General features: G+C 63.3%; 49 protein-coding genes (2 of these 49 cut by a window edge). 23 read left to right on the top strand and 26 right to left on the bottom strand.

Translation table 11 applies throughout. From position 1 onward, the window contains the following. From FVE66_RS12315 to purL, 3 genes are all read right to left on the bottom strand, one after another. Nucleotides 1-3,295 carry the beginning of a hypothetical protein gene (locus FVE66_RS12315; RefSeq protein WP_151447704.1) on the bottom strand. The gene continues 32,009 nt to the left of window position 1, outside the view, so 3,295 of the gene's 35,304 nt are visible here — the first part of the coding sequence; it begins with the start codon at nucleotides 3,293-3,295; its stop codon lies beyond the left edge, outside the window. Between the two features lie 355 nt (nucleotides 3,296-3,650). Next, on the bottom strand, nucleotides 3,651-4,799 hold the full coding sequence (locus FVE66_RS12310) for a GGDEF domain-containing protein (protein WP_161993267.1): 1,149 nt from the start codon (nucleotides 4,797-4,799) through the stop codon (nucleotides 3,651-3,653). 40 nt (nucleotides 4,800-4,839) lie between these two features. Further along, the gene (gene purL / locus FVE66_RS12305) at nucleotides 4,840-8,859 is read right to left on the bottom strand and encodes a phosphoribosylformylglycinamidine synthase (protein WP_151447702.1); all 4,020 of its coding nucleotides are present in this window, start codon (nucleotides 8,857-8,859) and stop codon (nucleotides 4,840-4,842) included. Between the two features lie 271 nt (nucleotides 8,860-9,130). On the opposite strand from purL, the gene FVE66_RS12300 reads away from it, so the two are divergent. From FVE66_RS12300 to FVE66_RS12285, 4 genes are all read left to right on the top strand, one after another. Further along, the gene (locus tag FVE66_RS12300) at nucleotides 9,131-11,011 is read left to right on the top strand and encodes a hypothetical protein (RefSeq protein WP_151447701.1); all 1,881 of its coding nucleotides are present in this window, start codon (nucleotides 9,131-9,133) and stop codon (nucleotides 11,009-11,011) included. Nucleotides 11,012-11,081: 70 nt separating this feature from the next. Further along, entirely contained in the window at nucleotides 11,082-11,648 is a 567-nt protein-coding gene (locus FVE66_RS12295) for a hypothetical protein (RefSeq protein ID WP_151447700.1), read from the top strand. A gap of 247 nt (nucleotides 11,649-11,895) precedes the next feature. Then, on the top strand, nucleotides 11,896-12,381 hold the full coding sequence (locus FVE66_RS12290) for a type III secretion system chaperone (protein WP_151447699.1): 486 nt from the start codon (nucleotides 11,896-11,898) through the stop codon (nucleotides 12,379-12,381). Between the two features lie 29 nt (nucleotides 12,382-12,410). After that, nucleotides 12,411-12,770: a hypothetical protein gene (locus tag FVE66_RS12285; RefSeq protein WP_151447698.1), complete on the top strand. Its 360-nt coding sequence runs from the start codon at nucleotides 12,411-12,413 to the stop codon at nucleotides 12,768-12,770. Nucleotides 12,771-12,793: 23 nt separating this feature from the next. Here the strand turns inward: FVE66_RS12285 and FVE66_RS12280 are convergent, their stop codons facing one another. The 13 genes from FVE66_RS12280 to apbC form a co-directional block, all read right to left on the bottom strand. Beyond that, entirely contained in the window at nucleotides 12,794-13,474 is a 681-nt protein-coding gene (locus tag FVE66_RS12280) for an energy-coupling factor ABC transporter ATP-binding protein (RefSeq protein WP_241673190.1), read from the bottom strand. 132 nt (nucleotides 13,475-13,606) lie between these two features. After that, on the bottom strand, nucleotides 13,607-14,449 hold the full coding sequence (locus FVE66_RS12275) for a formate dehydrogenase accessory sulfurtransferase FdhD (protein ID WP_151447697.1): 843 nt from the start codon (nucleotides 14,447-14,449) through the stop codon (nucleotides 13,607-13,609). A 165-nt stretch (nucleotides 14,450-14,614) separates the two neighbouring features. Continuing rightward, nucleotides 14,615-14,986 carry a hypothetical protein gene (locus FVE66_RS12270; RefSeq protein ID WP_151447696.1) on the bottom strand — a complete coding sequence of 124 codons (372 nt, stop codon included), beginning with the start codon at nucleotides 14,984-14,986 and terminating at the stop codon, nucleotides 14,615-14,617. Nucleotides 14,987-15,005: 19 nt separating this feature from the next. Next, on the bottom strand, nucleotides 15,006-16,211 hold the full coding sequence (locus FVE66_RS12265) for a formate dehydrogenase subunit gamma (protein ID WP_151447695.1): 1,206 nt from the start codon (nucleotides 16,209-16,211) through the stop codon (nucleotides 15,006-15,008). A gap of 13 nt (nucleotides 16,212-16,224) precedes the next feature. Beyond that, nucleotides 16,225-16,446, bottom strand: a complete 222-nt coding sequence (locus tag FVE66_RS12260; protein WP_151447694.1) for a hypothetical protein — start codon at nucleotides 16,444-16,446, stop codon at nucleotides 16,225-16,227. Then, a complete protein-coding gene (gene fdh3B / locus FVE66_RS12255) occupies nucleotides 16,443-17,084 on the bottom strand; it encodes a formate dehydrogenase FDH3 subunit beta (RefSeq protein ID WP_151447693.1) in 642 nt (213 codons plus the stop codon). The genes FVE66_RS12260 and fdh3B overlap by 4 nt, the downstream gene beginning before the upstream one ends. A gap of 31 nt (nucleotides 17,085-17,115) precedes the next feature. After that, nucleotides 17,116-20,079: a formate dehydrogenase subunit alpha gene (locus tag FVE66_RS12250; RefSeq protein ID WP_151447692.1), complete on the bottom strand. Its 2,964-nt coding sequence runs from the start codon at nucleotides 20,077-20,079 to the stop codon at nucleotides 17,116-17,118. 15 nt (nucleotides 20,080-20,094) lie between these two features. Further along, nucleotides 20,095-20,289 (bottom strand): hypothetical protein, encoded by a 195-nt coding sequence (locus FVE66_RS12245; protein ID WP_151447691.1) that lies wholly within the window; start codon nucleotides 20,287-20,289, stop codon nucleotides 20,095-20,097. Nucleotides 20,290-20,468: 179 nt separating this feature from the next. Further along, on the bottom strand, nucleotides 20,469-21,101 hold the full coding sequence (locus tag FVE66_RS12240; protein WP_151447690.1) for a TorD/DmsD family molecular chaperone: 633 nt from the start codon (nucleotides 21,099-21,101) through the stop codon (nucleotides 20,469-20,471). Between the two features lie 67 nt (nucleotides 21,102-21,168). Further along, nucleotides 21,169-23,304, bottom strand: a complete 2,136-nt coding sequence (locus FVE66_RS12235) for a 4Fe-4S binding protein (protein WP_151447689.1) — start codon at nucleotides 23,302-23,304, stop codon at nucleotides 21,169-21,171. After that, the gene (locus FVE66_RS12230; RefSeq protein ID WP_241673189.1) at nucleotides 23,301-24,017 is read right to left on the bottom strand and encodes a DUF3306 domain-containing protein; all 717 of its coding nucleotides are present in this window, start codon (nucleotides 24,015-24,017) and stop codon (nucleotides 23,301-23,303) included. Before FVE66_RS12230 ends, FVE66_RS12235 begins: the two co-directional genes overlap by 4 nt. Beyond that, nucleotides 24,007-24,537, bottom strand: coding sequence for a DUF3305 domain-containing protein (locus FVE66_RS12225; RefSeq protein WP_151447687.1), 531 nt, complete (start codon nucleotides 24,535-24,537; stop codon nucleotides 24,007-24,009). Before FVE66_RS12225 ends, FVE66_RS12230 begins: the two co-directional genes overlap by 11 nt. A 69-nt stretch (nucleotides 24,538-24,606) precedes the next feature. Beyond that, on the bottom strand, nucleotides 24,607-25,695 hold the full coding sequence (gene apbC / locus FVE66_RS12220; RefSeq protein WP_151447686.1) for an iron-sulfur cluster carrier protein ApbC: 1,089 nt from the start codon (nucleotides 25,693-25,695) through the stop codon (nucleotides 24,607-24,609). 149 nt (nucleotides 25,696-25,844) lie between these two features. Here apbC and mobA point away from each other — a divergent pair, with 149 nt between their 5' ends. Continuing rightward, on the top strand, nucleotides 25,845-26,438 hold the full coding sequence (gene mobA, locus FVE66_RS12215) for a molybdenum cofactor guanylyltransferase MobA (RefSeq protein WP_151447685.1): 594 nt from the start codon (nucleotides 25,845-25,847) through the stop codon (nucleotides 26,436-26,438). A gap of 638 nt (nucleotides 26,439-27,076) precedes the next feature. On the opposite strand, the gene FVE66_RS12210 is transcribed toward mobA, so the two are convergent. Together FVE66_RS12210 and FVE66_RS12205 are read right to left on the bottom strand one after the other, a co-directional pair. Continuing rightward, nucleotides 27,077-27,616 carry a hypothetical protein gene (locus FVE66_RS12210; RefSeq protein WP_161993266.1) on the bottom strand — a complete coding sequence of 180 codons (540 nt, stop codon included), beginning with the start codon at nucleotides 27,614-27,616 and terminating at the stop codon, nucleotides 27,077-27,079. Nucleotide 27,617: 1 nt separating this feature from the next. Continuing rightward, entirely contained in the window at nucleotides 27,618-27,914 is a 297-nt protein-coding gene (locus FVE66_RS12205; RefSeq protein WP_151447756.1) for a hypothetical protein, read from the bottom strand. Nucleotides 27,915-28,327: 413 nt separating this feature from the next. Between FVE66_RS12205 and FVE66_RS12200 the strand changes: the two genes are divergently transcribed. After that, nucleotides 28,328-28,597: a hypothetical protein gene (locus tag FVE66_RS12200; RefSeq protein ID WP_151447683.1), complete on the top strand. Its 270-nt coding sequence runs from the start codon at nucleotides 28,328-28,330 to the stop codon at nucleotides 28,595-28,597. A gap of 80 nt (nucleotides 28,598-28,677) precedes the next feature. Here the strand turns inward: FVE66_RS12200 and FVE66_RS12195 are convergent, their stop codons facing one another. The 3 genes from FVE66_RS12195 to nadA form a co-directional block, all read right to left on the bottom strand. Next, the gene (locus tag FVE66_RS12195; protein WP_151447682.1) at nucleotides 28,678-28,998 is read right to left on the bottom strand and encodes a hypothetical protein; all 321 of its coding nucleotides are present in this window, start codon (nucleotides 28,996-28,998) and stop codon (nucleotides 28,678-28,680) included. A 207-nt stretch (nucleotides 28,999-29,205) separates the two neighbouring features. Beyond that, the gene (nadC, locus tag FVE66_RS12190; protein ID WP_151447681.1) at nucleotides 29,206-30,069 is read right to left on the bottom strand and encodes a carboxylating nicotinate-nucleotide diphosphorylase; all 864 of its coding nucleotides are present in this window, start codon (nucleotides 30,067-30,069) and stop codon (nucleotides 29,206-29,208) included. Next, on the bottom strand, nucleotides 30,066-31,205 hold the full coding sequence (gene nadA / locus FVE66_RS12185) for a quinolinate synthase NadA (RefSeq protein ID WP_151447680.1): 1,140 nt from the start codon (nucleotides 31,203-31,205) through the stop codon (nucleotides 30,066-30,068). Before nadA ends, nadC begins: the two co-directional genes overlap by 4 nt. A gap of 213 nt (nucleotides 31,206-31,418) precedes the next feature. Here nadA and FVE66_RS12180 point away from each other — a divergent pair, with 213 nt between their 5' ends. Next, a complete protein-coding gene (locus tag FVE66_RS12180) occupies nucleotides 31,419-32,033 on the top strand; it encodes a hypothetical protein (RefSeq protein ID WP_241673188.1) in 615 nt (204 codons plus the stop codon). Between the two features lie 85 nt (nucleotides 32,034-32,118). On the opposite strand, the gene FVE66_RS12175 is transcribed toward FVE66_RS12180, so the two are convergent. Next, nucleotides 32,119-33,723, bottom strand: coding sequence for an ABC-F family ATPase (locus FVE66_RS12175; RefSeq protein ID WP_151447679.1), 1,605 nt, complete (start codon nucleotides 33,721-33,723; stop codon nucleotides 32,119-32,121). A gap of 215 nt (nucleotides 33,724-33,938) precedes the next feature. Here FVE66_RS12175 and FVE66_RS12170 point away from each other — a divergent pair, with 215 nt between their 5' ends. The 15 genes from FVE66_RS12170 (at nucleotide 33,939) to FVE66_RS12100 (ending at nucleotide 51,916) form a co-directional block, all read left to right on the top strand. Beyond that, complete coding sequence (locus FVE66_RS12170; protein ID WP_151447678.1) at nucleotides 33,939-35,126, top strand: TonB-dependent receptor domain-containing protein; 1,188 nt, start codon at nucleotides 33,939-33,941, stop codon at nucleotides 35,124-35,126. Between the two features lie 282 nt (nucleotides 35,127-35,408). Then, the gene (locus tag FVE66_RS12165) at nucleotides 35,409-36,290 is read left to right on the top strand and encodes a LysR family transcriptional regulator (RefSeq protein ID WP_151447677.1); all 882 of its coding nucleotides are present in this window, start codon (nucleotides 35,409-35,411) and stop codon (nucleotides 36,288-36,290) included. A gap of 122 nt (nucleotides 36,291-36,412) precedes the next feature. After that, complete coding sequence (locus tag FVE66_RS12160; protein WP_151447676.1) at nucleotides 36,413-37,327, top strand: NAD(P)-dependent oxidoreductase; 915 nt, start codon at nucleotides 36,413-36,415, stop codon at nucleotides 37,325-37,327. Nucleotides 37,328-37,408: 81 nt separating this feature from the next. Further along, entirely contained in the window at nucleotides 37,409-37,996 is a 588-nt protein-coding gene (locus tag FVE66_RS12155) for an amino acid synthesis family protein (protein ID WP_151447675.1), read from the top strand. 12 nt (nucleotides 37,997-38,008) lie between these two features. Further along, nucleotides 38,009-39,469 (top strand): FAD-binding oxidoreductase, encoded by a 1,461-nt coding sequence (locus tag FVE66_RS12150; protein ID WP_151447674.1) that lies wholly within the window; start codon nucleotides 38,009-38,011, stop codon nucleotides 39,467-39,469. A 78-nt stretch (nucleotides 39,470-39,547) separates the two neighbouring features. Further along, the gene (locus FVE66_RS12145) at nucleotides 39,548-40,501 is read left to right on the top strand and encodes a 2-hydroxyacid dehydrogenase (RefSeq protein WP_151447673.1); all 954 of its coding nucleotides are present in this window, start codon (nucleotides 39,548-39,550) and stop codon (nucleotides 40,499-40,501) included. 201 nt (nucleotides 40,502-40,702) lie between these two features. Further along, nucleotides 40,703-41,662, top strand: a complete 960-nt coding sequence (locus tag FVE66_RS12140) for a Bug family tripartite tricarboxylate transporter substrate binding protein (RefSeq protein ID WP_151447672.1) — start codon at nucleotides 40,703-40,705, stop codon at nucleotides 41,660-41,662. A gap of 56 nt (nucleotides 41,663-41,718) precedes the next feature. Next, a complete protein-coding gene (locus FVE66_RS12135; protein ID WP_151447671.1) occupies nucleotides 41,719-42,699 on the top strand; it encodes a tripartite tricarboxylate transporter substrate binding protein in 981 nt (326 codons plus the stop codon). Nucleotides 42,700-42,706: 7 nt separating this feature from the next. Then, entirely contained in the window at nucleotides 42,707-44,317 is a 1,611-nt protein-coding gene (locus FVE66_RS12130; protein ID WP_161993265.1) for a CoA-transferase, read from the top strand. 58 nt (nucleotides 44,318-44,375) lie between these two features. After that, entirely contained in the window at nucleotides 44,376-45,410 is a 1,035-nt protein-coding gene (locus FVE66_RS12125) for a glycoside hydrolase family 88 protein (protein ID WP_151447669.1), read from the top strand. Between the two features lie 19 nt (nucleotides 45,411-45,429). Continuing rightward, entirely contained in the window at nucleotides 45,430-46,605 is a 1,176-nt protein-coding gene (locus tag FVE66_RS12120) for an acyl-CoA dehydrogenase family protein (protein ID WP_151447668.1), read from the top strand. Between the two features lie 2 nt (nucleotides 46,606-46,607). After that, on the top strand, nucleotides 46,608-48,323 hold the full coding sequence (locus tag FVE66_RS12115) for an FAD-binding protein (protein WP_151447667.1): 1,716 nt from the start codon (nucleotides 46,608-46,610) through the stop codon (nucleotides 48,321-48,323). A 32-nt stretch (nucleotides 48,324-48,355) separates the two neighbouring features. Continuing rightward, the gene (locus FVE66_RS12110) at nucleotides 48,356-49,579 is read left to right on the top strand and encodes a CaiB/BaiF CoA transferase family protein (protein ID WP_151447666.1); all 1,224 of its coding nucleotides are present in this window, start codon (nucleotides 48,356-48,358) and stop codon (nucleotides 49,577-49,579) included. Between the two features lie 79 nt (nucleotides 49,580-49,658). Further along, nucleotides 49,659-50,861 (top strand): CaiB/BaiF CoA transferase family protein, encoded by a 1,203-nt coding sequence (locus tag FVE66_RS12105; protein ID WP_151447665.1) that lies wholly within the window; start codon nucleotides 49,659-49,661, stop codon nucleotides 50,859-50,861. 50 nt (nucleotides 50,862-50,911) lie between these two features. Further along, entirely contained in the window at nucleotides 50,912-51,916 is a 1,005-nt protein-coding gene (locus FVE66_RS12100) for a Bug family tripartite tricarboxylate transporter substrate binding protein (protein ID WP_151447664.1), read from the top strand. On the opposite strand, the gene FVE66_RS12095 is transcribed toward FVE66_RS12100, so the two are convergent. The 3 genes from FVE66_RS12095 to FVE66_RS12085 all read right to left on the bottom strand — a co-directional run bounded on the left by FVE66_RS12095 (nucleotide 51,917) and on the right by FVE66_RS12085 (nucleotide 56,260). Further along, a complete protein-coding gene (locus FVE66_RS12095) occupies nucleotides 51,917-53,158 on the bottom strand; it encodes an efflux RND transporter periplasmic adaptor subunit (RefSeq protein WP_151447663.1) in 1,242 nt (413 codons plus the stop codon). 76 nt (nucleotides 53,159-53,234) lie between these two features. Further along, complete coding sequence (locus FVE66_RS12090) at nucleotides 53,235-55,607, bottom strand: ABC transporter permease (RefSeq protein ID WP_206668755.1); 2,373 nt, start codon at nucleotides 55,605-55,607, stop codon at nucleotides 53,235-53,237. Continuing rightward, nucleotides 55,601-56,260, bottom strand: a complete 660-nt coding sequence (locus tag FVE66_RS12085; protein WP_241673196.1) for an ABC transporter ATP-binding protein — start codon at nucleotides 56,258-56,260, stop codon at nucleotides 55,601-55,603. The genes FVE66_RS12090 and FVE66_RS12085 overlap by 7 nt, the downstream gene beginning before the upstream one ends. Nucleotides 56,261-56,407: 147 nt before the next feature. Here FVE66_RS12085 and FVE66_RS20185 point away from each other — a divergent pair, with 147 nt between their 5' ends. Continuing rightward, nucleotides 56,408-56,560 carry a hypothetical protein gene (locus FVE66_RS20185; protein ID WP_161993264.1) on the top strand — a complete coding sequence of 51 codons (153 nt, stop codon included), beginning with the start codon at nucleotides 56,408-56,410 and terminating at the stop codon, nucleotides 56,558-56,560. A 118-nt stretch (nucleotides 56,561-56,678) separates the two neighbouring features. On the opposite strand, the gene FVE66_RS12080 is transcribed toward FVE66_RS20185, so the two are convergent. Beyond that, nucleotides 56,679-57,671 carry the 3' portion of a phospholipase A gene (locus FVE66_RS12080; protein ID WP_241673187.1) on the bottom strand. It continues 102 nt past the right edge of the window, so 993 of the gene's 1,095 nt are visible here — the last part of the coding sequence; its start codon lies off the right edge, out of view; it ends in the stop codon at nucleotides 56,679-56,681.

Raw genomic sequence — 57,671 nt, 5'->3', positions numbered from 1 at the left:
GACCGTACCAGCCATTACCGGTGGCGATCGATTCCCGGACCGCCACGCCCATCTTGTTCCAGGCCACCTGCACCTGGCTCGCCTCAAGCGTGACCCCGCTGATTCCCTGCAGGCTTGCATTCCCCTCGGCCTGCACCGCGTAATGGACGCCGCTGGCATCGTTGCGCAACAGCACTGCACCCTGCCCGCTGCTCAAGCCGACCGTGGCGCCGCCCATGGCCAGCGTGGCGCTCACGCCTGCCAGGCCGATCCGCAACTCGTTGACCGCCTGCCCGGCCACCGTGGACTGCACGCTCTGGATTGCCAGCGAGCCGCTCAGGGTGCCGAGGCCGGCGACGGTGACGGTGCCGCTGGCCACGTGGATCGCCTGGACCGCGGTGTCGGTGCTGAAACTGAGGGCCAGGCTGCTGCCGCCTGCCAGTGCAATGCTTTGCTGGACTGCGCTCCCCAGACGGTTGACCTCGACCACCGCGCTGGACGCCAGGCTGACCTTGCCGTCGAAACCGGTGATCGCCACCTGCCCCGCCGCCTGCAGCGCATAGCCGCCGAGTCCGATCGCATTGCGACCCAGCACCAGTGCCATGCTGGCGCCGGACAGCGACACGGCATTCGATGCATCGCCAAACCGGCCCTGGACGTCCGCTGCGCCAATCACGATGCGCGGACCGCCCGAGTGTTCGACCCGGGCGACGGAAACCTGGCCGGACAGCGAACCGAAGCCACCCATGCTGATGGCCGCTGAACCGGTCAGTGCGAACTCGCCATTGGCGCCGAAGCTGGCCTGGGCCGTGCCGCTCACGCTCAGCGCGTCGATGCCGCCGAGCGCAAGCTCGCCGGCAATGACGCCGCTGCGGCTGCGGTCGGCATTCAGGCGGATGGTGCCCGAGCCCTTGCTCAACTGCACGAATGCCGGGCCGGCAGAAAGGATGAGCTGTACGTCCTGGGCACTGATGTTCCAGCCCAGGGCGCCATTTTGCTGAGCGAGCGTGAGCTGCAATGCGCCCTTCAGGCTTGCCTGCCCGACCCGCAGCGCGCCGTTGGCGGCGATATCGATGGTCTCGACCAACTGGTCCAGCGCCAGCGTGGCGCCGTTGCCGAGCGTGAACAGGCGCGACTGCATCCATGCGAGTGTGCTTCCGTCCGCAGCCGACACGGCGCGGTTCAGCGACAAGGTCGCCGTATCCAGCGTCTCAAACCCGTTGCCGGCGACCACCAGCGACCGGGCATCGGCCTTGGCGCTCACCCACGAGCGCGCGCCATTCACTTCCTTCGCATAAACCAGCGCAAAGCTGGCGCCCGAGATACCGGTGTCGAGTCCGCTGCCGCCGGCAGTGACCGTCGCCTTGACGCCGGCGCCCGACAGCGCGATCTCGCGCACGTCGGCGCTGCGGCCGTCGGACAGGTGACGGATCGCCCGTGTTCCCTCGACCGACATGTCGCCCGAGAAGGACAACACGCCATTGATGGCGGCTGCGAAGCGTCCTTCGACCCGGAATGCGTTGGCCGCCAGTTCCAGCGCGATCGCATCACCGGTAGTCGCCACGTTCGCCGACACCGCGCTACTGCCGCTGTTGAGCCTGATCGTCACGTTCTGCCCGCTCAGCGTCAGCGCCGAGTCGACCGCGATGCTGACGTCAACCCTGGCCTGCAAGGCATAGCCAAACTGCGCCAGGCCGCCGGCGACTGGTGTGCGCGCGCCAAGTATCAACGCCGCCTGGCCGGAACTGACGTTAAAGGCCAGTTCGCCAGCCTGCAGTTCCGCTGCCAGGTTGCGCACGCCGACCAGCAATTGCGATTCGCGCGCGGCATCCACCACGCCAGTCCGGTAATCAAAGGCGAAATCGCCGCGCAGTTGGCCCAGTCCGGCAACATCCAGCACGGCGCCGATGGCCTCGAAGCGGTTCACCTGCAGCGCGCTGGCGAAGCTCACCGAATACTGGTTGCTTGCCCCGAACGAGACGGCGATGGCACGGCCCAGCGTGTTGGCCTGGAACCCCAGCGTGCCGGAGAAACTGCTGCCTGCATGGCCCTGGAAAGCGCCGGCGCCGGCTGCCTGGATCGCATATCCGCCATGGCCGAGCGCCATTGCCAGCGAGCCGCCGGACATGGACATCGACGGACCGCTGGCCGGATCGCCGATGCGCGCCGACAGGTTGCTGGCCGACACCAGCAACATTCCCGAGGCGCTGTCAGCGCTGTCATTGGCGATTGCGAAATTGCCCGACAGGCCGGCAGCTGATCCGGCCGCCACCTGGCCGACGCCGGAAATCGACACCGAAACCTGGTTGCCGCTGACCACCACGCTGCCGCTGACTTGCGTCAACTGGCCCGACAGGTCGCCCGCCGACCAGGTCGCGCCGACGTCGCGCAGGCCGAAGCTCAGGGTCGGCGTGCCGCTCGCGTGGCTGACCGAAATGTCGAAGCCGCCAGCCAGATGCAGACCGGCCAGGTCGAGCGACGCATCCATCGATACGGTTCCCAGGCCGTCGGGCTGCGCCAGCAGCGTGTACAACTGGTCGAGCCGGGCGCTGGCGAAATCGGTATCGGGAACCTGCAGGTCGGCGATGCCGGGAAGCTGGGTCGCCACCAGTTGCAGCCGGTCGGCAAGGTAAACCGGCTTCAGGTAGATCCCCTGTCCGGTGTAGAGCCCCTTGTAATTTGCGAAGGTGCCGCTGCGCTGGCCCCAGGTAATGATGTCGAAGACCTGGCCGGCGCTCGGACGGAAGTCATTGTCCAGGCTGAGTTCAAGCGTGCCATCGAGCGTGGCCGACCCGGACACTGCCAGCTGGTCGTAGCCTTCCGGGGAATCGGTCGAGGCTGCGGCCGCCACCGATCCGCCAATTTCGATCTGCAGCACGCCACCAGCGGCCTGCACGTAGCCGGCGGCGGCAATATGGCCAGCCTCATGTCCGGGCGCAACGGTGCCTGCATTGACCAGCGAGCTTGCGAGCACACCGGCACCGAGCAGTTGCTCGCCGGCGTCGACCTCGAGGTTGGTGGCGTAGGTGGCGGAAATCGACTGCGAGGTGCCGGATGCTGAAATCAGCTGCAGGGTCTGCGCGGCGGTGGAGGGAACGAGGGAATCGCTGGACTGCGATGCTGTGAATGGTGCGGAGGGAGATGTTTCTGTTCCGGAGGGTCCGGACAAACCCTGATCGGGAGGCGTGCCGAGCAAGATGTCGCCGGAGAGCAAAGTTCGCTGTTCGAGCGTTTCCAGTTTGACGGACGTCGAGGATTTTTTCCTGGCTTGCAGTGCAGCGCGCGAATTTTGCGAATTCTTTTTCGAGGTAGTCATGAGACTCCCCTTTCTCTGTCAGGTTGTCAGAACGCAATTACTCCAACGTGCGATTAGAGCACAAAATTACATCTGGAAACATTACTTACAAGTCAGACAGCTAGCATTTTTGCCCTTATAAATGACCGAACGGTTAATAAGTGAGCCGAACGGGCCCCTATCCAGCCGGGAAATAGCATTTTGGCAACAGGGGGCCAATTCAGGGAGTGCCTACGACGGGGGAGGAAGGAAGGAAGGAAGGAAGGAAGGAAGGAAGGAAGGAAGGAAGGAAGGAAGGATTTTGCGCAGCTTGCGTGGAAACACGCGGGAGATCAGTGGAAAAAGAGGCTTGCAGCGGCACCGGCCGCGGCCTCATTCAAGCAGCTTGCAGCACCACCCGGTTGCGCCCTTGCTGCTTGGCCTGGTACAGGGCCAGGTCGGCACGCCGCATCATGTCGCGCAGCGGCTCATCCTTGCGGGAAACCGCAATGCCGATGCTGACGCTGCAGCCGGCCGAGTGCGAATCCGGATCGGACTTTTGCAGCAGCAAGCGCAATCGCTCGGCGACGCCCACGGCCCCATCGCCGCCGGTCTCGGGCAGCAGCAAGGCGAATTCTTCGCCGCCGACCCGGGCGAAATGGTCGATGCCGCTCCGGACCACCGATTCGGCCCGCAAGACCAGGTCGACCAGCACCTGGTCGCCCTCGGCATGGCCAAGGGCGTCGTTGATCTGCTTGAAGTGGTCGACGTCGATCAGCAACAGCGCCATGCTGCGACCGCTACGGCGCGAACGCAGGATTTCCCGGTCGGCCAACTCGAAGAACGCGCGGCGCGTGAGGGCGCCGGTCAGGAAGTCGTGATTTGCCAGGTCTTCCAGCTTCGCCAGCATGGTGTCGTGAACCAGTAGCACCGCGCCGAAGCTCAGTGCCGGCAGCACCAGCGCGCCGAGCGACAGGAACACCAGGTTCCACGGACTGGGTTGCAGCAGCGATGTCATTTCGCCGCTATTGGTCACATGGACCGCGATGCGCACCATGTGACCGCTGATCACGAGTGCGGCCATGCACTTGGTGAAAAGGTAGGGATAGACCGAGCGCCGCGCACCGCGCGAACGCCTGACCGTCAGGCCGATCAGCAGCGCCATCACTGACTGGTGCAGGGCAATGATGCTGGTGCGCGCGACGAATGAATCGTACTGGTAATGAAAGATCGCCACCGCCACCGTTACCACCGCGACACTGGCGACGACCCACGGGACATGCGCCGGCCGTCCGAAGAATCGGCGAAAACCGACCAGCACCGCTGCCCCCGCCGCCGCATACAGGGCGTTCGCCACTTCATACGCGATCAGCGGCGGCAGTTCGCGTCCGAAGGCATACAGCACGAATCCCGCAAGCCCCAGCAGGTTGCCGCCGGTCCACTCCTTCACGCCCGGTATGCGGCTGCGCCACATTGACAGCATGACCAGCATCATCAGCAGACACAGCAACGCGCCGATCAGCAGGACATGAACGTTGGTAAGCATATGAATCGGCGGCAGCCGGCTCAGGAGTTCAAGCGGTCCATCAGCCGACCCATTTGCGGGCGTTGCGGAACATCCGCATCCATGGTGAATCTTCGCCCCACTGGGCAGGATGCCAGGATTGCTGCACCGACCGGAACACACGCTCGGCATGCGGCATCAGCACCGTGTAACGGCCATCGGCCGTGGTTACGGAGGTGATGCCCTGCGGCGACCCGTTCGGATTGAACGGATAAGCCTCGGTCGGCTGGCCGCGATTGTCGACGAAACGCATCGCCACCAGGGCTTCGCCCATGTTGCCGGTCTGCGAGAAATCGGCAAAGCCTTCGCCGTGCGCGATCGCGATCGGGGTCTGCGTGCCGGCCATGCCGGCGAAGAAGATCGAAGGCGAATCGGCCACTTCCACCATGCCGAAACGGGCTTCGAACTGTTCCGACTTGTTGCGCGTGAACTTGGGCCAGGCCTGGGCGCCGGGGATGATGGATTTCAGGTTGCTCATCATCTGGCAACCGTTGCAGATGCCCAGTCCGAACGTGTCGCCACGCTGGAAGAAGCCGGAAAACTGTTCCGCCAGCTTGTCGTTGAACAGGATGGTCTTGGCCCAGCCCTCGCCGGCACCCAGCACGTCGCCGTAGGAGAAGCCGCCGACAGCGATCAGGCCGGTGAAATCCTGCAGCCGGGCGCGCCCGGCAATCAGGTCGCTCATGTGCACGTCGACCGCTTCAAAGCCAGATTTGTGCATCACATACGCCGTCTCCACATGCGAGTTGACGCCCTGCTCGCGCAGGATGGCAACCCGGGGACGGGCGCCGGTGGCAATGTAAGGCGCGGCAATATCTTCCTGCTGGTCGAAAGTGACGTGCGGCGTCATGCCGGGGTCGGCAACGTCCAGCAAGCGCTCGTATTCGGCGTCGGCGCAGGCGGGATTGTCGCGCAGCCGGGCAATGCGCCAGCTGGTCTCGCTCCAGATGCGGTGCAGATCGGCGCGCGGGCGCTTGAAAATCACCTTGGCGTCGCGGGTGAACTCGACCACGTCACGGTCATTGGTCTTGCCGATGATGTGCGAGCAAGCACCCAGGCCGGCGGCCCGAAGCTGGTTCATGACTTCCGATTTCGCGGCGGCGCGCACCTGGATCACGGCGCCCAGTTCCTCGTTGAACAAGGCACCCAGCGTCAGCTCGTTGCGGCGCTCGCCGACCTGGCTGGCCCAGTTCTTGGAGTCGCCCCAATCCGCCGCGTGCTCGCCTTCCATGGCCAGGATGTCGAGGTTGACCGACACTCCGCAGTGACCGGCGAACACCATCTCGCACAAGGTGGCGAACAGGCCGCCATCGGAACGATCGTGGTAGGCCAGCAAACTGCCAGCCTGGTTGAGTTGCTGGATGACTGCGAAGAATGCTTTCAGGTCCTGCGGCTGGTCGATATCCGGCGCCTCGTTGCCCAGTTGCTGCATGACTTGCGCCAGCACCGATCCGCCCAAGCGGTTCTTGCCGCGTCCGAGGTCGATCAGGATCAGCGAGGTCTCGCCGGCGTCGGTGCGCAGCTGCGGCGTCAATGTGGAACGGACGTCAGGCACCGGCGCAAAGGCGGAGACGATCAGCGACACCGGTGCCGTGACCGACTTGTCGCCTTCGCCGTCGTTCCAGGTGGTGCGCATGGACAGCGAATCCTTGCCGACCGGGATCGACAGGCCCAGCGCCGGGCACAGCTCCATGCCGACCGCCTTGACGGTGTCATACAGTGCGGCGTCCTGGCCCGGCTGGCCGCAGGCGGCCATCCAATTGGCGGACAGCTTGATGTCGCCGATATCGGCAATCGGCGCGGCAGCGATGTTGGTCAGGGCTTCGCCGACCGCCATGCGGCCGGATGCCGGCGCATTGATGATCGCCAGCGGCGTGCGCTCGCCCATCGCCATCGCTTCGCCCTCATATCCCGACAGTGCCATGGTGGTGACGGCGCAGTCGGCCACCGGAACCTGCCACGGGCCGACCATCTGGTCGCGCACAGTATGGCCGCCCACAGTGCGGTCGCCGATCGTGATCAGGAAGGACTTGTCGGCGACAGTCGGCAGGCGCAGCACGCGCTCGGCTGCATCTTCCAGCGCAATGCCGGTCAGGTCGAGCGGCGTCAGTTGCCGTGTTTCGTGGCGCACGTCGCGGTGCATCTTCGGCGGCTTGCCGAGCAGCACATCCATCGGCATGTCGACCGGCGAATTGCCGTGCTCTGGATCGATCACTTTCAGCTGGCGTTCTTCGGTGGCGGTACCGACCACGGCGAACGGGCTGCGCTCGCGTTCGCAGAAAGCACGGAACAGTTCCAGGCTTTCCGGCGCGATCGCCAGCACATAGCGCTCCTGCGATTCATTGCTCCAGATCTCGCGCGGCGCCAGGCCGCTTTCTTCCAGCGGCACCTTGCGCAGGTCGAAGATGGCGCCGCGTTTGGCGTCATTGGTGATTTCCGGGAAGGCGTTCGACAGGCCGCCGGCACCGACGTCATGGATCGACAGGATCGGATTTTCATCGCCCATTGCCCAGCAGGCGTTGATCACTTCCTGCGCGCGCCGCTCCATCTCTGGATTGCCGCGCTGGACCGAGTCGAAATCGAGGTCGGCGGTATTGCTGCCGGTCGCCATCGACGAAGCGGCGCTGCCGCCCATGCCGATGCGCATCCCGGGGCCGCCAAGCTGGATCAGCAGGCTGCCGACCGGCAGGTCGTTCTTTTTGGTGTGGCCGGCGGAGATATTGCCCAGGCCGCCAGCGATCATGATCGGCTTGTGATAGCCGTACACGCGCCCGCCGACGTTCTGTTCGTAGCTGCGGAAATAACCAGTGAGGTTGGGACGGCCGAATTCATTGTTGAAAGCGGCGCCGCCGAGCGGGCCGTCGATCATGATTTGCAGCGCGGATGCGATCCGGTCCGGCTTGCCGTAGATGCCGCCCTGGGCGTGCTCCTTGCGCTGCGCCGGCGGCTCGTTCACGTCGCGCGCGTTTTCCCACGGCTGCACCGAGTGCGTGATCATCAGGTTGGAGACGGTGAAACCGGTCAGGCCCGCCTTCGGCCGCGCGCCGCGGCCGGTCGCGCCTTCGTCACGGATTTCGCCGCCGGCACCGGTGGAAGCGCCGGCAAACGGCGAGATCGCGGTCGGGTGGTTGTGGGTCTCGACCTTCATCAGGATATGGGTCAGTTCTTCGCTTTCGCGATAGACGTGCCCTTCCTGCGCCCCGCGCGCATGGAAACGCGGCACCTGCGCACCCTCGATCACCGACGAATTGTCGCTGTAGGCGACCACGGTGCCGGCCGGATGCTTCTCGTGCGTGTTGCGAATCATCGAGAACAGCGAGCGCTGCTGCGCTTCGCCATCGATGGTCCAGTCGGCGTTGAAAATCTTGTGCCGGCAATGCTCGCTGTTGGCTTGGGCGAACATCATCAGCTCGACGTCGGTCGGATTGCGGCCGGCGCGGGTGAATGCGTCCACCAGATAGTCGATTTCGTCATCCGAGATGGCCAGGCCAAGCTCGGTGTTGGCCGTCAACAAGGCCTGCTTGCCGCCGCCAAGCACATCAACCGATTCCAGCGGCCGCCCTTCCAGCGGCTGGAACAGGCCAGCCGCCTGCTGCGCATCGCGCACCACGACTTCGGTCATGCGGTCGTGCAGCAAGCCGGCCACTGCCTCGGCTGCCTGTGGCTCCAGCGCATTGGGCTTGCCCAGCAGGCCCGCCTTGCGCTGGATGAAATAGACCACGCCGCGCTCGATCCGGTGTACCTGCGACAGGCCGCAATTACGGGCAATGTCGGTGGCCTTGCTGGCCCAAGGCGAGATGGTCCCGAAGCGCGGCAGCACCACGAATTGCTCGCCCTCCTCATGGCCGGCGAAGGGCTCGCCGTACTCCAGCAATGCGGCGAGCCGGGCGCGGCCCTGGTCGCCGACTGCTTCGCGCGCGTCGATGAAATGCAGGTAGCGGCCACTCACGCCGGTAATCGACGGCTCCAGGTCCTGGAGCTTGGCTAACAGACGTTGGGTACGGAAGGAAGACAGGGCATTCGAGCCCGGCAGGATCAGCATGGCGAAATCGAAGGGATGCGACAGCGAGCGGCAGGGCCGCGTGAAGCAATCGTCTGTCTGGAAAGGAAACCTCGATTATACCCGAGCGCCTGAACCGAACTGGGGTAAGAACACGCTCGGGCGCGAGGCCGGCGATGGCCCGAACGAACCACCCAGGCACTGCCATTCTTAACAAGAAGGAACAAAGTGCGGCTATCGGTTACTAAGTCGCCGCCATTCGTCATGCATAGCCCCGAAGCAATCCATCCGCGCTGTCGCGCAGGAGGTTTCAATGAGTTTCCCGAAAATTCAGGTCACGAGAAGCCATTCCGAACCTGCAGACCCGGGGACCAGGCACACCCGGGCGGACACACCCGTGACCAGCCCACCCGGGAACCGCATGCGCCAGAGCCGAGACCATGTCGTGGATCGGGCGCAAAGCGAGAGCGCGCTCGCCAACGTCAAGGATCAGCGCACCCATAGCTCGAAGGGTCAGGCGAGTCACAGCACCACCCCCGGGAATGTCGATGCGGCACTCCCCGGCGAAACCAGCAAACCCGCCCGCCTGCAGCCACTCAACGTAAACCGACTCATTGCACGGGGAGCAAGGCCCAATCACATCGAGCAGGCACGGTCCCGAATGCCGCACGGCAATCATGACCAGATCCTTGCGTTCTGCCTGCTGTGCGGCATCGGTGTGCTCGCGGAAGATGCCGGGCTGTACGCATGCGAGGAGATAGGCAATCTTGACAAAGAAAATCCGAGCCCGGATCGCCTCGGCTATTGCAGCCTGCGCGCCGCCGGATTCAAGCCTCGCCAGGCGGCGAAATTATGCAATTACCGTAATTCAGACAAGGCGAAATATTTTCAAGAGGCCACCTTTATTCCGAATCCCGGCAGCGATCGCTCCGTGAAAATAAACTACTGCGCAATGCGTGTCCTCGGAAATTCGTCCAAAGTGGCAACATGGTGGGCGCACGCCGGACCGAATGCCGCGGTGAATCTGTGCCTGCTGGATCAAAAAAAACTGACCGATCTCTATGTAACACACACCAATAGCGAGCCCCTGCCCCAAACCTTCCCTCGTTTCGTCGGCAATTCCATTTCGATGCCAGGCGAGAAAAAAAAGATACTTGGCAAAGGCGGCTTCAACCAGGTCGAACTCGTGAAAATCCTGGATCCGGAAACCAACCAGGAACGCAAATTTGCTTTCAAACCAAGCAAATCGGATGCGCGGGTCGGCCTTGGCGGCGCATTGACCGGGATTCGGGATCTGGAGGATAGCGACAGTGACGGGGAATACAATTACTGCCCCGAACGCAGGAATCTTGCCGCCGTGGCCGTCGCCCGCCTGCTGGGGCTGGCGGGCGACGATGGCGTCACCGGCAACGCCTTCATGGGCATCGTGGACAAGCGCCTGGGGCTGCTGATGGAAGTGGTCCCGGGGAAACCAGTTGCGCAAGCTGACTACAATATTGCACTTGGCCCGGACTTACCGCATTACAAGCAGCTGTACGACAGCAGGCAGATGCTTGTCGACGACCCGAATCTCAATCGGGACATCTCGAAAATCATGGGAGTCCACTCGATCCGGTTCAAGAAAAATGATAAAGGGGGTGTTGACATCCTCCTCACCGGTTCGGTCACCCCTGACGGCCAGCCGGACAATCTGGAACCATTCAGGAACAATGATGCATCGCTGAAAAAAGCCTACGCCCGAATCGAATTTTTTGATGAGCTCATCAACGAGACTGATGGCCATCCAGGGAATATCATGATCGAGCAACGGCCGGATGGCCGCTACTGCGCAAGGCGCATCGACCTAGATCAATGCTTCGGCGCGGTGCGTGCTCCGGATCTGCAAGGTGAGGAGTCATTCATGACGTATTACCTGCCCCAGCCCGTGCGCTTCATGGAAAAAATGCTGGCCGACAAGCTGCGCGAGGACGGAATGAGGGATGCTCTGGAGGAGACCGTGCTCGACCTGCTCACCAGCGAGGAGGAAGTCGATGCCTTCCTGATCCGGTACGACGCGATCGTGCAAGGGCTGGAAGGCGGGGAGATCGAGATCGTGGATGATTCGGTGAACGACGATGGCTGGAAAGCCGCCGACATGTCGGATCCGCACACATCGCTGTTCGCCCGCGATGGCCAACGGCCGAAGCTTTACTGACGATAGCCGGCTGGTGCCAGCTGCCATGCAGCGCCAGCCATTACCATGAACAGCCGCGAGCGAGGTGACCGTGTCCCACGTAACTGCCAACGAAGAACTCCAGGAGCTTTTCCGAACCGAGAAGCTTCCGCTACCGCCCCTGCCGGAGGAATTGACGCAAGCGCTGGTGAAGACCGGCCCGCACAGCTGGTCGACGCGTGCCGGGGCCAGCAGGCCGGACGACCTGGATTCCCGGGTCGCGGAAGCGCGCAGCGGTATCGGGGACTATGCCGAGATCGGCTTCGCCGGCCACGGCATCAACTCGTGGTTCATGTATTGCAATGTGGTGCATGGACCGCTGGCGCTGTTTCTTCAATGCCGGTGGAACAACGCCTATGACGATGAGCAGCGTGCCCGCACCAGGATCGAAGGCGTGTCCGGCTTCGCCGCACGCTTGCTGGCAGAGGCCCCGCAGGCGGCGCAGCTCGGTGCACTGGCACCCGGGGAACGGCTGATCGTGTGCTTCGGCGATCACTTTCCGTCGCGCTGGCAGTGGAGCTCCGAACCCGGGCACTGGAACCAGGACGGCGACTTCACCCTGCTGGCAGCAACAGCTGCGCTGCGCGCACGGATTGCCGCCGCCAAGGGGCGGTCGTAGCCGCAGGTCCTTCGCTTGAGCTGGTCAGTACCCACACCGTGATTGACAGCATGGACCGGCGCACGCCACGAACCAGGATGCAGGCAAGCATCAGCCTTCGAAGGCTGCAGGACTGACCGACCGTCGGCCTCCTGCCTGCAGCGAAAAATGCCCTCGCCAACGCGAACCATTCCTCGCTCGATGTTACTCAGCGCGATTCCGCGCGTCGGTCGCGCCCCTCTGCGGTCCTGCCAGCCAGTCAACGTCCATGAGCACTGCACTGAAAATCATCCTCGACGATTTTGCCAATATCCACGACATGCGCCGCATCCGGCGCGATGCGCACGGCGTGTTCACTCTCGTGTTCGATCACCAATGGGTGATCAACGTCGAGTCGGACCCCTTGAGCGGAACCGTCTCCATTTTCGGCAGCGCCGGCTCCGTGCAGCCCGAACTGGGGCGCCCGGCATCAGCACCTGAAATCGAGTGGCATCCGATCAGCGAACAAGAGTTGCCATTCGGCGGCCGTATTGGTGTGCACTACAAGACGGGTGTCGTCATGCTCGATTCGCAATCCGATCCGGCCCGGCTCGACACCGTCGCGTTCCGGCTCTGGTTGCTCGCTTTCGTCGACCAGATGAGCGCGTGGGCAAGCCGGATAGGCCCGCGCGTGCGAAGCGCCCGGATTTCAGAGCAGATGCAACATGGCTCTCCGCCACCGGCCGCGCTCGCTGCCGTCGACCTTCATCCGTAATGCCGATCCAGTACAGGAAGGACTGAATCATGAACCCCATCAAAGACAAGCTCGCGCCGGCCCAGCCCCTGGTCAAGCGGCACCAGGGTGCTGCGGTCGAGCAGGCCGAAAACAAGGCGCCGGCACAGACTGCACCGTCATACGGGCGAGTCGTTTCAGACGGCCGTGAGATGAGCGCCGCACAACGCGCAAGGAATCAGGAGTTGGTCGCGCTCTATCATGGATTGCGCGAGCGGGAGGGCAACAAGTTGGCGCGCGAGGCGAGCGCCGCCCCGGCCAATCCAAAGATCAAGGGCTGGAAAAAGCGGGACAGCAAGCAAAGCGTCGGCAAGTCGCGTACTCCGGAAAAAAACAGCCGCGAACAGCGCAAGGAGGAAGATCAGGACTGATGACGAACCGGCCTGCACCGGCCTCAGCGTACCAGCAAGCCACCATCGCGCAGCTTGACGCGCTGCACGTCAGGAAGGCCGATCAGGTCACGATCATGACAGGCAATGATCACGCTGCTTCCGGTAGCAGTGAGCGAAGGCACCAGCGCAATCACCTGTTCGCGCGCGGGACCGTCGAGATTGGACGTCGGCTCATCCAGCAGCAGCAGCCTGGGCTCCAGCACCTTTGCGCGAGCCAGTGCGACGCGCTGCTTCTCGCCGCCCGAAAGCCGTCCCGGCGGCGTGTTACGGAGATGGCCCACGCCCGCCCATGCCATCGCATCTTCCACCCGCTCGCGGATCTGCTCGCGCGCCAGGCCGCGGGCGGCCAGCCCGTAGCCGATGTTGTGCTCGACACTGGTCGAAAACATGACCGGATGCTGGTGCATGTAGACGATACGCGTCCTCAGGTCTCGCGGATAGGGCGACAGCGTGAAGTGCGTGCCGCAAAAACGTCCCTCGTCCAGCTCGGCCGACTCCAGTCCGGCCAGCACCCGCAGCAGGGTACTCTTGCCGGCGCCATTGGCACCGGTCAGGATGATCGCAACCCCGGTGCCCACCCGCAGGTGATCGATGTCGAACAGCAGACGGTCGCCATATAGCTTGCGCAGGCCCTGCAGTTCGAGCAGCGGCGTCATGGACTGGATGGGTACGTCGATGGACATGGAAGTGAGCACGATGGAGGGCACGGACCCGAAACGCGTGGATTTGAAGCGCCTGGATTTGAAACGCGCGCGATTGTGAAACGCGGCATTGTATCCTGCCGGAGAGGGGGTACCGCTGCCGCTGCCGCCGAATCAGGCCACACGCAGCGAACCATCCAGCAACTGCGGCTCGAAGATGATCCTGTCCTTGCCGGTCAGGAGCAGGAAATGGGTGCCGGTGCAGCGCGCCACCAGCGACATGCCGAGCCTGTCGGCGACCATGTGCCCCATCTGTGTGGTGCCCGAGCGGGACAGCAGGAAGGGAATCCCCATCTGCGCACCCTTGATCACCATTTCCGAGGTCAGGCGGCCGGTGGTGTAGAACACCTTGTCTTCGCCGCGCACGTCATCCAGCCACATCTTGCCGGCGATCGCATCGACCGCATTGTGGCGACCGACATCCTCGACGAAATAAATCACCTCGCCAGCGGCCGAAAACAGCGCGCAGCCATGCACCGATCCAGCCTGCTTGTAGATCGACTTCATGGTGCGGATCGAGTCAACGATCTTGTACAGCACCGACTGCTTCAGGCGCGCATCCTCGGGCAGCACGATCTTGTCGACTTCATCCATCAGGCCGCCGAACACCGAGCCCTGTCCGCAGCCGGTCGTAACCACCCGCTTCGAAGTGCGTTCCTCGACGTTGGCAATGCCGGTCCTGGTTTTCACCGCTACCGCGTCGACGCTCCAGTCGACCTGGACCGACTCGATATCGTCGATGGACGTCACCAGGCGCTGGTTGCGCAGATATCCGAGCGTCAAGGCTTCCGGGGCGCCGCCCAGGGTCATCAGCGTCACCAGTTCACGTTTGTCCACATAGACCGTCAGCGGCCGCTCGGCCGGAATGAAGATGGTCGACACGCGGCCGCGTTCATCCATCACTTCCACTTCGCGTGTGAGTTCGGCGATGGCGTTGGTCAGCACGGGGCGCGGCATGGTGGGGCTATCCTGTCACAGGTGAATCGGTGGAAAAAAGGAAATCAAAACGAAATGCTTGCCAGACGCGCTGCAAGGCGCAATGTCAGACGCGCAAAACCATTCTACGTGGTTTCGGCAGGGAAGACGCGGGCGGCAGGTAAAGACCCGCCGCCCTGAAAAGCGCTATTTTTTGGCGGCGGCTGGCTTGGCAGCCGGAGCGGCGACTGCCGGCGCTGCAGCAGCAGGGGCCGCCGGTGCTGCTGCAGTAGCGGCCGGTGCTGCCACTACCTGGGCAACATAGGGACCGGGGTTCTGGCATGCGGCAGCCGGCGCGCTTGCCGGCTTGGTGCCCTTGGCCTTGTGGTAACGCGCAGCCACCTTGTCCTGCGACATGCACAACTGGTAAGCCGACACCTTGTCGGCCCAGCCGGCCTTGTACTTGGCCTCGGCAGCCTTGGCCTTGGCCTCGTCCGTCGGCGGCGGCAATTTTGCTGCCGCACTGCCCGCGATCACCAAGCCCGCCAGCGTCGCCAGCCCCATTATGATTTTGTTCATCTCTTGCCTCCTCAATGAATCACGATGCCTTGGCGGGCGAGCCAGCGACAGCGGCGGCACCCTCTTCCGTGCGCACCCGCGGTACCCGTCCATTCGCCACGTCTTCGTACCAGAGCTCGTGATGTTCCTTGGCCCAGGCATCGTCGACGTACCCGGTCCGCATCGCCTTGTAGGCGCCTTGCATGCCGAGCGTGCCCATGTAGACGTGACCCATCGAGACCGCGAACATGAGGACCGCGGCGGCCAGGTGGATCACATTGGCGACCTGCATGTTGCCGCGGGTATATTCCACTGCCGGCACCAGCATGTCCAGGAAGAAGCCGGACGCAGTAAGCACCACGCCAAGGACCACCACGCCGCCCCAGAACCACAGCTTCTCGCCAGCATTGAAACGACCGCTCGGCACCTCGTGCTTGCCGAACATGCCGCCAGCGCGCAGCACCCACTTGATGTCCCCCTTGCCCGGCAGGTTGTCCTTCACAAAAATGATGAAGGCCACGATCACCGCCAGCGAAAACACCGGCCCGACGAAGTTGTGGATGTTCTTGCAGGCGTAAGCGAGCCAGCCGAACAGCGTATGTCCGAATACTGGCAACAGAACATATTTACCGAACAGCATGACCAGGCCCGATGCCGCCAGGGTCATGAACGAGATCGCCAGGGTCCAGTGCGCAGTCCGTTCGACCGAGGTGAAGCGCTCGATCAGGCGACCTGTGTCTGGCGCCTTTTGCTTGATCTGGCCGAGCGAGAAATAGACTGCGGCGATGGCGACCAGCACCAGCACGATCAGCCATCCTCCGTACACGGTCAGCGGTCCATTGCGATATTGGCGCCAGGCCTCGCCCGCGGTGGTGGCGCGGGCCTGCCCCGGGAACTGGGCCTTGGGCTGGATCAGCACCGAACTTTCGAGGGCCGGCAGGCTGGAGTAGTTGGGCGTGCCCTCTTTCACGATGCGCCAGGTAGGCGCCAGGTTGCCGGGCTGGTCCTTGCTGCGCTGCGCCTGGTCCTGCTTCAGGATGTCGATTGATTCAACCCCCGGCACCGGAGAAGGGACGACCACGGCGCTGGCGGCCGCGGCAGCCGTTGCAGGTGCGGCTGCGGCAGCGGTTGCGGCTGGTGCTGCCGCCGGCTGGGCCGGCTTGATGGTGCCGCTGTTCTGGGCGCCGGCGCCGGCGGACACCAGCAACGACAAGCCAAGGGCAAGCGTGGCAATGATTGTCTTCATGATGGCCCCTGCCTCAGTTGACCCGGTTGTGCTCGTTCTGGGTCTGGATCCGCGCGCGCATCTGCGTATCCCAGGCCGCCTTGTCGCCGCCCTTGTAGCCGGCCGCGTTGTACGGCGAAGCCGCGCCTGCCCAAGGCTTCTGGTCAGGTTTGTAGCTGCTGACGCCGGTCTGGGGCTTTTCGCCGCAGCCAGCAAGCATCGTCAGGGCCGCAATGACAGAGATGGTGCGTATCATGATTTTTTCTCCTGGACGGGAGCTGCCGGTGCGACGGCGTTCGGGTTAGGCGATTTGCCGTAGGCCGTGCCCCAGCCCCACACTTCGCTGCCCTTGCCGCGCCGCAGGACGCGGGTGCGGAAGATGTCGGCCACCATGTCGCCATCGCCGCCGAGCAAGGCCTTGGTCGAGCACATTTCGGCGCACGCCGGCAACTTGCCTTCGGACAGCCGGTTGCGACCGTATTTTTCGAATTCCGCCTTCGATCCGTTTTCTTCCGGGCCGCCGGCGCAGAAAGTGCACTTGTCCATCTTGCCGCGCAGGCCGAAAGTGCCGACGGACGGGAACTGCGGCGCGCCGAACGGGCAGGCGTAGGAGCAGTAGCCGCATCCGATACAGATGTCCTTGTCGTGCAGCACCACGCCATCTTCGGTGCGGTAGAAGCAGTCGACCGGGCACACCGCCATGCAGGGGGCATCGGAACAATGCATGCAGGCGACCGAGATCGATTTCTCCTGGCCGATGACGCCGTCGTTCATTGTCACCACACGACGACGGTTCACGCCCCAGGGCACTTCATTCTCGTTCTTGCAAGCAGTGACGCAGCCATTGCACTCGATGCAGCGCTCCGCATCGCAGATGAATTTCATTCGTGCCATTTTCTTATCTCCTCGTGCCTGGCGTTACGCGTCACGCGACAAACTTCTCGATGTTACAGATGGTGGTCTTGGTTTCCTGCATCATGGTCACCGAGTCGTAGCCGTAGGTCGTTGCGGTGTTGACCGCCTCGCCGCGCACCACCGGTGCTGCGCCTTCCGGGTAGAACTCTTTCATGTCCTTGCCCTGCCACCATCCGGAGAAGTGGAAAGGAATGAACGCAGTGTCCGCGCCGACGCGAGGTGTGACCAATGCCTTGACCTTGATACGGGCGCCGGTCGGCGTCGACACGATGCAGAACTCGCCGTTGCGGATGCCGCGGTCGGACGCCGCCTTGGGATTGATCTCGACGAAGTTGTCCTGCTGCAGTTCGGCCAGCCAGGGATTCGAACGGGTCTCCTCGCCACCGCCTTCGTACTCGACCAGACGGCCGGAAGTCAGGATGATCGGGAATTTTTCGTACAACTTGTTCTCGACGTTTTTCTGCTGCAGCGACTTGTACAGGGTGGGAAGGCGCCAGAACGCCTTCTTGTCGTCATGCGTCGGATACTTGGCCACCAGGTCGGGCCGGGTGCCATAGAGCGGCTCGCGATGCTGTGGAATCGCGTCCGGGAAGTTCCATACCACTGCCCTCGCCTTGGCGTTGCCGAAGGGGTGCACGCCGTGCACCTTCAGGCATACCCGCTGTATGCCACCGGACAAGTCGGTCTTCCAGTTCTTGCCTTCAGCCGCTTTTTTCTCGGCCTCGTTCAGGTCGTCCCACCATCCGAGCTTCTTCAGCAGCACATGGTCGAATTCCGGGTAGCCTGTGGTGAGGTCGGAACCGACTGAATGCGAGCCGTCCTCCGCCAGCAGGTTGACGCCGTCCTTTTCCACGCCGAAGTTGGCGCGGAAGTTGCCGCCGCCGTCCATCACGTGTTTGCTGGTGTCATACAGGTTGGGCGAGCCCGGGTGCTTCAGCTCCGCATTGCCGTAGCAGGGCCACGGCAGGCCGAAATAGTCGCCGGTCATGTCGTAGCCGGTGACCGCGTCCTTGCCGCCCTTGCAGCGCAAGGACTTGACGTCGAACAGGTGCATGTTGCGCATGTGCGCCTTCAGGCGCGTCGGCGTCTGGCCGGTGTAGCCGATGGTCCAGGTACCGCGGTTGATTTCTTCCAGCATCGATTCCGGTTCCGGCTCCATCAAGCCGCCCTTGCCCGGCACCAGCTTGAGCTTGGCAACCAGTTCCTTGCCGAAGCCGAGCTTCTCGGCCAGCTGGTACATGATCATGTGATCGGTACGGGACTCGAACAGCGGCTCGATCACTTTCTCGCGCCACTGGAGCGAGCGGTTGGATGCCGTCACCGAGCCCGAGGTCTCGAACTGGGTCGCTGCCGGCAGCAGGTAGACGGCACGGTTGGCGTTGAGCTCCTGGCCTTCGACCTTCATGGCCGCCATCGCCGCCGTCGCCGAAGGATAAGGATCGATCACGACCAGCAGGTCGAGTTTGTCCATCGCCTTTTTCATTTCCAGGCCACGGGTCTGCGAGTTGGGCGCATGACCCCAGAACACCACCCCCTTGACGTTGCTGTCCTGGTCGATCAGTTCGTTCTTTTCCAGCACGGCATCGATCCAGCGCGACACGGTGGTGCCGGATTTTTCCATCATCGCCTGCGACGCGTACTGCTTCTTGATCCATTCATAGTCGACGCCCCAGACCGAAGCCCAGTGCTTCCACGCGCCGGTCGCCAGGCCGTAATAGCCGGGCAGCGAATCGGGATTCGGGCCAACGTCGGTTGCGCCCTGCACATTGTCGTGACCGCGGAAAATGTTGGTGCCGCCACCCGACTTGCCGACATTGCCCAGCGCCAGCTGCAGGATGCAGGAAGCGCGGACCATGGCATTGCCGATCGTATGCTGGGTCTGCCCCATGCACCAGACCACGGTTGAAGGCCGGTTCATGGACAGCGTCTCGGCGACCTTGAACATTTCTGCTTCGGGCACGCCGCAGGCTTCCTCGACCTTGTCCGGCGTCCATTTGGCGAGCACGTCTTCCCGCACTTTTTCCATGCCGTAGACGCGGTCGTTGATGTATTTCTTGTCTTCCCAGCCGTTCTTGAAGATGTGGTACAGCACGCCGAACAGGAACGGGACGTCGGTGCCGGAGCGGATGCGGACGTACTGGTCGGACTTGGCCGCGGTCCGCGTGTAGCGCGGGTCGACGACGATCATCTTGCAGCCGTTTTCCTTCGCATGCAGCATGTGCAGCATCGACACCGGATGGGCCTCGGCAGCATTCGATCCGATATACATTGCAGCCTTCGAATTCTGCATATCGTTGTAGCTGTTGGTCATCGCACCGTAGCCCCAGGTATTGGCGACGCCGGCGACCGTGGTCGAGTGGCAGATGCGGGCCTGGTGGTCGGTGTTGTTGGTGCCATAGAAGGACACGAACTTGCGCATCAGTTGCGCCTGCTCGTTGTTGTGCTTGGACGAGCCGATCCAGAACACCGAATCGGGTCCGCTGGATTTCCTGAGGTCCAGGAGCTTGGCAGAGATCTCGTTGAGCGCAACGTCCCAGCTGATGCGCTGGTACTTGCCGTTGACCAGCTTCATCGGATACTTGAGGCGGTACTCGCCGTGGCCGTGCTCGCGCAGCGCCGCGCCTTTGGCACAGTGGGCGCCAAGGTTGATTGGCGAATCGAACACCGGCTCCTGCCGCACCCATATGCCGTTCTGCACGATGGCATCGACCGCGCAGCCCACCGAGCAGTGGGTACAGACGGTTCGGCGCACCTCGATCTTGCCACCCGCCCCATCCGCACCAGCGGCCGCCTTCGCTCGCTGGATCAGGCCCAACTGGGAAGCAGCGATACCGGCGCCGACGCCGATGCCGGAGCGTTTCAGGAAAGACCGGCGGTCCATCGTCGGCAGCGCGCGCGACAGGCTGTCGGCAAGGCTGGACGAGAAACGGGCAGGCGAACGCGAGCCGGATTGGCCCTTGCGAGTCAGCAGCATGATGTCACCTCGGAATCAGATGGTGGTGGTGCGGTAGTACTTCTTGACGTGCTCGGACAAGCGGTATCGGTCGCTGTCGGCGGGTTCGGCGGGAGATGTCGCTTCGGCAGGCTGCTGGTTGCCGGCAAGCTTGACGGCTACGCCAGCGGCTGCTGCAAGACCCAAACCGGCGAAGAAGGTCCTCCTGCCAATTTTTTTCTGTTCTGCCATGGATATCTCCGGGAAATTATCGTTTTAGCAAACCATTGCAAACATCGGTTCCAACATCAAACAAACAATGCCATATGAACATTCCAATTATGCACACCCTGGAATGATTTTGCATATGTTAAACATGAATCTTTTTCATTGCGCAACGCAACATCCCCCTATTTTCATCGTGCGCCGGGTCACGCCATGTCAAACGCTTGCATCTCCACATCGAAGAATGCCTGGGCCAGCGCCGCCACGGGCCTGTAGAACGAGGTGGAGGGATGGGCGGCCAGCGCGCGGCAGCATTCGCCGACCCAAGGCTGCATGTGCGCGGCGAAAAAGGATTTCTGCGTCGCCAGGTTGGCGTGCACCGGATCGTCCGAGGCGATCAGGTAGCGCATCACCTCGCACAATGCGGCAAGGTGGTCTTCGCTCTCGACCATGGTTTCCGAGCGCTGCAGGCCCAACCGGGCCAGGTCGTCACGCAATTCGACCAGCGGCTTTTCCATCAGGAAGCCACTCAGGTAATAAGAACCATACAGCATGACCTCGGGCTTGCCGACGCCGACGAAAAGCTGCTCGTACTCTGCGCGCACCGGCTCCGCCTGCGCGCCACGGCAGGCCGCGACCAGCTCGGCCCAGGCCCGTTCCAATACGCCCTCGCCCTGCGCCTGCGCGGAGCCGATGGTATCCAGTAGCGCCTGCGGCGGCGGTGCGTAGAGCAGCGTCGCCAACAGGCCGTACAGGTCGGCGCGCGCGGTTTCCTCGCCCTCGTCCGGCTTTTCGAATTTCAGCGGCTGCGCTTGAGGCTGAATCTGGGTCTGGCTCATGGGTTCCTGCCCTTGTCTGGTCGTGGTCGCGGTTCTGATTCGCGGTTCTGATTCACGTTTCTTATTATTAATGGCGCTTCAGGTCGGTAACCTGCAGTTCGGTTTTGTTTTCCATCATGTCAATCACACGGCAATCGCTGCACATGCGGATGCGATCGAGATTGCCGGCGAAAGCGCTGTGCAGCGACAGCTTGCCTATCATGTTTTCCACCATCTGCAGCGTGCCGAACGGCGTGTTGCAGCGGATACAGTGATAGGGCTGTGCCTCATTCAGCACCATCGGGTTGCGAGCTTCTTCCCTGAATGAAAGGCGGGGAATCAGGCTGATCGCATTTTCCGGACAGGTCTTCTCGCACAGCCCGCACTGCACGCAATTCTTCTCGACCAATCGCAGCTGCGGCAGGTTGGGATTGTCCATCAGCGCCGACGACGGACAGGCGCCGACGCACGACATGCAAAGCGTGCACTTGGCAGTGTCGACAGCGACCGCCCCCCACGGAGCACCGGCCGCAAGCGCAATCGATTCCACCTCTTGCGGCGCATGCTTGTACAGGTGGTCGAGCGCGAACTCCAGCGTCGTGCGCTTCTCGGCGCCGGCATTGAAGGTGGCGGCCTGCGCCGGCAATGTTGCTGCCGCACTCGCCGCGCTGGCTGCGATGCGTGCCAGGCCCGCATCGAGTTCCGCTGCGCTGCCGGCTTCGAGCAGGACGAAATGCTCGCCCTCGTAACCGAGTCCATTCAAGGTCGCCTGCGCCAGCGCCATCTGGTTCCGCAGCGCGGCAACATATTGCGGCGCATCCTGCGGCGTGGTCAGCACCGCGACATTGCGCGCGCCCCACGCCACCGCGCTCAGCCACACGTCGAGCCCGGTCGATGCGGCATGATGCAGCGCGACCGGTAGCACGCGCGCCGGTACGCCCTGCAGTTTGCCACCGGCGCGGGCCAGGCGGCCGAGTTGCTGGATCAGTTCGCTGCCTGAATCACCGCTGCCAGAATCGTCGCTGTGCAGCAGCAGCGCCGGCTGGCGGCCGCCGGCACGCGCATAGGCTTGCAGCATGGTCCGCAGCCGCTGGCCAAGGTCGGGAACCCTGGGATAGGCATAGCCCAGCGCACCGGACGGGCAAACCGTGGTGCAGGCGCCGCAACCGACGCACAGGTTCGGATTGACCTTGATATGGTTGCCGGCCCCGGCAATCGCCTCGGCCGAACACACTTCAACGCAGGCATTGCAACCCAGCTTTTCATTACGGGCGTGGGCGCACAGCTTGTCCTTGTAGATGAAGAACTTCGGCTTCTCGAATTCACCGACCATCTGCGTCAATTTCAGCGCGTCCGCAGCCTGCCTGGCGTCGTCGGCACCGGGACGGAAATAGCCCTGCGGCGGCTGGTGCATGCTCAGCAGCGGCGCGTCGGACAGGTCGAATATCAGGTCGAACTGGCCCGAGCGCTGCGTGGCCTCGCGTTCGAAATCGATGGCGCCAATGGCGCCACAGGCCTTGACGCAGTCGCGGTGCGAGCCGCACTTGGACAAGTCGACCTGGTACAGCAGGTTGATGGCGTTTTCGGGGCAGACATCGACGCAGGCATTGCAGCGGGTGCACAGCTCGGCATCGATCGGGTTGGACTGCGTCCACTCCACTTCGAACGCGCCCAGCCAGCCTCTTACGCGTACCTGTTCCCCCGAAAAAGTCGGGTACCGGCGTTCGGACAACATGTCGGCCGGGGCGCGCGTGTCGGTGAACAGGATGCTGACATCGAGTTGCGCGCCAATCATCGCGGCCCACTTCTGCACCCGCGCAGCCGGTCCGATGATCAGTACCTGCCCGCCGGAATCGTAGGCAACCGTCGGCACCGGCTCCGGATCGGGCAAGGCCGCCGCCGCCAGCAGGGCTGCCATCTTCGGCAGCGCCTCGCGCGCCTGGGCACCCCAGCCGCCGGTTTCGCGGATATTGACGAAACGGATGGGCGCCACGGTCTGCTTCTGCTGCGCCAGTTCGGAAAACAGGGCCCGCTCCTGGGTGCAGGCGACCACCACGTTGTCGACGCCGTCCAGTGCGCCCAGGTAGCTGCCGACTTCACGCCGGCACAGCTCGGTCGCCACTGCCAGTGACGGCTCGCCCAGTGCGGCGGCCAGCACCTTGCCGGCTTCCGCGTCCAGCGGCATGGTTCGATTGCAACTGCAGACTTTGTATTGAGTGCTCATCTGGGCGGATTCTCTGGATTCTCGTTGACTCGTGGTGCCGGGGACTGCGGGAGCTGCACTGATGCAGGGGCAGCAGGAACAGTTTCATCATCAGCGACATCCTGGCTGCCAGCGGCGATGCGTTGCTGCTCCGGATCTTCCTCGCTGTCTTCAAAGGGGTCGGGCTCATCCATCGGGACCGGTGCAGCAGCTTGTTGCTGATCCGGACCGGCGCCGGCAGTCGTTTCGGACCCGGCATCGACAGAAGCGGGTTCGGACGCAGCTTCCAGGGCGGGCCCGGCTTCATGCGCTGGTTCAGGCTCTGCTGCAGGCGCGGCTTCAAGCATGTCCATCACCCGCTCATCCCTCAGCCCTGGCGGATCGAACAAATCCTTCGCATGCCGGAGCATGGCCATCATTTCCGGCGGAATCGGATCGCTTTTCGAATAGTCATCTATATAGATGTCGAGTCCGTCCATGATGTTGAAATGCGGATCGGTGAACAGCTTCTTCAGCGCCGAGCGCTGCACCGACTCGTCCACGCCCTTTCTGAGAAAGGGCGAAAAATCGGCGTCGATGGAAACCTGTTGCACATCCTCCAGCGTGGGAAGCCGGCCCTCGTACGGATCGGGTGCAGGTGCAGCAGGCTGAGCCGCCGCCTGGTCCAGCTCCCGCGCCAGCCTCGCCTCCTCGTTTTTCCGGCTCCACCGGGAAAAAAAGTCGTCAGCCGCCACGATTGATGTCCTGCTCGGCCCGCGCCATCGCGTCCACGCCGGCCCCGCCTTCGAAGGACGGCTTGCGGCGTTTTCCCTTGGCCTCGGGCCGGTAATATTCGTCCACGAAGGATTGCATCATGCCGACGATGTGCGGCGGCGCAGGCAGGATCTCGACGCGTTCGCCACCATCCATCAGGCGCGCGGCCTCGTTGTAGGAAAGCGTGACCGTTTTGGGGACTGCGATCGCGTCCGCTTCGCCATCGTGCTCTTCCATCCGCCACATGATGAACCAGCAGGGCTGGGGCGAATCGACATTCAGGAAATAGCCCTCGGCTTCGTCGCGGAACAATTCCACCTCGAAGCCGCCGAAAAGCCAGCGCGTCTCGGCGTCGGACGACAGCAGGCAGCGCGGCGCGGCCTGGTCCGGCAACGAGGATGCGTCCATCTCGACTATCTCGAGCGGCCGCCACTGCCATGGCTGCCAGCGGTTATCCAGCGGCAGCCGCTGCATGACGACCGCAATCCTTAATGTACGCATCGTACCCATTGCACGCGTCGCGCGTGCTGCCCCTGTCTCTTCCATCCGGTCCCTGACTCTTGACGAGTTCTAGTCGTTCTTGACAACAATGCTGGGAAACTTGCTCGACATGTCCTTCGCCTTTTCGGCGACCTTGACCGCGATCCGCCGGGCGATGTCCTTGTAGATCTGCGCGACTTGTCCATCCGGATCGGCAACCACGGTCGGGCGGCCGGAATCGGTCTGCTCGCGGATCGACATCGTCAGCGGCAGCGCACCGAGGAAGTCAACGCCGTACTGTGCGCACAACTTCTCGCCGCCGCCGGCGCCGAAGATCGGTTCCGCGTGGCCGCAGTTGGAGCAGATGTGGACGCTCATGTTTTCCACCACGCCGAGGATGGGAATGCCCACCTTCTCGAACATCTTCAGTCCCTTGCGGGCGTCGAGCAGGGCGATGTCCTGCGGGGTGGTGACGATGACCGCGCCGGTCACCGGCACTTTTTGCGCCAGCGTCAACTGGATGTCGCCGGTACCGGGCGGCATGTCGACAATCAGGTAATCGAGGTCGCGCCAGTTGGTCTGCTCCAGCAGTTGCTGCAGCGCCTGCGTCACGATCGGTCCGCGCCAGACCATCGGCTCGTCGGGGTCGATCATGAAGCCGATCGACGACACCTGCAGGCCGTGATTTTCCATCGGCTCCATGGTCTTGCCGTCAACTGATTCGGGCCGTCCGGTGATGCCCATCATCATCGGCTGCGACGGACCATAGATGTCGGCGTCGAGCAAGCCGACCGAGGCACCCTCGGCCGATAGCGCCAGCGCCAGGTTCACCGCGGTGGTCGACTTTCCGACCCCGCCCTTGCCCGATGCCACCGCAATGATGTTCTTGACGTTGGACAACAGCTTGACGCCGCGCTGCGCGGAATGGGCCACGATCTTCGACTGCATGTTTACGCTGACATTGCCGGCCCCCGGTATCGCGCGCACCGCCGCGATCACCATCTTGCGCAGCATGTCGAGCTGGCTCTTGGCCGGATAACCGAGTTCGACGTCGAGCGACACATCGTTGCCCTCGACCTTGATGTTTTTCGCCGCCTTGGCGCTGACAAAATCCTTGCCGGTGTTAGGGTCAATTACCTGGCTCAATGCCGACCGGACTGCTTCAACCGAAATACTCATCGCGTCTCCAATATAGTGCGCGATCAGTCTAAACCAAAGAGCATCAAGGTGCTTGCAATTGCAGCCATGACTGTCGCGCCGCCGAATCAGCGCGCTGAATCAGTTATATTGGCTCGCGCGAACCAACCACACGAAAGATATACCCAATAATGGACCTCAATCAGATCACCGGCCTGATCCTGGCCGGCGGACGCGGCACCCGCATGGGCACAGTCGACAAGGGCTTGCAGCAATTCCGTGGCGCACCGATGGCGCTGCACGTGATGATGCGGCTGCAACCGCAGGTCGGCACCTTGATGATCAACGCCAACCAGAACCTGGGTCCTTACGAAGCGTTCGGCGTGGAAGTCTGGCCGGACCAGATCGGCGGTTTTGCCGGCCCGCTTGCCGGGCTGCATACCGGACTGTCCCATTGCGAAACCGAATTCCTGGTCACGGCACCCTGCGATTCGCCCTTCCTGCCGCTGGATCTGGTGGAGCGACTGGCCCATGCGCTGGAGGAAAAGCATGCCGACATTGCGGTAGCGGTCACCGGCAGCGGCGAGCAGCGCCAGCCGCACCCGGTGTTCTGCCTGGTTCGCACGACACTGCTGCCGAACCTGGAAGCCTACCTGCACGGCGGCGGCCGGAAGATCGATGCCTGGTATGCCAGCCTGGCGACCGTCGAAGTCGAATTCCCCGACGAATCGGCGTTCCGCAACATCAACTCGCTGGAGGAACTAAAGCGCTACGAGCTTGATTGAAAAGCGATCTGGAGCCAGGGCCTCACAAGGCGAGGCTCAGCGCGAAGTACAGCGAGCGCACGCGACCCGAATGCAGGCGGAATATGCGGTAGTAATTCCGGATGCGGGCGAAGGTGGAACGGCGGCGCTGTGACATGTTTTCTCCACGTTGACCGGGTTGGCTGAACCCGCAGCCCGTGTCGCGATGCGGCACGGGTATGGAGCAATCATAGCCACGCAATGAATGGGAAAAATTGCGCGCGATCAATAGCAAGAATACGGGGCGCGAGGTCGGTTAGTACGGCCAAGGCGTGCGGCACAAGGCTTTCAGCAATTGCCCTTCATCGCCTGTGCCGGCGGACAAAAGTCGCCGACGACCTCACGCATGGTCACCCCGCCATTGCTGGAGCCGGAACTGGGAACGCCCGGGCCTTCCACCGTGCACGCAAACAGCAGGCCGCACAGGCATGAAAGCAGGATATGTTGGCAACCGCGTTGGCAACCGCGTTGACAACCACGTTGACAACCACGCTTGCAGCGACGTTCGCAGCGACTGACGCATTTGAAACCCATGGTGGCTTCCTGGTTGGGAGAACGATAGCTGACATCGCGGACATGGCGCTCATGGCGCATCGTCTGGACGGCGGCATCAGCTCAGGTCAACCTTTCTTGCTGCAATCCTGCTGACGGAACGAGAGCTTGCCGATCTCGATGCCGTCGCTGCCACGATACGAATAAGCCACGCCGGCGCCGCTGTCGAGAAGCCTGGTCATCTGCGGGTCCTGGCAAAGCCTTTGCCGCACGACTGGCGCCATCTGCTGGTTCAAGACCGCGGGAGGCACGTCTGCGGCCCGCCTTTCACGCAAGGTGTAGTGATAGACCAGTTGCGCGCCGGGTTCGGCAGTGACCCGGTCCAGCCGGAATTCCTTGTCGATATCCTGCGGCATGCTGCGGTTCATCTGCGCTGCCAGCCTGCGCAAGGCATCGTTGAGGTCGCGCCCCCGGCCATAATCACCGTTGCCCCCGGTCAGGGCGCCTAACATGTCACCAAGACTGGCCGCGGCCGCAGGCCCCGGCACAAGGCCCAGCAGCATGGCCGAAAACAGCGTCGACGCCAGCCCTGTCATCCTGCCCGGCGATGCGCGAGCCCGCCAAGCCTGGCCAGCGTCCGATGACTTGATGTGTCGGCTTGCATCCATATCACTGGCTTGCCTGCAGTTGCCCCGCTGACTTCGGCTTGAAATGCTTGTCACTGATGCGGAACTTGTTGCGGCGATCGCCGAGCAGGCCACGCAGTTCGCCGATGCTGAGCTTGGTGACCTCATGCATTCGAATCAGCAGTGATCCGGTCACCGGAAGCCGGCGATGACGGATCTTGCTGATGACCGGTGGCGACACCTCGAGCGCCCGCGACAACGCTGCGTCATTTTTCAATTTCAGTTGCCCGATCAACGACGCCAGCAGGTTGTCCGGATCATATTTGCGTTCAGTCTCCATTCGCTTCCCCCGAGTTGTCAGTGATTGTCGAACGATTCCATTTTCACGATATGAATTAATGTCGTTTTGATAATTGACAACGGAATAAAGGAGCAAGAACAAGGGGCGCTGATCGGGCAAAAACCTGCGCTCGCCATCCAGAACTGACACATCGCACGATCAAAGCGCGTCGATTGGAACGCTTTCGCCATGGCTCCCTCAAATGAGGACGAACCGACAAGGAACACCCATGAAAATTCCTCTGATCGTGATGCTGCTGCTGGCCGGCATGCTGGCCGGACTGTCATTCATCCTGCTTGTGCTGATTCCGCAATAAAAAATCTGTCGAGCGCAATGGCCGGACCGAGCCTGGCCCGCCGCTACCCGTCCCGCTCAAGCCAACCTGCTCATTTTCATTTTAACTGGAGGGATTCATGAAGAAATTGCTGCTGATCTCGATGTTGGCGCTTGGCGCCTCTGCGTTTGCGCAGAATGCTCCGCTGGAAGGAATTTCGGAAAGCACCGATCCGGCAAAAGTCCGGGATGTCGAGAAACGCGCCGAGGAAATCAAGGCGCGGCATCAGGCATCGACTTCGGGTGCAAGCCAGGCGACTCCAGGTGCCGCCTCAAGCACGAAGCCACGCCATCCAAAGCGCATTCACCGCAAGGAAATGAAGCGAGAGCATCGGACTGACAAGGAATAAGCAGGAGAAACCTGCAACCAGCGCGGCGGCGGGGACATGACGGCGTGACGCCGCCCGCCAAGCCAGTCAAATGAAGTCGTTCAGGGGGACGCTGTCCCGGCCTGTTCGCGCATCTTGCGCTCGAATTCTTCCTGCTCGATCTCGTCCGCCGGCTTGAACGGCGCGGTGAACTTTTTGAGCCGGGCGTAGGCTTCCGGATCTTCCTCTGCCAGAGATTTCTCGCGCCAGTTGTAAAGGATCATCAGGCCGAGCGCAGCCGCCGCACCGACCGCAAGCTTGCCCTTGTGCTCGCTGAGAAGGTTGAGCGTGTCGGCGGCAAACCCTTCGGATGCGCCCTGCCCTTCCTTCACTTGCGGCGGGGATTCCGGTATGGGCTTGGCTGGCTTGCTGTCGGCGGGCATGACTACCCCTGAATATTGAACTGGCGGTTAGAGGCACGCTTGATGCTTTTAATTCCCCGCCCGCGCGTTACTGCCGCAAAAGCTTGCGATACCGCAGTGAGGGCGGGAAACGACGCGTGCCAATTACGCTCCGTCCCTTTCAAGGGGAGGGTGCATTCGTGGCGTTGCGGCGGACTACGCAATTAGCACTGCGCCAAGGCAAGCGCCCTACAGCACCCGCAACGAATAATCCGTCGCCTTGACATCCTTGGTCAGGCTGCCAACCGAGATGCGGTCGACGCCGGTCTCTGCTATTGAGCGCAAAGTCTGTGCGTTGACGCCGCCCGACGCTTCCAGCAGGGCACGGCCGCCGTTGATGGCTACCGCTTCCCGCATCTGCGCCAGCGTGAAATTGTCCAGCAGGACCGAGGTCGCCCCGGCTGCCAGTGCCTGGCGCAGCTCGTCAAGGTTCTCGACTTCGATCTGCACCGGAACACCGGCCTTGATCGCGTGCGCAGCCTTCATCGCACTGGCAATCCCGCCCGCTGCAGCAATATGGTTTTCCTTGATCAGGATACCGTCATACAGTGCCAGCCGCTGATTGGCCCCACCGCCGACACGCACCGCATATTTCTGCGCCAGCCGCAGGCCGGGCAAGGTCTTGCGGGTATCGAGCACGACGGCCCGGGTGCCGCGGACCAGGTCGACGTAACGACGCGTCGCGGTCGCAACACCCGATAGCAACTGCAGGAAATTGAGCGCGCCGCGCTCGGCGGTCAGCAAGGCGCGTGCCGGACCATGGATGGAACAGACCGGGGTATCGGGCGCCATCAGGTCGCCCTCGGCGTAATGCCATTGAATTGCAATGCGCGGATCGACCTGCGTCATGACGCCTTCGAACCACGGGGCGCCGCACAGCACCGCTTCCTCGCGCACCACCACCCGAGCGTCGACTTGCTGGTCAGCAGGCACCAGCAAGCCCGTCAGGTCGCCGGAACCGACATCCTCGGCCAGTGCCGCAGCGATGTTCCGTTCAAACGCAGCCGCCAGCGCCACATCGAATGGCGTATGCGGATTTTTCAGGGTGCTCATGCCGGACCGATGCCGGCGAACAAGGCTTCTTCCTTCGCCAGGTCGGCACCCGGCCGGGTGTTCTGCTTGAGGCTCTCGGCAAACGCCAGCATGCGGTCGATCGAGACATAGGCGCGGCGGCCGATTTCAGGATCCACAAAAATCTCGTTGTCGCCGTTTTCCAGCACCTGGGCCAGGTTCTCCAGGCTGTTCATCGCCATCCAGGGGCAATGCGTGCAACTTTTGCAAGTCGCGCTGTTGCCGGCGGTCGGCGCTTCGATGAATTGCTTGCCGGGGGCTGCCAGACGCATCTTGTGCAGGATGCCGGTGTCAGTGGCGACAATGAACTTGTCATGCAGCGGCGATTGCGTCGCCTTGATCATCTGCGAAGTCGAGCCAACCACATCGGCCAGCGCCACCACGGACGGCGGCGATTCCGGATGCACCAGCACCAGCGCGTCCGGATGCTCGCGCTTCAGCAGTTCCAGCTCCACGCCCTTGAATTCGTCATGGACCACGCAGGAACCTTGCCACATCAGCATGTCGGCACCGGTCATCTTCTGGATGTAGCTGCCCAAGTGCTTGTCCGGCGCAAACAGGATCTTCTTGCCTTGCGCGTGCAGGTGCGCGACGATTTCGAGGCCGATCGACGACGTCACCACCCAGTCGGCACGGGCCTTCACCTGTGCGCTGGTGTTGGCGTACACCACGACGGTACGGTCGGGATGCTGGTCGCAGAAAGCAGCGAACTCGTCGGCCGGACAGCCGAGGTCAAGCGAACAGGTCGCATCCAGGTCCGGCATCAGCACCGTCTTGTCGGGACTCAATATTTTTGCAGTCTCGCCCATGAAGCGCACCCCGGCGACTACCAGGGTCCGGGCAGGATGGTCGCGTCCGAAACGCGCCATTTCGAGCGAGTCGGATACGCAGCCGCCGGTTTCGTCGGCCAGGTCCTGCAGGTCGCTGTCGACGTAATAGTGGGCGACCAGGACCGCATGGCGCTCCTTGAGCAGGCGGCGGATACGATCCTTCAGGGCTACCCGTTCTGCTGGCGTTGGCAGTGCCGGTACGCGCGCCCAGGCAGAGGCTGTGCAGCTGATGCCGCCGCGCATCTGTGGCCGTTCGAACTCGACAGACTTCAGGGAAATCGTTTGCATGGTGAAAGCGACAAGTCGTGATTAAGGTGCAATGCGCCGATATTTCTCATTGCGCAGCCTACATGATACTGCGAGGACCGTTTTCAAGTGGCAAAGGCCCATTTGTGCGAACCCGACATGATAAAGCAGTCGCTCATATTTACGCTTGGAAAGATTGGGTGGATACTGGGCACGCAAGCAGGCGGTCGCAATCCCGATGTCCAAGAACAATGAATGGAGCGACTGTATGGAGACAACACACAACCAGTTAAAGGAATTCGTGCGCCCATGATGCAACTTGTTTTTGACAAGACTGAAAAGGGTCGTGAAGAAATTGCGACCCGCCGCTATCAACTGCCGTCCCGGATCCGCAGCATCCTGCTGCTGGTGGATGGCAAGACCACCGGGGAGGCCCTGCTCGCGAAGTTTGCAACGATCGGCGTAACCGGAGAGGTGCTCGAGGAATTGCTTGCTGGCGAGTTCATCGCCTCGCATCAAGGGGCGGTGGCGGAAACGGAGGCTGGCGCGCCGCCTGTTTCCTCCCCTGGCCTGGCCCCACCTGCGCAGCCAGTTGCGACTGACCTGCTCCAGCCGGGTCAGACCCAATACGCAGCGATCTACCAGTTTTTCAGCGAAGCCATCAAGGCCACGCTTGGCCTGCGCGGCTACGCCTTGCAACTCAAAGTCGAGAAATGCGGCTCGATCGACGACTTTCGCGAACTGCGAACGCCCTTCCTGGAAGCGGTGCTCAAAAGCCGCGACACGGAAACGGCGCTCGGCTTGCGGGACCGGATCGACTCGCTGCTGAACATGAAACCAGCCCCTGAAGACGCGATCAGTACTACCTGAGTACCAAAGGCAAGCAAGCTGGGGGGATCTGCGTGATGCCCCCCCGGCTTGCCGTCGTTTCCCGTCAGACAATGGACCAGCAGGATCAGGCTTCGATGCCCTGGCTGCGCAGGTAATCTTCGTAGCCGCCCTGGAAATCGATCACTTCGCCATCCTTGATCTCGATGATCCGGGTCGCCAGCGAGGAGACGAATTCACGATCGTGCGAGACGAAGATCAGCGTGCCGACATATTTGTCCAGCGCGATGTTAAGGGCCTCGATCGACTCCATGTCCATGTGGTTGGTCGGCTCGTCCATCAGCAGGACGTTGTGCCGGCCCAACATCAGCTTGCCGTAGATCATGCGGCCCTTCTCGCCACCCGAGAGCACGCGCACCGATTTCTTGACCTCGTCGCCGGAAAACAACAGGCGGCCAAGGATGGAGCGCACAGCCTGGTCGTCGTCCCCTTCGCGCGTCCACTGCCCCATCCAGTCGGTCAGGTCACGGTCAACGGCGAACTCTTCGGTCGGATCCTGGGGCATGTAGCCGGGATCGGCATTTTCCGCCCATTTCACGATGCCGCTGTCCGGCGCCAGGCCGCAGATTTCCGGGCCGCCGATGCAGCGCAGCAGCGTCGTCTTGCCGGCCCCGTTGGCGCCGATGATGGCAATCCTCTCGCCAGCCTCGACCGCCATGCTGACGTTCTTGAAGATGGGCCGGTCATAGGCCTTGGAAATGCCGATCGTCTCGACTGCCAGCCGGTGCAGCTTCTTCTCCATCTCGAAGCGGATGAACGGAGTGGCGCGGCTGGACGGCTTGATATCCTCCATCTTGATCTTGTCGATCTGCTTGGCGCGCGACGTGGCCTGCCGCGCCTTGGATTTGTTGGCGGAAAAGCGCCGCACGAAGTCCTGCAGCTCGGCAACCTTTTCCTTGGCCTTGGTATTGGCCGACAGCAGCTGCGCGCGCGCCTGCGTCGACGCCAGCATGTAATCGTCGTAATTGCCCGGATAGACCTTCAGCGTGCCGTAGTCCATGTCGGCCATGTGCGTGCAGACCTGGTTCAGGAAGTGACGGTCATGGGAGATGATGATCATCGTCGAGTTGCGCTGGTTCAGCACATCTTCCAACCAGCGGATCGTGTTGATGTCGAGGTTGTTGGTCGGCTCGTCGAGCAGCAGGATGTCCGGATTGGAGAACAGCGCCTGGGCCAGCAGCACCCGCAGCTTCCAGCCGGGCGCGACGTTGCTCATCGGCCCCTGGTGCTGCTCCATCGGAACGCCGACACCAAGCAGCAGTTCGCCGGCGCGCGCTTCGGCGGTGTAGCCGTCGTATTCGGCAAACTTCGCTTCCAGGTCGGCCGCGCGCATGTAGTCGTCGTCGGTGGCTTCCGGATCGGCGTAGATCGCATCGCGCTCGGTCATGGCGGCCCACATCTCGACGTGGCCCATCATCACCACATCCAGCACCCGCATGTCCTCGAATGCGAACTGGTCCTGACGCAACTTGCCCAGCCGTTCGTTGGTGTCGAGCGAGACGTTGCCTGAACTTGGTTCGAGGTCGCCGCCGAGGATTTTCATGAAAGTCGACTTGCCGCAACCATTGGCGCCGATGAGGCCATAGCGGTTGCCGTCGCCAAACTTGACGGAAATGTTTTCGAACAGCGGCTTGGCGCCGAACTGCATGGTGATGTTTGCGGTGGAAAGCACGGAGAAAACCCTTGAAAACGGCAGATGAGCAGAACCGGGCATTCTACCATCTGCAGCCCCCCTTGGCCTTGCCGGCCGAGAATTGGCGGCGCCCACCACCACCATCCTTGCCATTCGGACATCCGGCAGGCGACGGATCTGCGCCTGCGCAAACCACGCAAACCCCCTCAGGCCAACATGAAGCCATGAAGTAACACAGCAGAAAGGGGGACGCCATGAAACTGCGGCCTGACTGCAGCGTGCGAACCGATGGCGGCAAGCTGCCTGCCGGCCTGCCGCATGCGGGTGTCCACTGGTTGCCAACATGGTTGCCTGCATGCTTGCCAGCGTTTCTGGCAACATTGTTTCTCGCGTCCCCGGTACTGGCAGCAGCCGCTGGAGATGCCTTCACACTGCAGCCGCAAACCCTGCGCGAAGACATGCTCCGGCCCTGGCTGCGCCAGTCCCAGCGACTGGCCTGGCCCGCCGCAGGCAAGCCTCCCCCGGGCCAGGCATTCGGATGGAGCAACACGGCTGGCTGGCAATTCCAGGTCGAACTCAAGGATCAGCCTCCCGCCCCTTATCCCTCCGCTCCCGCGATTGCCGGCCTGCCCCTGCTTGGCGACAACGAAAACCGGCCCGGCAGCCTGCTTGCCGGCCGCGCGGACAAGTCCTTCGGGCCATGGACCGTACGGCTGGGCCTGAAACAGCAGCAGAGCGCGGAATTCGGCTCCCTGCGCAAGCCGGCCATCAGCGTGGTCTACCGGCCGCAGGAATCCGGTCCCCTGGCCGGATTGTCGATGTCGCGCGCGAGTCGCTCGCCCGGCTTCTATGCGATGGGCCATCCATACGGTGGCAACGCCGAGGCCGGCCCCGAGAAAAGCCAGCAGGCGGAACTGTTCTTTGCCAATGGCGAGCACGCTCACTGGCGGACCAGGATGACCCTGTTCCAGGCTTATTACCGAGACATGATGGATTTTGATGGCGGACCGCCGCCCAGCCTGGTGAATCGCGCCCGGGTCTACATGCGCGGCGTCGAAACCAGCGTGTCGCGCCGCTGGCCCAGCGGCGCCACAGCCTACCTGCACGCCGCCAGCATCGCCTCCTACGATCCCGACAGCGGGCTTGACCTGCGCTTCCGACCGCGCCAGCAAGCCACGGGCGGATTCGCAATGCCCTTGTACGGGCCGCTGCATGTGCATGCCAGCCTGACCTGGTTCGGCCGCCGCTACGACACTGCCGGCGCCGGCGCCGCCGCCGGCCTGGGCGGTTATGCCGAGACCGGCGTCATGCTGAGCTGGAAGACGCGCTCCACGCAGGCATTCCTCGCAGTGGACAACCTTTTCGATCGGAAGAGCGAGGAGTTTCCGGATGGATGGGGGGCCGGGCGGCGCTTGCGGCTGGGATTGAAGACGCCGTTTTGACTGAATTCCGTGCTGCAGCGCACAGTGCGATTGGCCCTTCCCTGCCGTTCAAGACTGACTTTCAAGACACCTTTTCAAGGCCGATTACTACCCACAGCCGTGGGTGAGTGACTTTGAACGCGAGGGCCTGCCGGGCACGCCCCCTCGCCAGATTCCCCCTGCTCCCCATCGAATTTGAATTACCATCCGATACAAACAATGGCGACCGCAACGCACCCTGCAACCAGGATGCCTGCCACGGCACTTCGCCATACAAAAAATATTCAGATCACGGGAGAGACAATGAAATTCCGGCTGCGCCAGATGGAAGTATTCCGCGCCGTCATGCTTACCGGCTCTATCAACAGCGCATCCAAGATGCTGTTCATTTCCCAACCGGCGGTCAGCCGGATCGTGTCCCATACCGAACAGTCCCTCGGCTACCAGCTCTTCAACCGCACCAAAGGCAAACTGGTGCCGACACCGGAAGGCGAAGCGCTATTCCGTGAAGTCGACGACTTCTACCAGCACGCGGTCCGGGTCAGCGATTTCGCCAGCGACCTTGCCCGCGGCCCGTCCGGCACGCTCGATATTTCGTCCAGTCCCTGCCTGAGCTACCTGGTGGTGCCGGCCGCAATTTCACTGTTCGTCGAACGCTACCCGCACATTCGGGTGAACTATCACACCACCCTGCTGCATGGCATGGCTGCCGAAGTCCTCAGCAACAAGGTCGACCTGGCCGTGTCCGTTCTGCCGCTCGACCATCCCCACCTGAAGGTCGAATCGCTGACCAGGGGGCGCATGGTGTGCGTGCTGCCAGCCGGCCACGCGCTGATCGGGCGCGACGAGGTAAGCCTGGCCGACCTGATCGATTTCCCGCTCATCACGCACCACCCCAGCATCCAGTTCGGGCGCATGGTCGCATCCGCTTTCGAAGCCGCGGGGCTGCACCTGACCCCGCATGTGACGGTGCTGCAGACGGAAATCGCCTGCTCCCTGGCCCGTGCCGGAGCTGGCGCCGCCATCGTCGACGAATACACTGCAAGGGGCGCAGTCTGGCCCGGCTTGCAGGTCAAGCCGCTGATCGAGGAGATCCCGCTCGAACCCAGCATCGCCCGCACCGTGTTCGACCATCACGGCACCCATGCCGACAAATTCATCGAAATCCTGCGCGAACTGATTTAACACCAGGCTATACCCTGCGCCACAAACGGAATAGGACAAGCCGGCCTCGTACCCATAGGATTGCACCAAAGACGAATTCGCTGCGCATCGGGCCCGGCATCGTCACGCATGGGAGCTAGCGCATGAAAATCGGACTCATCGGCCTGGGCAACATCGGCGTGCATTTCGGAACACGGCTGCTCGCCGCCGGCCATGACCTGTCTGTCTTCGACACCAGCGACGCGGCAATGAAGCGGCTGCAGGAGAAAGGCGCCGCACCAGCAGCCAGCACGCTCGACCTGGCGAATCGCTGCGACGTGGTGCTGCTGTGCCTGCCGATGCCGGCAGCGGTCAGCAAGGTTGCGTGCGGACCTGGCGGCGTCATTGAAGGCAAGGCTGTGAGGATGGTGGTCGACCTGTCCACCACCGGACCCAGCGTCACCAATGAAGTTGCTGCCGCGCTTGCGGCCAAGGGCATCGGCTTCCTCGGCGCTCCGGTCAGCGGTGGCACCGTCGCTGCCGAAAAAGGCACGCTGGCCATCATGCCGTCCGGCGACGAGAGTGTGTTCAAGGAAGTCGAACCGATCCTGCGCACGCTGGGCAAGAACATCTTCTACATGGGAAGCGCGCCCGGCAATGGCCAGACCATGAAAATCATCAACAACACGCTGTACGCGGTGAGCATGGTCGCCAGTTGCGAAGCGCTGGTGTACGGCGCCAAGGCCGGCCTCGACCCGCAAACCATGCTGGACGTCCTGAATGCTTCCAGCGGGCGCTCGTTCTCGACGCAGGAGCGGATTCCACAGTGCGTCCTGCACCGCAATTTCCCGCTGCGCTTCACCACCGAACTGCTGCACAAGGACGTCAAGATGTGCATCGATGAAGCGGAAAAGCTGGGCGTGCCGATGCAGATCGGACCCGCAGCACGGCAGTTCCTCGCCTTCGCCATCACGCAGGGCGACGGCGCCAAGGACAACATCGCCACCATCAGGCATTTCGAGGAATGGGCCGGCGTCGAATTCGGGGCAGCACCGTCCGACCCGGCCGCGGCTGCCTGAAAAAACCGGATAACCCATCCAAAAATAACGTAACGCCAGCCAACAACTGGCAACGCATCACAAAACCAAAAAAGGAAAGCCATGTCCCAGATCCAGATCCGCAAGAAAGTCCTCAATGTCGAAACCGTCTATCACGAAGGCGGACCGGTTGCGGCCAAACCGCTGCAACTGGGCGTGATCGCTGTCGTGGTCAACAACCCCTTCGCCGGCCGCTTTGCCAGCGCTGAAGAGCTGGCCAGCTTTGTGAAAGATGGCCGGGTGCTGGCCAACGAACTGGTGCCGGAACTGATCGCGGCCCTGGGCGGCAACGACAAGATCGAGACCTACGGCAAGGGTGCCATCGTCGGCACCAATGGCGAACTCGAGCACGGCGCCATGTGGCATGAAGCGGGTGGCTGGGCCATGCGCGCCGTCCTGACCAATGCCAGGTCGATCGTCCCGGCCGCGAAGTTCGTCGGCGCCGCCGGCAGCCGGCTGCACGTGCCCTTGCATCACATCGTGGCCTGCTACATCCGCAGCCATTTCAACACGATGGAAGTGAGCATTGCCGATTCGCCACGTCCCAACGAGTTGCTGTTCGCGCTGGCCATGTCGACCGGCCCGCGTATCCACGAACGGCTCGGCGGGCTGCGGGTGGAAGAAATCTCGGTTGGCGACGGCCAGCGCTGAGTTGCGTCGACCATGACAACGGCCAGCGCCAACCATCCGGTCCTGGCCGCACTGCGGGGGATCGTCGGCAACACCCACGTCCTGGTCGATGGCGACCTGTCCGCCTTCGAGCAGGACTGGCGTCGCCGCCATCGCGGCCGGGCGCTGGCAGTGGTACGACCGGGCTCTACCCGTGAAGTGGCTGCCGTGGTGCGCGCCTGTTCGCTGCATGGCGTGCCACTGGTGCCGCAGGGAGGCAACACCGGACTGGTCAACGGATCGGTGCCCGATGCCAGCGGCACCCAGGTGCTGCTCAGCATGGGCCGCATGAACCGGGTGCGCGAGATCGACCAGGCCAACCTGACCATGACGGTGGAAGCAGGCTGCGTGCTGCAGGCCGTGCAGGCGGCGGCCGAACAGGCCGCGTTGCTGTTTCCGCTCAGCCTGGCAGCCGAAGGCAGCTGCACCATAGGCGGCAACCTTGCCACCAATGCCGGCGGCACCCAGGTCCTGCGTTACGGCAATGCGCGCGAATTGTGCCTGGGGCTGGAAGTGGTCACCGCCAGCGGCGAGATCTGGAGCGGGCTGTCCGGCCTGCGCAAGGACAACACCGGCTATGACTTGCGCGACCTGTTCATCGGCAGCGAAGGCACCTTGGGCGTGATCACCGCCGCCACCCTCAAGCTCTATCCGCGGCCGGCCGCGGTGATGACCGCGCTGGCATCCTGCGACAGCCTGGCCCAGGCCAGCGCCCTGCTGCGCCAGGCGCAGGATACTGCCGGCCCGGCCCTGACTGCGTTCGAGGTAATGAACACGCTATCGCTGGAACTGGTGCGTCGGCATTTTCCTGATCTGCGCCAGCCGCTGCCGGCCGCGCCATGGACAGTGCTGCTGGAGCTTTCCGACAGCGAGAATGCGTCCCATGCGCGCGGCGTGCTTGAACGGCTGCTGGAAACCGCACTCGACAGCGGCTTGGCGACCGATGCCGTGGTCGCTGAAAACCTGCAGCAATCGCACGATATCTGGCATCTGCGCGAGACCATCACGCTGGCGCAGGCACAGGAAGGCCTGAACGTGCGCCATGACATCGCGCTGCCAATCTCGCGCATACCGGCTTTTTGCGATGCCACCGACCAGGCGATAGCGCAAGCCTTTCCCGGCATAAGGCTGGTGAATTTCGGCCATCTCGGGGACGGCAACCTGCATTACAACTTCCTGGCGCCGGAACAGGCCGACAGCACATCATGGATCCGGCTGCATGAGGGTCGCATCACTTCCATGGTGTACGCAGCGGCGACCGGACATGGCGGATCGATCTCGGCCGAACATGGCATCGGCATCGTCAAGCGCGATGCGCTGATGCTGCACAAGAGCCCGGTTGCCATGAACCTGATGAACGCGATCAAGAATGCGCTCGATCCAAATGGCCTGCTTAATCCCGGCTGCGTGCTGGCGTCATCGCGCAATGCGCACGACAGCGCACGCGGGAGATGACGCCGGAGATGACGCCGGACATGGCCTCCGCCACAAAATGCAAACTGAATTTCCTGTCAATCCTGTTCCCGCGATTCCATGAAACCTCTGCTACTCGTACTCGTCTACATCACCCCCGAACACCGGCAACTGGTCGCCGAATCCTTCGACATGATCTATGCGCCCAACGAAGGACTGGGCCGTGACCGCTCCAACGGCGCCGCCCAGATCGCGGCCCGCGGCGCCGACATCAGGGTCGTCCTGACCAATGGCACAAACGGCCTGACGGCCCAGGAAATCGATGCCATGCCGAAGCTGGAAATCGTCTGCACGCTGGGTGTCGGCTTTGAAAACGTGCAGGTCGCGCACGCCACTGCGCGCGGCGTGCGCGTGTGCAATGCCGCCGGCACCAACGACACCTGCGTCGCCGACCATGCCATGGCCTTGCTGCTGGGCGCCGTGCGCCGCATTCCAACCCTGAACCGGATGGTTCGCGACGGCATCTGGCGCGACGACATTCCGCGTCCGCCGCATTTTTCTGGCAAGCGCCTGGGGATACTCGGGCTGGGCGAAATCGGCCGCAAGATCGCCCGCCGCGGCGAAGCCTTCGACCTGGAGATCGGCTACTGCAACCGTTCGCCCAAAGCCGGCGTGTCCTACCGCTTTTTCGAGAATGTGCAGGCGCTGGCCGAGTGGGCCGACTTCCTGGTGGTCGCCGCGCCGGGAGGAAAGGAGACTTACCACATCATCAATGCCGCAGTGCTGACTGCGCTCGGGCCATCGGGGGTGCTGGTCAATATCGCCCGCGGCACGCTGGTGGACACCCAGGCAGTGGCCGACGCCCTTGAAAGCGGGCGCCTGTTCGCCGCCGCGCTCGATGTCTACGAGGGCGAGCCGACACCGCCGGCGCAGCTACTGGGCATGGAGAACGCCACGCTGACGCCGCATATCGGCGGCATTTCGCCGGAAGCAATCCAGGCATCGGTACAACGTTTCATTGACAACGCCACCCGCCATTTCGCCGGCCAGCCGCTGTTGACGCCGGTGAACTGAGGCCGGCCAAACGACACCATTTAGCGGCCCCACCTCCACAGATGGATGCCGGCAAGAGGAGCAATAACAAGAAGGCATAAGCCGCGGCCAAATCGGCAATCGTCGCCAGCAGGTCCCGTCGCTAAGATGCCAGCACAAGAAGCAGAACTACAACGACTTCCAACGCAACAGATAACAATGGAGACAAGCATGCGGCCCGTTATGAAAATCGTCAGTGCATTGATAGTCAGTTCCCTCTTCATGGCCCAGGGCGCCTCGGCGCAAGCGCCATGGCCGTCCAAACCGGTCACCCTGGTGGTTCCGTTCGCCCCCGGTGGCAGCACCGATGTGACCGGCCGCATGCTGGCGGCCAAGCTCAAGGCCGAAATCGGCCAGACGGTGATCGTCGAGAACCGCGGCGGCGCCGGTGGCAACCTTGGCGCCGACTACGCCGCCAAGGCAGCGCCGGACGGCCATACCATCTTCCTGGCCACCAGCACCCACGCCACCAACGTCAGCCTGTACAGCAAGCTGCCGTACGACTTCGTGCGTGATCTGGCGCCGGTGTCGCAGGTCGCCTACATCCCGAATGCGCTGGTAGTAAATGCCAAGGTGCCGGTCAAGAACCTGGCCGAATTCCTGGCCTATGCCCGCGACCCGAAAAATGACGTTCGCTATGGCTCGGCCGGCAACGGCTCATCCCTGCATATCGCCGGCGCGCTGTTCAACAGCATGGGCGGCACCAGGATGCTGCATGTCCCTTACAAGGGAAGCGGCCCGGCGATCCTGGACCTGCTGGGCGGACAGATCGAAGCCATGTTCTCGCCGCTGGTGGACGTGCTGCCGCACATCAAGAGCGGCAGGCTGACTGCGATCGGCATCACGACCAAGAAGCGTTCCGCCACCATGCCGGACGTCGCTGCCATCAATGAAGCGCTGCCCGGTTACGAAGTCGCACTGTGGAACGGCATCCTGGTGCCATCCAAAACTCCGCCCGAAATCATCAACAAGCTCAACGTCGCGATCAACAAGATCCTGCAACAGCCGGAAACCGTGTCGCTGCTGGCCGACCAGGGTTCCGAGCCTGCACCCGGATCCCCGGCCCAGTTCCGCGAGTTCATCGCCAAGGAAATCCCGCACTGGAAAAAACTGGTCGAGATATCCGGCGCCAGGGCCGACTGACAGCAGCAACTTCGGCTGGCAAAGCCAGCCGCCCCCCTACTTCCTGAGGATCCAACATGAAACTGTTTGATCGCCGCACCCTCGTGGCCGGCGCATTGGCTGCGCTCGCCCTGAATTCCTTGCCGGCCATGGCGCAAGGCTGGCCCTCCGCCAAACCGATCCGCGTGATCGTGCCCTTCGCCTCTGGCGGCACCACCGACGTCGTGGCGCGCCTGATCGGCCAGCGCCTGGGACCAGCGCTGAACACCCAGGTCGTGGTCGAGAACAAGGCCGGCGCCAACGGCATCGTCGGCTCCGAAGCCCTGGCCAAGTCGGCGCCGGACGGCTACTCGCTGGTGATCGTGGCGCCCGGCCATGCCAGCAACGTCAGCCTGTACAAGAAGCTGCCGTACGACACGCTGGCCGATTTCGAACCGGTCATGCTGCTGCTGACCCAGCCCAGCATGCTGGTGGTGCACGCCTCGGTTCCTGTCAACAGCGTGGCGGAGTTGCTGGCGCTGGCGAAGTCCAAACCCGGCGTGATGAACTACGCCTCCGGCGGCAACGGCTCGTCCCAGCACCTGGCGGCGGCAATGTTTGCCAGCATGGCGGGGCTGGACATGGTGCACGTGCCCTACAAGGGTAGCGGCCCGGCCGAAGCCGCCCTGCTCGGCGGCCAGGTCAATATGATGTTCGCATCGATGGTGACCGCGCTGCCCCAGGTCAAGCAGGGCCGCCTGCGCGCGCTTGCAGTCAGCTCCGAAAAGCGCTCGACGGCAACCCCCGACCTGCCGACCGTTGCAGAGAGCGGCGTGAGCGGCTATTCCGCCGTGGCCTGGGCCGGATTACTGGCGCCGAAGGGAACCCCGGCACCGATCGTGGCCCGGCTCAACGCCGAAATTGCGAAGATCATGGCCAGTCCGGACATGAAGGAACGCCTGAGTGGACTGGGGGCCGAGTTCGTACCCAACTCTCCGAAGGATTTCGACGGCTTCATCCGCAGCGAAATCACCCGCTGGGCCGATGTCGTCAAGCGCGCCAACATCCGGGTTGACTGAGGCCGGCATGCGAATCATGAAAGCGGCCGAGGCCGCGCAACTGGTGCAGTCGGGCGATGTGGTCGTCATCTCGGGCGTGGTCTCGCTGTTGTCCACCGAGGCCGTGCTGACAGCGCTGGAGCAGCAGTTCAGCCAATCCGGCAGCCCGGCTGCGCTGACGGTGGTATCGCCCTGCCGCAGCGGCTGGTCGCCGCCGGGTGGCGGCACCACCGGCTTCGAACACCTTGCGGCGCCGGGCATGGTCAAGCGCCTGATCGCGTCGTCCTATAACGCCCGCGACACCCCCCGCTTTGTCAAAGCCTCGATCGACAATGACATCGAGACCTATGTGCTGCCGATGGGAGTGATGTACCGCTGGATGCGCGAATGCGCGGCGCGTTCGCCCGGCTTGCTGACCGAAGCCGGCATCGGCACCTTCTTCGACCCGGCCGCCGCGCCGGAAGCCGGCGAGATCCGGGTCAACCGGGAAGCGCCCGAAACCGACCTGGTGCAGCGCGTCACTGTCGCCGGCAGCGACTGCATTTTCGTGCGCAGCATGAAGATCGATGTCGCCATCGTGCGTGGCTCGGTCGCCGACGAAGACGGCAATATCAGCCTGGAAGACGAGCCGATCACCGGCGGCGTGCGTCACATGGCCATGGCCGCGCGCAACAACGGCGGGCGCGTGATTGTCGTCGTCAAGAAGGTCGTGCCGCGCGGCACGCTGCACCCGCGCATGGTGGAAATACCCGCCATCCTGGTCGACGCGGTGGTGGTTGATGAAGCCGCCATCCAGACCCAACTGGGACGCGATCCCGCGTTCACCGGCGAACTGAAGAACGCGCCGACGCCAGTACCGATGAAGCTCGACCAGCAGAAAATCATCGTGCGCCGCGCAGCGATGGAGCTGGCTGACGGCGACGTGGTGAACCTGGGAGTTGGCATCGGGTCGCAGCTGCCTTCCGTCGCAACGGAAGAAGGATTCGCCGATCGCATCACCTTCAGCGTCGAGCACGGCGCGCTGGGCGGAATACCCGCAATGGGCGTGCCCGGCCAGACCGGCGCCTTCGGCGCGCATTACAACCCGCAGTCCATCATCGACTGTCCGGACCTGCTGGACTTTTACCATGGCGGCGGACTGGCCGCGACCCTGCTCGGCTTTGCCGAGATCAATGCCGAGGGCAGCGTCAACGTGGCGCGCTTCGACGGCACCATCCGCGGCCCCGGCGGCTTCGTCGACATCACCTTCCGCACAAAGAAAATCCTGCTGTGCGGAACGCTGACCAGCGGCTTGCTGGCGATTGAAATCGAACACGACGGCCAGGGCCAGCCGCTGCTGCGCATTGCGCGCGAAGGAAAGCATCGCAAGCTGGTCGAGCGCCTGCAGCAAGTCAACCTGCACGGCCCGACCGCCTACGCGCGCGGCACCCGACTGCGCGTGATCACCGAGCGTTGCGTGTTCGCGCTGGATGAAGGCGGACTGCTCCTGGTGGAAGTCGCGCCGGGCATCGACATCGACACCCAGATCCGCCCCCAGGTCGGGTTTCCCGTGCGGGTCGCCGCCGATTGCCGCCTGATGGATCCCCGTCTATTTGCACCAGAACCAATGGGCATCGTGCTGCCGGCAAGACCGGCCTGATGCCACCCAGGCAAGATTCATCGAATGATTCATCGAACATTTCCAGGAGCGTTTGAAAATGGCTGAAACCATCGTAAGAAAAATGCTGGAGCGCGGTTTGCAGGAGCCGATCGACACCGGTGGCAAGCATGCCGCCATGCTCAACGGCATGCACCTGTCCGGCCACACCGGCATGATGAAAGAGCAGCTCGCGCATACGCTGGCCGGCACTGGCAACATACCGCGCAGCAAAAATCCGCTCGGCCGCATCGTGGCCCATCCGAACATCAGTGACTCGATGTCGCGCATCCGTCCGCTGATCCTGGCGGGCCACCAGGCCGAAGCGCGCGAAGCGCTGGCGATCTACTTGCGCGAGCGGGTCGAAGTCGCCGGCACGCCGGTGTTCTCGACCGCGCCCAGCACGCCCGGCTGGATCTTCGCCGACACCGCCTACATGGTGCCGCCATCGCTGGCCATCATGGGCCGCGACGACATGGCGATCTCCGACCTGGTGCGCACCCACGACCTGCTTGCGCTGCCGAACGGGCTGATCCGCCATGTGCTCAATGCGGCGGTGCCGGTTGAAGACAGCTACTGCAAGATCGACGTCTGGATCGACGGCACCGCATGGGGCCGCGCCAACGGCTGGTGGCTGGCTGGCGTGGTCGACACGCTGGAGGTGATCGACAATCCGTCAGCGAAAATCATTTCCATGTTCAAGCAGACCTGTGAAAGCCTGGTCGCCATCCAGGAGGACGGGTTCTGGCGCGTGACGGTCGATGACAGCTACTCGCTGATCGACACCAGCGCCACCGTAATGATCGGCTACGGCCTGGTCAAAGGCTATCAGCTCGGCCTGCTCGACAAGCGCTTCGAGGAAGCCGGCGTGGCTGCGCTCGAATATGTGCTGCGCCACCACTTCGACCTGCGCACCGGCACCCTGCACCACCAGCAAAGCGGCCCGCTGATCGTCAATGTCGGCAGCCCCAACCCGCGCTACCTGAGCTCGGCCAACCCCTATGGCCAAGGCTTCCTGGCCAGCCTGTACAGCCTGGTTGCGGCCGATGTGAATGCTCGGGACCTCAAGGTCCGCGACCTGAAACTCACCGCCTGAACAAGCGAGGAAAATCCTGATGGAAAAATTTGAAAAACTGATGGGCCGGCGCGACTTGGCAAACTTCCTGACCGCGGAACAATTCGAGTTCCGTGACAGCGTGCATCGTGCGCTGAGCCAGCACGCCACCCCGGAGTACCTGCGCGAACACGACGAGAACAAGACCTTTCCGAGGGAATTGATCGAGCTGATGGCGCAGCAGGGCTGGTTTGCCGTCACCTTGCCGGAAGAATATGGCGGCGTCGGCGGCTACATGGACATGATCGGCATGCTGGAAGTGATGGGCTATCACAGCAGCACGCTGGCCCGTTACTGGAACATCAACGTGAACATGGTCGGCGGCGCCCTGGTGCAACTGGCTTCGCCGGAAATCAAGCAGGAGTTGTTGCCCAAGCTGGCAGAAGGCAAGACCTTCTTCTCGTTCGCGCTGAGCGAGAACGGCGCCGGCTCCGATGCCGCCAGCCTGCGCACCTCGGCCGAACGCGACGGCGACAGCTTCATCGTCAACGGCACCAAGATGTGGATCACCGGCTCGGTCCAGGCCAACCACATCCTGCTGGCATGCCGCACCGAAAAGGGCGAAGGCAAGCACGAAGGCATCAGCCTGCTGCTGGTGCCAAACCCGACGCCGGGCCTGGAAGTGCGCCCTATCGACCTGCTGGGCGGCCACATGGTGCGCTCGTGCGAGCTGAATTTCGTCAATGCCCGGGTGCCGGCAAGGCAACTGGTGGGCGACCTGCACCGCGGCTGGGTGCAGCTGATGGGCGTGCTGGCCAAGGAGCGCATCGCTCTGTCGGCCATCGTGGTCGGCGCTGCGCAGGCGGCGCTGGACCAGGCGCTGGAGTATGCGCGCGAGCGCAAGCAGTTCGGGCGTTCGATCTCTTCGTTCCAGGCCATCAACCACAAACTGGTCGAATTGCAGACCCAGATCGACTGCGCGCGCCTGCTCTCGTATCGCGGCGCGGCATTGCTGGCCTCCGGCCAGAAGTGCAATTTCGAATCAGCCCAGGCGAAATTTTTTGCCGGCGACACCTACATGAAGGTGGCGATGGAAGGACTGCAGATCATGGGCGCCAACGGCTACTCGATGGAATATTCCATGCAGCGCCACTTCCGCGAAGCCAAGGTATTCCAGATCCTGGGCGGCACCGGCGAGATCCTGCGCAACGTCATCGCGCGCGACCTGGTGGGCTGACCATGGCGCTCCCAGGCGGTATCGGAATCGAGAAGCGCAGCGCCGACGTGCTGGTGGTCGGGGGCGGCGGCGCGGCCAGCAGGGCTGCCCTGTCGGCGCGGCAGCAAGGCGCCGACGTGCGGCTGCTGACCAAGGCGGCGTTCAAGACCGGCGGCAGCACGGTCCAGGGCGCCAGTGAAATCATGAGCATGGGTGCAGCCGGCTTCGGCGACGCCAATGACAGCCGCCAGAAGCATTTCGACGACACCATGCGCGCCGGCCGCGGCTTCATCGACGAAACGCTGGTGCGGGTGCTGGCCGACGATGCGCCGGAACGCATCCGCGACCTGGTCGCGCTGGGGGTGCCCTTCGACCAGGAAAGCAGCGGCTACAAGCTGATCCAGAGCGATTTCGGCAGCCATGCGCGGGCGCTCGGCGTGAAGGGGAAAACAGGCAAGGCCTTCGTCGAAGCCCTGTCTGACGAACTGGTGCGCAGCGGCGTGCATATCGATGAAGGCATCGCGCTGGTCGACCTGATACGGGATGCCGACGGCAGCGTGGCCGGCGTGCTGGGCTATGACGCCGCGCGTCGCACCCTGGTCCATTACGAAGCGCCCTCAGTCGTACTGGGTACCGGCGGCGCGCACAGCGCCTTCGAGCTGCAGGCATCCTCCGCCGAAATGACAGGCGACGGCCAGGCAATCTGCTATCGCCACGGCGCCGAGCTGGTCAACCTGGAATTCCATCAGCTCGGCCCGGCACTGATCCATCCCTACGTGCAGTTGTTCAGCGGCTCGACCTTCCGGCTCTACCCGCGCATGCTGAATGCGCGCGGCGAGGAATTCCTGCCGTCCTACCTGCCGCCCGGCGTCACGATGAAATCGGTGTACGACGAAAAAGGATTCCCGTTCACCAGCAACAACGTCTCGCGCTATCTCGATATCGCGATGGCACATGAGGTGAGCGAAGGCCGCGGCTCGCCGCACGGCGGCGTCTATTTTTCCTTCGCCTATTCCAGCCAGGAAGACCTGCTGCGGGTGCTGCCCAACACCAGGCGCTGGCTGGCCGAGCGCAACATCGACCTCCACCTGCAGCAACTGGAAGTTGGCGTGGTATTCCAGTGCCTGAATGGCGGCGTACGCATGATCGACACCGATGCGCAGAGCTCGATTCCCGGGCTGTATGTGATCGGCGAACTGGCGGGCGGCGTGCGCGGCCCGGAGCGTCCCGGCGGCAACTCGCTGGCCGAGGGCCAGGTATTCGGTCACCGCAGCGGCAGCGCCGCAGCAGTGCGCGCACTGGCCCGCGGGGCGAGCGCCCCGCCAGCCACGCTGAACGGCACGCTGGACCACATTGCCACCCTGCTGGGCCGCGCCAAGCCCGGCTCGGACCTCCCGGACACTGCGGCGATGATGCAGCAGATACGCCACGCCATGCAGAGCGAATGCCTGGTCGAGAAAACCGGCCCCGGCATGCAATCCGCGCTCGATGTGGTCACCGGGGTGCAGCGGCAACTGGCGCAATCCGGTGCAGCCGATGCCAATACCCTGATGGACACGCTCAGCCTGCGCAACATGGCGCTGACCTCGGAACTGCTGCTGCGTGCCTGCCTTAACCGCAGGGAAAGCCGCAGCGGCCACTACCGCCTGGATTACCCCGCTACCGATCCGCAGCTTGCCCACAGCTTTACCGTGCGACACGCAAGCGATGGCCCCGCCTTCGCAACGCATCGTTATTGATACAGAAGATACAGAAAAAACCGGAGTTACCAATGCCTGTAACAGCACCACAACCGCTTTCCGGCTACCGGATCCTGGACCTGACGGTCATGACGGCCGGTCCGGTCGGCACCATGATGCTGGGCGACATCGGCGCCGACGTCATCAAGATCGAGGAGCTCGAGGGCGGCGAGCTTTCGCGCAACATGGGCACTGTCTATGTCGGCCGCGAAAGCGCGAACTTCCTGTCCCAGAACCGCAACAAGCGCAGCGTGCGGCTGGACCTGAAGAAGCCCGAAGGCCGCGCCGCTTTCCTGCGCATGGCGGCGCAGGCCGACGTCATCACCGAGAATTTCCGTGCCGGCACCATGGACCGGCTGGGCATCGGCTACGACGCGGTGCGGGCGGTCAACCCGCGCATCATCTTCGCCAGCATCTCGGCCTTTGGCCAGGATGGGCCGTATGCCCACCTGCCCGCCAATGACCCGATCATCCAGGCGCTGAGCGGCGTCATGGCAATGACCGGCGATGCCGGCGGCGACCCGGTACGGATGGGCACGCCGGTTCCCGATTTCAACGCCGCCGCGCTGCTGGCATTTTCAGTCACCTCGGCACTGCTGCACCGGGAGCGCACCGGCGAAGGGCAGCGGCTCGACCTGTCGCTGCTGGGCGCCACGATCTTCGGCACGCTGCCGCGCGATGGCGAAACCTTCATCACCGGGAAGGCGCCGCCACGCTTGGGCAGCGGCCATCCCAGCTTTTGCCCGTACCGAAATTTCCGCGGCGCCGAGGGCGACCTGTTTTTCCTCGCCGCCTTCACCGAAAAATTCTGGTCTTCGCTATGCCAGGCGCTGGAGCGGCCGGACCTTGCCACCGACGAGCGCAGCAAGACCAATGTAGCCCGCTGCCAGAACCGTGCCTTCGTCGACGACGCATTGCAGGATGAATTCGCGCGCAGGAACACGGATGAGTTGCTGGCCCTGCTGGCGCGCCACAACGTGCCCGCAGCGCGGGTGCAGGACCTGGCGCAGGCCCTGCGCGAAGATCCGCAGATCCGCCACAACAACACGGTGATCAAGGTCGAGCACCCGACAGCCGGTACGGTAGAAATGCTGGCGCTGCCGATCAACTTCCACGGCACCCCGGCGCAATACCGGCGGGCGGCGCCGGTGCTGGGCCAGCACACGGTCGATGTCCTGCGCGAATTCGGTTTCGCGGATGAGGAGATGGACAGCCTGCTGGCGGCGCGCGCGGTGGCGCAAGCCGACCCGGCATGAACATGAGCACGGACATCAGTACTGACATGAGTACCAACGGCAGCACCAACACGAGTGCGCCAATGACAAGGAGTTTTCAATGAGCGCCCTGCCCCTCGCGGGAATCACCGTGCTGGACCTGTCGCGGCAGCTGCCGGGCCCGGTGGCAACCCAGATCCTCGCCGACTTTGGCGCCGACGTGATCAAGATTGAAGACACGGCAAAGGGAGATGACTTCCGTGGCGTGGTCCCGATCCAGAACGGCGTCTCGGCGCGGCACATGATGATCAACCGCAACAAGCGCGGGCTCTCGATCAACCTGAAGACGCCCGAAGGCCGCAAGATTTTCCTGGAACTGGCAGCGAAAGCGGACGTGGTGTTCGAGCAGTTCAGGCCCGGCGTGGTGGACCGGCTCGGCATCGGCTATGACGCAGTGCGCGAGGTGAATCCGAAGATCGTCTACGTCTCGCTGTCCGGCTTTGGCCAGGACAGTCCGCTGCGCGACGTCGTCGCCCATGACCCGAATTACCTTGCCGTCAGTGGCGTGCTCGGCCTGCTGGGGCGGCGCGGCGAGGCGCCGGCCATGAGCGGTCCGCAGGTATCGGACCTGGCCGCCGCCCACATGGCGGCGATCGGGATCCTGGTTGCGCTGCGCCGCGCGGAGCGCGAGGGCCTGGGCGAATACATCGACATCGCCCTGTTCGACAGCGCTTTCTCGCTTTCCGTCACGGCACTGTCGAGCTACATCGGCAGCGGCAAGGCCCCCAGCCGCGGCGAAGAACGCCACAACGGCCGCTACCCATGGTCGGACATCTACCGCACTGCGGACGGTGGCTACATCACGATTTCGGCGATCGAAAGCCACTTCTTCCGCAACCTGTGCAATGCGCTCGGCCACCCTGAATGGCAGGACCTGCAGTACGCAGACGACACCGTGCAGGACCAGATCCGCGCAGAACTAGAGCGCATCTTCCTCACGCGCCCGCGCGACGAATGGTTCGCGCTGCTGAAGGACAAGGAAGTCTGCATCAGCCCGGTGCTGTCGGTAGCGGAAGCGGCGGAAAGCGAACAGGTTGCCGCGCGTGGCCTGCTGGTGCCGCACGAACATCCTGTCGCCGGCGGCACCCGCCTGCTGGCGACGCCGATACGGATGAAACATGCCCCGGCCTCGATCCGACGCCCGGCGCCGGCGCTGGGCGAGCACACCGCCGAGATACTCGGATCGATCGGCTACGGCAGTGAACAGATCGCGGCGCTGCTGGAACAGGGCGTGGTGAGTGCAAGCGCAAGCCCGGCAAAGTAGCGGCCGGACCCGGAACCACCCTGCAATTAAAAGCCAAATAGGGAAACAACATGAAATCGCTTACCAGGCTATCGACTGCCAGGCGCCTTGCCTGCGCGCTTTTCGCCGCACTCTTCGCTGCACTTTTCGCCACCTTGGGTGCAAGCGCTGCTTTTGCCCAGACTTTCCCGAGCCGTCCAATCCGGCTGGTAACGCCGCTGCCGATCGGTTCGGCCACCGATGCAATTGCGCGCATCATTTCAAAAGCGGCGAGTGAATCCCTGGGCCAGCAAATCATTGTCGACAACAAGGCCGGTGCGGACGGCGCGATTGCCGCCATGGAGGTCGCGCGCGCAGCGCCGGACGGCTATACCCTGCTGCTGGGCACAAACAGCCCGCTGTCGGTGGTGCCAGCGATGAAAAAGGTCCCTCCCTATGACGTGCTCAGGGATTTCACGCCGATTACCGATGTCGGCCGCTACACGCTGTTCCTGGTGGTGAATTCGGAACTGCCGGTCAGGAACCTGAATGAGCTGATTGCCCATGCGAAGAAAAATCCCGGCGCGCTGAGCTATGCATCCGGCAACACCGCCGGATTCGTGGCGATGGCGCAGATCAAGTCTTTGGCCGGTCTGGACATGGTGCATGTCCCGTACAAGGGCGAGCCGGCGGCCATTACCGACCTGCTGGCCAACCGCGTGCAATTGATGTTTTCCAACCTGACCACCGCAATGCCGCATATCCAGAGCGGAAAATTCCGGGCGATCACCCTGACCCTGCCCCAGCGCAGCTCCTTGTTCCCCGATGTGCCGACGGTTGCCGAGCAAGGCTTGCAGGGCTTTTCGATCACCTCGTGGAATGCGCTGTTCGGCCCGGCGAAAATGGCGCCCGAGGTCGTGGCCCGCCTCAACAGTGCATTCAACCACGCATTGGCCCGTCCGGACGTGATTGCAGCACTGGCCAGGCAAGGCATCCCGGTCAAGGGATCGACGCCCGAGGAACTGGGCCGGGTGGTGAAAGTGCAGCTGGAAGCCTATACGCAGGTATTGCGGGCAGCGGGAATACAGCCGGAATGATCATCGCGGACGTGCGTCCTGCCGTGCCGCTTGCACCCGCTTGCCATCCGCGATCTGGCTGCCGGGATAGCGCACGACCGCGGCGCCAGCGGCCAATCCGGAAAGGACCTGGGCTTCATCGCGGTTGCGCTGGCCGACCTTGACCTCGATCTCGCGGGCACGCCCTTCCTGCACCGCAAACACATGCCATTCCGCGCCAGCGCGAAACAGGCTGCTGGCCGGCACCTTCAGCGTATCGTCTGAAGACCAGATCACGACCCGCGCCTCGACCCGGTAGCCGTCGCCCAGCGGGCCCAGCGGATCGACCGGATCGGCAATCACGTTGACGCGCTGCTCCTCCACGCCGAGCGCAGAGATCTTGGTGAAGGCAACAGGCTCGACCAGCCTGACCCGGGCGCGCAGGGTCTTGCCGCCACCCCAGCCTTCCAGCAGCATGACATTGCCGGGCCGGATCTTGACCGCATCGGTCGACAACACGTCGACCACCACCTCGAAACGCTGCGGATCGCCAATCGTCATCAGCACCGTACCGGCAGCGACGGAGCGCTCACTGCGCTCTGGTATGCGCAGCACGAAGCCGTCTACCGGCGACACCAGCCGCAGCGCCCGCCGCTGCAAGCCTGAATCCGGACCGGCTGCCAGCAATCCCGACTGCGCAGCCCGCACATCCGCCAACGCGGCCTGCTCGCGCGAGCGGGCCGCGGCAAGTTCGGCGCGCGCCGTCGCGTCGGCCGTGCGGGCCTTGTCCGCCGCCTGCGGTGCGATGAAACGGGACGCGATCAATTGCTCGGTACGCGCCAGTTCCTGGCCGGCCAGCTTCACTTCCGCCTCCGCGCGCCGGATCTGCAGCGCCGCTTCGCGTGCCCGCGCTTGTGCCGACTGCAATCGGGCCACGGCTTCCTGCCGCTGCCGCTCATCCATCGGCAACAGATCCAGCATCGCCACCTGCTGACCCTTGCGCACCGGGTCGCCTTCGCGCAGGCTGATGCGCTGCACTTCGGCGCCGACCGGAGCGGTAATCGCGTAGCGGTCGATGGCGCGCACCTGTCCGAGGTTGTCGACCGTGACCTGCATCGGACCGCGACTGACATCCACGATCTCGGTCTCGACCGGATCCGGCCGCAACCACACCCAGCCCAGCAGGGCCAGCACCAATGCCGCGACCGCCCACCCGGCCCACCGCCGCCGGCGGATCGATGCGACCCTCTTGCTGTTGCTGTTGCTGGCGTTCCCGGTTTCCATTTATCCCCTTTTCAACAACGGCTGCACAAGCCTGCCCCTCCCTGTTCCCTGTTCCCTGTTCCCTGTTCCCTATTCCCTATTCCCGGTTCTTCAGTACATCGATCAGGTCCAGCTGCTGCACCTTGCGCCACACCAGCATTCCGGAGGCGGCCGATGCGAGCAGCACGGTCGCAGCAGCGGTCGCAAAGGTGCGGACACTGAGCACCAGCGGAATCCGGAACAGTTCCTGGCTCAGCAACTGCGACAGCAAGGCCGACAGGCCATAACCGATTGCTCCTCCCAAGGGCAAGGACAGGGCAACCAGCAACGCCTGCTCTCCCAGCAGCATCCGCCCCACCTCGGCCCGGGTAAAGCCGAGTATGCGCAGGCTCGCCAGTTCCAGCGCGTGCTCGGACAAGGCAATGCGGGCCGAGTTGTACACCACGCCGATCGCAATCACGCAGGCGAACACCACCATGACCGTCGTGTTGATCCTGAGATTTTCGGCGACGGTAGCCAGAAAACTCTGCAGCGTGGCTTCGCGCAGGCTGACACTAGCGATTGCCGGAACTGTCTTGAGGGTGCGATACAGCGCATCCCGGGCTTGCGCATCGACCGTCATGTACGCGCCCGAGACCGTGTCGGATTCGCCCAGCAGCTCGGACAGCGCGCTCCGGTTCATGTAACTCAGCACGCCAATCGGTTCGTCGACGACCAGGGCGACCCGGACCAGTACGGTCTGCCGGCGACCCTGCATGAACTCCACTTGCAGCATGCCGCCGGCCCGCACCTGCAGCAGTTCGGCCAGCATCTTGCTGAGCACGATTCCTTGCGCAGGCAGTGCAACCGGCTGCTCGTTCTCGTCCAGCACGCGGCGCAGCTCCGACGCCCCTTCCAGCCCGAGGATGGCGGTCTTTTTTTCATGGTGCCGCGAACGCAGGCGCACCGCAGCGGATCGATAGCCTTCCACCCGCAGCACACCGGGCAAGGAGGCCAGCGCCTGCAACGCAGCCACGCTTCGCACCTCGTTGAAATCGACGGCGACATCATCCCGCTGCGCAGTCCGGAACTGGATGCGGATGATTTCATCCAGCGCGTCGAACGCATACTGTCCGGTCACCATCAAGGATGCCGCCAGCGCCAGGCCCAGCACCGACAACCCGGCTTTGAACGGACTGCGCTCCAGGTTGCGCAATACCATGCGCACCGGCAGCGCAAGGAATCGCTGCAGGCCCAGCCGCTCCAGCGGACCGGGCCGGAAACGCGCCGGCGACGACGGCCGCATCGCCTCTGCCGGCGGCAGTGAAAGAACGCGGGCCACGGCGAGCACGCAGCCAAGGGCGGCCGCCAGTACCGCGATCAGCGCGGCGATGCTGACCGTGCGCAGGGACAGCGAAAAATCGAATTCGGGAAAGTGAAAGAACCTGGCATAAACGTACGCCAGCTGCTCGCCCATCCAGGCGCCGACTGCAATTCCCGCCAGTCCGCCCAGGCCGACCGTCAACAGCGCAAACTTCACGTAGTGCATGCCGATCGACAGCTGGCTGTAGCCAAAGCTCTTGAGCAGGCCGATCTGGGCGCGCTGCAGGCTGGTGATGCGCAACAGCACGTTGTGGATCAGGAACGCGACCACACCCAGGAAGATGGCGGGCAGCACCGTCGCGGTGACCTTGCTCTCCGCGAGCTCGTTGTCGAGAAAGCGATGCGACAGCTGGTCGGCCCGTCCGTAGGCACCGAGCGAACCGTAGGGTGCCAGCAGCACATCCACCTGTTCGATGACGCGCTTCTCGCTGGCATGCGGCGAAAGCGTCAGCGTCAGGTCATTGAATCCATCGCGCATGTCGAGCGCGCCGGCCAGCGATTCGTGTTCCATCCACAGCACGCCGAAACGCCGGTTGTCCGGAAAGGCGCTGCCTTTCATCTCGTTGACGTATTCCGGCGAGATCGCAATGCCGGCAATGCGCAGCTGTTCCTTGCGGCCGTTGATGATCGCCCACAGGCTGTCGCCCGGCTTCAGCGCGTTGGCCTGGGCGAATGCCTCGCTGATCGCCACCTCCAGCGCGCCGGCAGGCAGCCGCCCGGCGCGCAGATGGACGCCGTTCAAGCCTTCACCAGCCCGCCTGGGCAGGGACACCAGCCGGCCGCTTGCCGGCTCGTCCAGTCCCGGCACGTCGAGCGAGGCGTCGAACACCACCCGGCCCTGGGCCTGCTTGACGCCCGGCAATTGGCGCACCCGTTCGAGCAAGCTCTCGGGCGCGCGCTTGAAGCTGGCGAACACCTCGGCAAACCGGTACTGCTCGTAATAGCTGGCCTGCGCCGACAACAGCGCCTCGTGCGAACCCTGCATGGTGACGAAACTTGCCACGCCGCACAGCGCCACCATCGCAATCGCCAGCGCCTGGCCCCACATGCGCACCAGGTCGCGCGCCAGCTTGCGGTCAAGCGGACTCAGCGTGAATATCGCTACCACTCGATTTCCTCGGGAGAGACGCGATGCGCATTGCTTTCGATACGGACAATGCGCCCGCTGCTCAGGTACACCACCCGGTCCGCCATGCCGGCGATTGCTGCATTGTGGGTAATGATGGCGGTGGTCGTGCCCAGTTCGCGGTTGACCCGCTCCAGCACCTGCAGCACCAGCTTGCCGGTGCGGAAATCGAGCGCGCCGGTGGGTTCGTCGCACAACAGCAGGTCGGGCCGCTTGGCGATCGCGCGGGCAATCGCGACGCGCTGCTGTTCGCCGCCCGACAACTGGGCCGGAAAATGATGCAGCCGGTCCTGCAAGCCGACCATGCTCAGCGCGTCGACCGCACTCATCGGATCATCGCTGATCTCCGTCACCAGTTGCACGTTCTCCAACGCGGTCAGGCTGGGAATCAGGTTGTAGAACTGGAACACGAAACCGACATGCTCGCGGCGAAACCGGGTCAGCGCCAGGTCGCCCGCGTGCGTCAGGTCATGATCGAGATAATGCAGCGTGCCGGCGGTGGGCGTGTCCAGTCCGCCGAGGATATTCAGCAGCGTCGATTTGCCACTGCCCGAGGCGCCGAGCAGGACCAGGAACTCGCCGGCCCGCAACTCGAGGTCGACATCGGACAGCGCGTGCACCTCCACCTCGCCCATCTGGTAGGTCTTGGTCACGCCATGCAGCGAAAACACGATGCTTGCGACACTCGCGACACTCGCGTCGCTCCCGGTGCTGCCGGCGCCCGGCGTGGCGATATCAGGGCTGGAGGTCGGCATCGGCATGCAGGGTCCGGAGACTTTCCCATGGAATTGCTGCTGGCATGGCAACGAAATAACGATAGCACCTTTGCCGCACTGCGCGCGGGCGGCCACGGCCAGCCGCCGTTGATTTTCGTCAACTTGCGAACACGCTTCGTGGACGCCGTCCCGTGCGAGCACAATGCCATCCTCGCCTGATCGCAATCCGGCCATTCATTCGAGCCGATGCAGTCAAACCGATGCAGTCAAACCGATTTCCACTGACTACACTGATACCAGTAAGTAATCATGCGACTGAAGGACAAGGACATCATCATCAGTAAGTGGCCAGGAAGCCCAGCCCGAGCGTGTTCTGCTTGTGGTTGTAATCGATCAGGCTGTGGCCGTATCCGGAAAACAGCTGGACGTAGCCTTTGACCTTGCCGGCCACAGGAAAGGCCCACCCGCCCTGGGCTGCGCCCTTGCGGGTGCGGGGGTTGTATCGTGTCATCAGCGAAAACTCGTGGCCGCGCCACAGGTAGGTGCCGGTCAGGTCGCCGCGTCCCAGGTAATCGGTGATGTCCCGGTTGTCGTCTTCGGCCACCGGCTCGCCCAGCCGGCGCCATACCCGGCCCACCAGCGAGAAATTGCCTTTTTCCAGGCCCATCTGCGCATAGACCCGGTTCCAGCTGCGTGACAAGGTGGATGCCTGTCCGTTGGATTGATGAACCCAGCCGAGGTTGATGAAACGGGCACGCACACCGAGGAAGCTGAAGTTCAGCGGCGTCACCGCCATCACCTCCGGTTCATAGTTGGTTTCCCTGAACGGGCTTGAGGCATCGCGGTTGCGGGCTTGCCAGAAACTCCTCTGGGTATAGGACACCCACAGGTCGGTGCTGCTTTGCAGCGGCTCCTCCAGGACTTTCATCTTGAAGCCGATCTGGTAGGAAAGCTCGTTGTGGGAAAACCCGGGTGAACTGGAAAGGAAGCGCCTGAACGGCTGGTACGGTGCGTCGTTCGGGGTATCGGTAAATGTCGTGATCAGGTAGTTCGCCTGGTGCGGCCGGAACTGGAACGTCCCGCGCTTGTGCTCCGGCCCCAGTTCCCAATGTTCGGCAAGGGCGGACTTGATGACCGGCCGTGCCGGCACCGGTGCGGTCGAAACGAGCGAAGCGGGCGCATGCGATGAGCCGACCTGCGACGGCGGTTCACCATCGCCTGATTTGACGGCGGCCGCATCCGGGCTGGCCTGGCTGCGGTATGGCGCGGCCAGTTGATCAAAGCATGCGAGACGTTGGTCATTTGCGGCGATAGCGGCGCAATCGCCCAG

Source organism: Lacisediminimonas profundi, from assembly GCF_008831265.1.
Lineage (GTDB): Bacteria > Pseudomonadota > Gammaproteobacteria > Burkholderiales > Burkholderiaceae_D > Lacisediminimonas > Lacisediminimonas profundi.
Note: the sequence above shows the minus strand (reverse complement) of the source record. Positions and strands in the feature narration are given on the sequence as shown.

Coding starts and splice junctions, on each gene's coding strand:
- FVE66_RS12210 (WP_161993266.1), bottom strand. CDS start 27,616: ATGGATGCAAGCCGACACATCAAGTCATCGGACGCTGGCCAGGCTTGG.
- FVE66_RS12165 (WP_151447677.1), top strand. CDS start 35,409: ATGAAATTCCGGCTGCGCCAGATGGAAGTATTCCGCGCCGTCATGCTT.
- FVE66_RS12205 (WP_151447756.1), bottom strand. CDS start 27,914: ATGGAGACTGAACGCAAATATGATCCGGACAACCTGCTGGCGTCGTTG.
- FVE66_RS12085 (WP_241673196.1), bottom strand. CDS start 56,260: ATGGGCGAGGTGGAGGTGCACGCGCTGTCCGATGTCGACCTCGAGTTG.
- fdh3B (WP_151447693.1), bottom strand. CDS start 17,084: ATGGCACGAATGAAATTCATCTGCGATGCGGAGCGCTGCATCGAGTGC.
- FVE66_RS12120 (WP_151447668.1), top strand. CDS start 45,430: ATGGAAAAATTTGAAAAACTGATGGGCCGGCGCGACTTGGCAAACTTC.
- nadA (WP_151447680.1), bottom strand. CDS start 31,205: ATGCAAACGATTTCCCTGAAGTCTGTCGAGTTCGAACGGCCACAGATG.
- FVE66_RS20185 (WP_161993264.1), top strand. CDS start 56,408: ATGGAATTGCTGCTGGCATGGCAACGAAATAACGATAGCACCTTTGCC.
- apbC (WP_151447686.1), bottom strand. CDS start 25,695: ATGAGTATTTCGGTTGAAGCAGTCCGGTCGGCATTGAGCCAGGTAATT.
- FVE66_RS12140 (WP_151447672.1), top strand. CDS start 40,703: ATGAAAATCGTCAGTGCATTGATAGTCAGTTCCCTCTTCATGGCCCAG.
- FVE66_RS12180 (WP_241673188.1), top strand. CDS start 31,419: ATGGAGCGACTGTATGGAGACAACACACAACCAGTTAAAGGAATTCGT.
- FVE66_RS12225 (WP_151447687.1), bottom strand. CDS start 24,537: ATGCGTACATTAAGGATTGCGGTCGTCATGCAGCGGCTGCCGCTGGAT.
- nadC (WP_151447681.1), bottom strand. CDS start 30,069: ATGAGCACCCTGAAAAATCCGCATACGCCATTCGATGTGGCGCTGGCG.
- FVE66_RS12145 (WP_151447673.1), top strand. CDS start 39,548: ATGAAACCTCTGCTACTCGTACTCGTCTACATCACCCCCGAACACCGG.
- FVE66_RS12310 (WP_161993267.1), bottom strand. CDS start 4,799: ATGCTTACCAACGTTCATGTCCTGCTGATCGGCGCGTTGCTGTGTCTG.
- purL (WP_151447702.1), bottom strand. CDS start 8,859: ATGCTGATCCTGCCGGGCTCGAATGCCCTGTCTTCCTTCCGTACCCAA.
- FVE66_RS12195 (WP_151447682.1), bottom strand. CDS start 28,998: ATGCCCGCCGACAGCAAGCCAGCCAAGCCCATACCGGAATCCCCGCCG.
- mobA (WP_151447685.1), top strand. CDS start 25,845: ATGGACCTCAATCAGATCACCGGCCTGATCCTGGCCGGCGGACGCGGC.
- FVE66_RS12245 (WP_151447691.1), bottom strand. CDS start 20,289: ATGGCAGAACAGAAAAAAATTGGCAGGAGGACCTTCTTCGCCGGTTTG.
- FVE66_RS12290 (WP_151447699.1), top strand. CDS start 11,896: ATGAGCACTGCACTGAAAATCATCCTCGACGATTTTGCCAATATCCAC.
- FVE66_RS12130 (WP_161993265.1), top strand. CDS start 42,707: ATGCGAATCATGAAAGCGGCCGAGGCCGCGCAACTGGTGCAGTCGGGC.
- FVE66_RS12240 (WP_151447690.1), bottom strand. CDS start 21,101: ATGAGCCAGACCCAGATTCAGCCTCAAGCGCAGCCGCTGAAATTCGAA.
- FVE66_RS12270 (WP_151447696.1), bottom strand. CDS start 14,986: ATGAACAAAATCATAATGGGGCTGGCGACGCTGGCGGGCTTGGTGATC.
- FVE66_RS12160 (WP_151447676.1), top strand. CDS start 36,413: ATGAAAATCGGACTCATCGGCCTGGGCAACATCGGCGTGCATTTCGGA.
- FVE66_RS12300 (WP_151447701.1), top strand. CDS start 9,131: ATGAGTTTCCCGAAAATTCAGGTCACGAGAAGCCATTCCGAACCTGCA.
- FVE66_RS12105 (WP_151447665.1), top strand. CDS start 49,659: ATGAGCGCCCTGCCCCTCGCGGGAATCACCGTGCTGGACCTGTCGCGG.
- FVE66_RS12100 (WP_151447664.1), top strand. CDS start 50,912: ATGAAATCGCTTACCAGGCTATCGACTGCCAGGCGCCTTGCCTGCGCG.
- FVE66_RS12200 (WP_151447683.1), top strand. CDS start 28,328: ATGAAGAAATTGCTGCTGATCTCGATGTTGGCGCTTGGCGCCTCTGCG.
- FVE66_RS12235 (WP_151447689.1), bottom strand. CDS start 23,304: ATGAGCACTCAATACAAAGTCTGCAGTTGCAATCGAACCATGCCGCTG.
- FVE66_RS12265 (WP_151447695.1), bottom strand. CDS start 16,211: ATGAAGACAATCATTGCCACGCTTGCCCTTGGCTTGTCGTTGCTGGTG.
- FVE66_RS12280 (WP_241673190.1), bottom strand. CDS start 13,474: ATGTCCATCGACGTACCCATCCAGTCCATGACGCCGCTGCTCGAACTG.
- FVE66_RS12250 (WP_151447692.1), bottom strand. CDS start 20,079: ATGCTGCTGACTCGCAAGGGCCAATCCGGCTCGCGTTCGCCTGCCCGT.
- FVE66_RS12110 (WP_151447666.1), top strand. CDS start 48,356: ATGCCTGTAACAGCACCACAACCGCTTTCCGGCTACCGGATCCTGGAC.
- FVE66_RS12095 (WP_151447663.1), bottom strand. CDS start 53,158: ATGGAAACCGGGAACGCCAGCAACAGCAACAGCAAGAGGGTCGCATCG.
- FVE66_RS12150 (WP_151447674.1), top strand. CDS start 38,009: ATGACAACGGCCAGCGCCAACCATCCGGTCCTGGCCGCACTGCGGGGG.
- FVE66_RS12285 (WP_151447698.1), top strand. CDS start 12,411: ATGAACCCCATCAAAGACAAGCTCGCGCCGGCCCAGCCCCTGGTCAAG.
- FVE66_RS12115 (WP_151447667.1), top strand. CDS start 46,608: ATGGCGCTCCCAGGCGGTATCGGAATCGAGAAGCGCAGCGCCGACGTG.
- FVE66_RS12170 (WP_151447678.1), top strand. CDS start 33,939: ATGAAACTGCGGCCTGACTGCAGCGTGCGAACCGATGGCGGCAAGCTG.
- FVE66_RS12275 (WP_151447697.1), bottom strand. CDS start 14,449: ATGCCGCGCCCCGTGCTGACCAACGCCATCGCCGAACTCACACGCGAA.
- FVE66_RS12155 (WP_151447675.1), top strand. CDS start 37,409: ATGTCCCAGATCCAGATCCGCAAGAAAGTCCTCAATGTCGAAACCGTC.
- FVE66_RS12125 (WP_151447669.1), top strand. CDS start 44,376: ATGGCTGAAACCATCGTAAGAAAAATGCTGGAGCGCGGTTTGCAGGAG.
- FVE66_RS12135 (WP_151447671.1), top strand. CDS start 41,719: ATGAAACTGTTTGATCGCCGCACCCTCGTGGCCGGCGCATTGGCTGCG.
- FVE66_RS12260 (WP_151447694.1), bottom strand. CDS start 16,446: ATGATACGCACCATCTCTGTCATTGCGGCCCTGACGATGCTTGCTGGC.